This is a genomic window from Paracoccus pacificus (genome assembly GCF_042680785.1).
Classification (GTDB): domain Bacteria; phylum Pseudomonadota; class Alphaproteobacteria; order Rhodobacterales; family Rhodobacteraceae; genus Paracoccus; species Paracoccus pacificus.
Window position 1 is genome coordinate 1 of the sequence record NZ_JBHUEN010000052.1, and the last position, 55,799, is coordinate 55,799.

56 protein-coding genes and 1 pseudogene (1 of these 57 running past the window's edge) are annotated in these 55,799 nt (G+C 62.6%); 28 read left to right on the forward strand and 29 right to left on the reverse strand.

The window, feature by feature from the left end; genetic code table 11:
- The 3 genes from ACFSCT_RS17850 to ACFSCT_RS17860 form a co-directional block, all read left to right on the forward strand.
- The coding region (locus ACFSCT_RS17850) for a hypothetical protein (protein ID WP_379145075.1) at window positions 1-722 on the forward strand (722 nt) is incomplete at its 5' end.
- A 79-nt stretch (window positions 723-801) separates the two neighbouring features.
- Window positions 802-1,032 carry an AbrB/MazE/SpoVT family DNA-binding domain-containing protein gene (locus ACFSCT_RS17855; RefSeq protein WP_379145076.1) on the forward strand — a complete coding sequence of 77 codons (231 nt, stop codon included), beginning with the start codon at window positions 802-804 and terminating at the stop codon, window positions 1,030-1,032.
- Window positions 1,022-1,429, forward strand: coding sequence for a PIN domain-containing protein (locus ACFSCT_RS17860; RefSeq protein WP_379145078.1), 408 nt, complete (start codon window positions 1,022-1,024; stop codon window positions 1,427-1,429). The genes ACFSCT_RS17855 and ACFSCT_RS17860 overlap by 11 nt, the downstream gene beginning before the upstream one ends.
- Before the next feature lie 600 nt (window positions 1,430-2,029).
- On the opposite strand, the gene ACFSCT_RS17865 is transcribed toward ACFSCT_RS17860, so the two are convergent.
- Complete coding sequence (locus ACFSCT_RS17865) at window positions 2,030-4,393, reverse strand: heavy metal translocating P-type ATPase (protein ID WP_379145081.1); 2,364 nt, start codon at window positions 4,391-4,393, stop codon at window positions 2,030-2,032.
- A 100-nt stretch (window positions 4,394-4,493) separates the two neighbouring features.
- On the opposite strand from ACFSCT_RS17865, the gene ACFSCT_RS17870 reads away from it, so the two are divergent.
- The 5 genes from ACFSCT_RS17870 (at window position 4,494) to ACFSCT_RS17890 (ending at window position 6,441) form a co-directional block, all read left to right on the forward strand.
- The gene (locus ACFSCT_RS17870; protein WP_379145082.1) at window positions 4,494-4,775 is read left to right on the forward strand and encodes a metal-sensitive transcriptional regulator; all 282 of its coding nucleotides are present in this window, start codon (window positions 4,494-4,496) and stop codon (window positions 4,773-4,775) included.
- Window positions 4,775-5,098: a hypothetical protein gene (locus ACFSCT_RS17875; protein WP_379145084.1), complete on the forward strand. Its 324-nt coding sequence runs from the start codon at window positions 4,775-4,777 to the stop codon at window positions 5,096-5,098. Before ACFSCT_RS17870 ends, ACFSCT_RS17875 begins: the two co-directional genes overlap by 1 nt.
- Before the next feature lie 93 nt (window positions 5,099-5,191).
- Window positions 5,192-5,671 (forward strand): DUF411 domain-containing protein, encoded by a 480-nt coding sequence (locus ACFSCT_RS17880; RefSeq protein ID WP_379145086.1) that lies wholly within the window; start codon window positions 5,192-5,194, stop codon window positions 5,669-5,671.
- A 3-nt stretch (window positions 5,672-5,674) separates the two neighbouring features.
- Window positions 5,675-6,130 carry a c-type cytochrome gene (locus tag ACFSCT_RS17885; protein WP_379145088.1) on the forward strand — a complete coding sequence of 152 codons (456 nt, stop codon included), beginning with the start codon at window positions 5,675-5,677 and terminating at the stop codon, window positions 6,128-6,130.
- A gap of 38 nt (window positions 6,131-6,168) precedes the next feature.
- On the forward strand, window positions 6,169-6,441 hold the full coding sequence (locus tag ACFSCT_RS17890) for a hypothetical protein (protein WP_379145089.1): 273 nt from the start codon (window positions 6,169-6,171) through the stop codon (window positions 6,439-6,441).
- Window positions 6,442-6,468: 27 nt separating this feature from the next.
- Here ACFSCT_RS17890 and ACFSCT_RS17895 read toward each other — a convergent pair whose 3' ends face one another.
- The 4 genes from ACFSCT_RS17895 to ACFSCT_RS17910 form a co-directional block, all read right to left on the reverse strand.
- Window positions 6,469-7,119, reverse strand: coding sequence for a L,D-transpeptidase (locus ACFSCT_RS17895; protein ID WP_010400331.1), 651 nt, complete (start codon window positions 7,117-7,119; stop codon window positions 6,469-6,471).
- Window positions 7,120-7,200: 81 nt separating this feature from the next.
- Window positions 7,201-7,653, reverse strand: a complete 453-nt coding sequence (locus ACFSCT_RS17900) for a DUF305 domain-containing protein (protein ID WP_010400332.1) — start codon at window positions 7,651-7,653, stop codon at window positions 7,201-7,203.
- Window positions 7,654-7,746: 93 nt separating this feature from the next.
- The gene (locus tag ACFSCT_RS17905) at window positions 7,747-8,361 is read right to left on the reverse strand and encodes a DsbA family protein (protein WP_379145090.1); all 615 of its coding nucleotides are present in this window, start codon (window positions 8,359-8,361) and stop codon (window positions 7,747-7,749) included.
- Between the two features lie 12 nt (window positions 8,362-8,373).
- Window positions 8,374-9,819, reverse strand: a complete 1,446-nt coding sequence (locus ACFSCT_RS17910) for a multicopper oxidase family protein (protein WP_379145092.1) — start codon at window positions 9,817-9,819, stop codon at window positions 8,374-8,376.
- Between the two features lie 702 nt (window positions 9,820-10,521).
- On the opposite strand from ACFSCT_RS17910, the pseudogene ACFSCT_RS17915 reads away from it, so the two are divergent.
- Window positions 10,522-10,975 (forward strand): annotated as a pseudogene (locus tag ACFSCT_RS17915) (Arm DNA-binding domain-containing protein); the annotation flags it as partial.
- A gap of 176 nt (window positions 10,976-11,151) precedes the next feature.
- Here the strand turns inward: ACFSCT_RS17915 and ACFSCT_RS17920 are convergent.
- The 6 genes from ACFSCT_RS17920 to ACFSCT_RS17945 form a co-directional block, all read right to left on the reverse strand.
- Complete coding sequence (locus ACFSCT_RS17920; RefSeq protein ID WP_243784585.1) at window positions 11,152-11,784, reverse strand: tyrosine-type recombinase/integrase; 633 nt, start codon at window positions 11,782-11,784, stop codon at window positions 11,152-11,154.
- A gap of 73 nt (window positions 11,785-11,857) precedes the next feature.
- Entirely contained in the window at window positions 11,858-12,070 is a 213-nt protein-coding gene (locus tag ACFSCT_RS17925) for a hypothetical protein (RefSeq protein WP_323032852.1), read from the reverse strand.
- A gap of 224 nt (window positions 12,071-12,294) precedes the next feature.
- Complete coding sequence (gene eno / locus ACFSCT_RS17930; RefSeq protein WP_243784587.1) at window positions 12,295-13,569, reverse strand: phosphopyruvate hydratase; 1,275 nt, start codon at window positions 13,567-13,569, stop codon at window positions 12,295-12,297.
- Window positions 13,570-13,590: 21 nt separating this feature from the next.
- Window positions 13,591-15,000, reverse strand: a complete 1,410-nt coding sequence (gene pyk / locus ACFSCT_RS17935) for a pyruvate kinase (protein ID WP_379145096.1) — start codon at window positions 14,998-15,000, stop codon at window positions 13,591-13,593.
- On the reverse strand, window positions 14,997-16,277 hold the full coding sequence (locus ACFSCT_RS17940; protein ID WP_379145099.1) for a glycerate kinase type-2 family protein: 1,281 nt from the start codon (window positions 16,275-16,277) through the stop codon (window positions 14,997-14,999). Before ACFSCT_RS17940 ends, pyk begins: the two co-directional genes overlap by 4 nt.
- An 8-nt stretch (window positions 16,278-16,285) precedes the next feature.
- Window positions 16,286-17,359 carry a tartrate dehydrogenase gene (locus ACFSCT_RS17945; protein ID WP_216034466.1) on the reverse strand — a complete coding sequence of 358 codons (1,074 nt, stop codon included), beginning with the start codon at window positions 17,357-17,359 and terminating at the stop codon, window positions 16,286-16,288.
- 185 nt (window positions 17,360-17,544) lie between these two features.
- Here ACFSCT_RS17945 and ACFSCT_RS17950 point away from each other — a divergent pair, with 185 nt between their 5' ends.
- The 5 genes from ACFSCT_RS17950 (at window position 17,545) to ACFSCT_RS17970 (ending at window position 22,323) form a co-directional block, all read left to right on the forward strand.
- On the forward strand, window positions 17,545-18,459 hold the full coding sequence (locus tag ACFSCT_RS17950; RefSeq protein WP_252734040.1) for a LysR family transcriptional regulator: 915 nt from the start codon (window positions 17,545-17,547) through the stop codon (window positions 18,457-18,459).
- Window positions 18,460-18,593: 134 nt separating this feature from the next.
- The gene (locus ACFSCT_RS17955) at window positions 18,594-19,859 is read left to right on the forward strand and encodes an SLC13 family permease (protein WP_216034465.1); all 1,266 of its coding nucleotides are present in this window, start codon (window positions 18,594-18,596) and stop codon (window positions 19,857-19,859) included.
- A gap of 209 nt (window positions 19,860-20,068) precedes the next feature.
- Window positions 20,069-20,779 carry an IS6 family transposase gene (locus ACFSCT_RS17960; RefSeq protein WP_379145102.1) on the forward strand — a complete coding sequence of 237 codons (711 nt, stop codon included), beginning with the start codon at window positions 20,069-20,071 and terminating at the stop codon, window positions 20,777-20,779.
- A gap of 144 nt (window positions 20,780-20,923) precedes the next feature.
- Window positions 20,924-21,847 (forward strand): multicopper oxidase family protein, encoded by a 924-nt coding sequence (locus tag ACFSCT_RS17965; RefSeq protein ID WP_379145105.1) that lies wholly within the window; start codon window positions 20,924-20,926, stop codon window positions 21,845-21,847.
- The gene (locus ACFSCT_RS17970) at window positions 21,829-22,323 is read left to right on the forward strand and encodes a c-type cytochrome (RefSeq protein WP_081508717.1); all 495 of its coding nucleotides are present in this window, start codon (window positions 21,829-21,831) and stop codon (window positions 22,321-22,323) included. The genes ACFSCT_RS17965 and ACFSCT_RS17970 overlap by 19 nt, the downstream gene beginning before the upstream one ends.
- Window positions 22,324-22,524: 201 nt before the next feature.
- Here the strand turns inward: ACFSCT_RS17970 and ACFSCT_RS17975 are convergent, their stop codons facing one another.
- Window positions 22,525-22,731 carry a heavy-metal-associated domain-containing protein gene (locus ACFSCT_RS17975; RefSeq protein WP_075571761.1) on the reverse strand — a complete coding sequence of 69 codons (207 nt, stop codon included), beginning with the start codon at window positions 22,729-22,731 and terminating at the stop codon, window positions 22,525-22,527.
- A 137-nt stretch (window positions 22,732-22,868) separates the two neighbouring features.
- On the opposite strand from ACFSCT_RS17975, the gene ACFSCT_RS17980 reads away from it, so the two are divergent.
- Window positions 22,869-25,388 carry a heavy metal translocating P-type ATPase gene (locus tag ACFSCT_RS17980; protein WP_379145109.1) on the forward strand — a complete coding sequence of 840 codons (2,520 nt, stop codon included), beginning with the start codon at window positions 22,869-22,871 and terminating at the stop codon, window positions 25,386-25,388.
- A 13-nt stretch (window positions 25,389-25,401) separates the two neighbouring features.
- The gene (cueR, locus tag ACFSCT_RS17985; RefSeq protein WP_009820195.1) at window positions 25,402-25,824 is read left to right on the forward strand and encodes a Cu(I)-responsive transcriptional regulator; all 423 of its coding nucleotides are present in this window, start codon (window positions 25,402-25,404) and stop codon (window positions 25,822-25,824) included.
- Between the two features lie 197 nt (window positions 25,825-26,021).
- Here the strand turns inward: cueR and ACFSCT_RS17990 are convergent, their stop codons facing one another.
- From ACFSCT_RS17990 to ACFSCT_RS18055, 14 genes are all read right to left on the reverse strand, one after another.
- On the reverse strand, window positions 26,022-26,798 hold the full coding sequence (locus ACFSCT_RS17990; RefSeq protein ID WP_271118260.1) for a Na+/H+ antiporter NhaA: 777 nt from the start codon (window positions 26,796-26,798) through the stop codon (window positions 26,022-26,024).
- The gene (locus ACFSCT_RS17995) at window positions 26,795-28,129 is read right to left on the reverse strand and encodes an APC family permease (protein ID WP_216034263.1); all 1,335 of its coding nucleotides are present in this window, start codon (window positions 28,127-28,129) and stop codon (window positions 26,795-26,797) included. The genes ACFSCT_RS17990 and ACFSCT_RS17995 overlap by 4 nt, the downstream gene beginning before the upstream one ends.
- 24 nt (window positions 28,130-28,153) lie before the next feature.
- Window positions 28,154-29,206 (reverse strand): NAD-dependent epimerase/dehydratase family protein, encoded by a 1,053-nt coding sequence (locus tag ACFSCT_RS18000; RefSeq protein ID WP_271118261.1) that lies wholly within the window; start codon window positions 29,204-29,206, stop codon window positions 28,154-28,156.
- Window positions 29,207-29,386: 180 nt separating this feature from the next.
- On the reverse strand, window positions 29,387-30,037 hold the full coding sequence (locus ACFSCT_RS18005) for a methyltransferase family protein (protein ID WP_216034265.1): 651 nt from the start codon (window positions 30,035-30,037) through the stop codon (window positions 29,387-29,389).
- Window positions 30,034-30,300, reverse strand: coding sequence for a DUF2933 domain-containing protein (locus ACFSCT_RS18010; protein WP_081749914.1), 267 nt, complete (start codon window positions 30,298-30,300; stop codon window positions 30,034-30,036). Before ACFSCT_RS18010 ends, ACFSCT_RS18005 begins: the two co-directional genes overlap by 4 nt.
- A gap of 107 nt (window positions 30,301-30,407) precedes the next feature.
- Entirely contained in the window at window positions 30,408-32,888 is a 2,481-nt protein-coding gene (locus tag ACFSCT_RS18015) for a phosphoketolase family protein (RefSeq protein WP_379145114.1), read from the reverse strand.
- An 18-nt stretch (window positions 32,889-32,906) separates the two neighbouring features.
- Window positions 32,907-33,809, reverse strand: coding sequence for a ribose-phosphate diphosphokinase (locus ACFSCT_RS18020; RefSeq protein ID WP_043847455.1), 903 nt, complete (start codon window positions 33,807-33,809; stop codon window positions 32,907-32,909).
- A complete protein-coding gene (locus ACFSCT_RS18025) occupies window positions 33,806-35,314 on the reverse strand; it encodes a thymidine phosphorylase family protein (protein ID WP_043847457.1) in 1,509 nt (502 codons plus the stop codon). Before ACFSCT_RS18025 ends, ACFSCT_RS18020 begins: the two co-directional genes overlap by 4 nt.
- Complete coding sequence (locus tag ACFSCT_RS18030) at window positions 35,311-36,693, reverse strand: MBL fold metallo-hydrolase (RefSeq protein WP_043847458.1); 1,383 nt, start codon at window positions 36,691-36,693, stop codon at window positions 35,311-35,313. Before ACFSCT_RS18030 ends, ACFSCT_RS18025 begins: the two co-directional genes overlap by 4 nt.
- Window positions 36,694-36,695: 2 nt before the next feature.
- Complete coding sequence (locus ACFSCT_RS18035; protein ID WP_043847459.1) at window positions 36,696-37,055, reverse strand: DUF5676 family membrane protein; 360 nt, start codon at window positions 37,053-37,055, stop codon at window positions 36,696-36,698.
- Window positions 37,056-37,164: 109 nt separating this feature from the next.
- On the reverse strand, window positions 37,165-37,329 hold the full coding sequence (locus tag ACFSCT_RS18040; RefSeq protein ID WP_157835932.1) for a hypothetical protein: 165 nt from the start codon (window positions 37,327-37,329) through the stop codon (window positions 37,165-37,167).
- A gap of 183 nt (window positions 37,330-37,512) precedes the next feature.
- On the reverse strand, window positions 37,513-38,709 hold the full coding sequence (locus tag ACFSCT_RS18045; RefSeq protein ID WP_379145118.1) for a phospholipase D-like domain-containing protein: 1,197 nt from the start codon (window positions 38,707-38,709) through the stop codon (window positions 37,513-37,515).
- A 124-nt stretch (window positions 38,710-38,833) separates the two neighbouring features.
- On the reverse strand, window positions 38,834-39,694 hold the full coding sequence (locus ACFSCT_RS18050) for a hypothetical protein (protein WP_271118265.1): 861 nt from the start codon (window positions 39,692-39,694) through the stop codon (window positions 38,834-38,836).
- A gap of 68 nt (window positions 39,695-39,762) precedes the next feature.
- Window positions 39,763-40,305 (reverse strand): proton-conducting transporter transmembrane domain-containing protein, encoded by a 543-nt coding sequence (locus ACFSCT_RS18055; RefSeq protein WP_353620703.1) that lies wholly within the window; start codon window positions 40,303-40,305, stop codon window positions 39,763-39,765.
- Window positions 40,306-40,482: 177 nt separating this feature from the next.
- On the opposite strand from ACFSCT_RS18055, the gene ACFSCT_RS18060 reads away from it, so the two are divergent.
- Window positions 40,483-41,169, forward strand: a complete 687-nt coding sequence (locus ACFSCT_RS18060) for a DUF6629 family protein (RefSeq protein WP_271118266.1) — start codon at window positions 40,483-40,485, stop codon at window positions 41,167-41,169.
- Between the two features lie 877 nt (window positions 41,170-42,046).
- Here ACFSCT_RS18060 and ACFSCT_RS18065 read toward each other — a convergent pair.
- The gene (locus ACFSCT_RS18065) at window positions 42,047-42,688 is read right to left on the reverse strand and encodes an RNA polymerase sigma factor (RefSeq protein WP_240477028.1); all 642 of its coding nucleotides are present in this window, start codon (window positions 42,686-42,688) and stop codon (window positions 42,047-42,049) included.
- A 370-nt stretch (window positions 42,689-43,058) separates the two neighbouring features.
- Between ACFSCT_RS18065 and ACFSCT_RS18070 the strand changes: the two genes are divergently transcribed.
- From ACFSCT_RS18070 to ACFSCT_RS18110, 9 genes are read left to right on the forward strand one after another with little or no spacing between them, the layout of a single operon-like run.
- On the forward strand, window positions 43,059-43,421 hold the full coding sequence (locus ACFSCT_RS18070) for an NADH-quinone oxidoreductase subunit A (RefSeq protein ID WP_043847423.1): 363 nt from the start codon (window positions 43,059-43,061) through the stop codon (window positions 43,419-43,421).
- Complete coding sequence (locus ACFSCT_RS18075; RefSeq protein ID WP_379145120.1) at window positions 43,418-45,595, forward strand: heavy metal-binding domain-containing protein; 2,178 nt, start codon at window positions 43,418-43,420, stop codon at window positions 45,593-45,595. The genes ACFSCT_RS18070 and ACFSCT_RS18075 overlap by 4 nt, the downstream gene beginning before the upstream one ends.
- A complete protein-coding gene (locus tag ACFSCT_RS18080) occupies window positions 45,592-46,491 on the forward strand; it encodes a complex I subunit 1/NuoH family protein (RefSeq protein ID WP_043847419.1) in 900 nt (299 codons plus the stop codon). The genes ACFSCT_RS18075 and ACFSCT_RS18080 overlap by 4 nt, the downstream gene beginning before the upstream one ends.
- Window positions 46,488-47,006 carry an NADH-quinone oxidoreductase subunit J family protein gene (locus ACFSCT_RS18085; RefSeq protein ID WP_078523484.1) on the forward strand — a complete coding sequence of 173 codons (519 nt, stop codon included), beginning with the start codon at window positions 46,488-46,490 and terminating at the stop codon, window positions 47,004-47,006. Before ACFSCT_RS18080 ends, ACFSCT_RS18085 begins: the two co-directional genes overlap by 4 nt.
- Window positions 47,003-47,314, forward strand: a complete 312-nt coding sequence (gene nuoK / locus ACFSCT_RS18090) for an NADH-quinone oxidoreductase subunit NuoK (RefSeq protein WP_050532696.1) — start codon at window positions 47,003-47,005, stop codon at window positions 47,312-47,314. Before ACFSCT_RS18085 ends, nuoK begins: the two co-directional genes overlap by 4 nt.
- Window positions 47,311-49,209: an NADH-quinone oxidoreductase subunit 5 family protein gene (locus ACFSCT_RS18095; RefSeq protein ID WP_216034233.1), complete on the forward strand. Its 1,899-nt coding sequence runs from the start codon at window positions 47,311-47,313 to the stop codon at window positions 49,207-49,209. Before nuoK ends, ACFSCT_RS18095 begins: the two co-directional genes overlap by 4 nt.
- An 11-nt stretch (window positions 49,210-49,220) precedes the next feature.
- Window positions 49,221-50,681, forward strand: coding sequence for a complex I subunit 4 family protein (locus tag ACFSCT_RS18100; protein ID WP_379145124.1), 1,461 nt, complete (start codon window positions 49,221-49,223; stop codon window positions 50,679-50,681).
- Window positions 50,682-50,686: 5 nt separating this feature from the next.
- Entirely contained in the window at window positions 50,687-52,048 is a 1,362-nt protein-coding gene (locus ACFSCT_RS18105) for an NADH-quinone oxidoreductase subunit N (RefSeq protein WP_078523489.1), read from the forward strand.
- Between the two features lie 13 nt (window positions 52,049-52,061).
- A complete protein-coding gene (locus ACFSCT_RS18110; protein WP_271118269.1) occupies window positions 52,062-52,283 on the forward strand; it encodes a hypothetical protein in 222 nt (73 codons plus the stop codon).
- A gap of 39 nt (window positions 52,284-52,322) precedes the next feature.
- Here the strand turns inward: ACFSCT_RS18110 and ACFSCT_RS18115 are convergent, their stop codons facing one another.
- Together ACFSCT_RS18115 and ACFSCT_RS18120 are read right to left on the reverse strand one after the other, a co-directional pair.
- Entirely contained in the window at window positions 52,323-52,481 is a 159-nt protein-coding gene (locus ACFSCT_RS18115; RefSeq protein WP_168175262.1) for a hypothetical protein, read from the reverse strand.
- An 89-nt stretch (window positions 52,482-52,570) separates the two neighbouring features.
- Window positions 52,571-53,638, reverse strand: coding sequence for a hypothetical protein (locus tag ACFSCT_RS18120; protein ID WP_112312787.1), 1,068 nt, complete (start codon window positions 53,636-53,638; stop codon window positions 52,571-52,573).
- Between the two features lie 226 nt (window positions 53,639-53,864).
- Between ACFSCT_RS18120 and ACFSCT_RS18125 the strand changes: the two genes are divergently transcribed.
- On the forward strand, window positions 53,865-54,746 hold the full coding sequence (locus ACFSCT_RS18125; RefSeq protein WP_090525067.1) for a recombinase family protein: 882 nt from the start codon (window positions 53,865-53,867) through the stop codon (window positions 54,744-54,746).
- A gap of 134 nt (window positions 54,747-54,880) precedes the next feature.
- Window positions 54,881-55,799, forward strand: the 5' portion of a protein-coding gene (gene repA, locus ACFSCT_RS18130) for a plasmid partitioning protein RepA (RefSeq protein ID WP_271073587.1). It continues 275 nt past the right edge of the window; only the first 919 of its 1,194 coding nucleotides appear in the window; the start codon lies at window positions 54,881-54,883; its stop codon lies off the right edge, out of view.

The following is a 55,799-nucleotide window of genomic DNA, read 5'->3' on the forward strand; positions in this document are numbered from 1 at the left end:
CGGGCGGTCGCAGTCCCCGCTTCAAGCCGCTGATCTCGTCCGTTCAGAGGAATTCAGTGAAAAATCGAGGTGCCCACAAGGTCATCGGGCCGGATGGCTCAAAGGAAATGACGGCGCAGATCGGCGCGGCCGCAGAGAAGGCAGGTCTCGATCCGATCGTGATCCAGTCCCGGATGGTGACCGGAGCCGCAAATGCCTGGCAGGAGCGCGAATGGATCAAGGCCGATATTCTGGCTGTGGCCGACGCGAAGAAGATCGAACTGTCTTCTGATGACGGGCGGGGCAGGGCGGCCGATCTGGTCGATACCTTCTATGCGGCGGCTGCCCGCACGATTTCCCGCGCGGTACCGATCGAGCAGGAAGCCACGAGTGACAAGCTGACCCGCGCGCTGTCCGCCATGGCCGATTCCCATGCCCAGCACGGCAAGGTCGAGTTCCAGAATGACGAGCATGCCGCCCGCTTCGGTTTCGACTTCCGCGAACGTTATGGCGAGAATGCCATGGCGCGGCTCGCGACGGGTGACACCAACGCCCTGGCCGTTGACTTCCCTGATGCGGGTCAGCGTCGGGCGATCGCGCGGGCTGTGGCCGCGGCGGGCGAATCCCATCAGTCAGTCGGCATGACCCTCGCCCAGACCCGGCAGGTCAAAGAGAAGATGGCCGAGCAGGAGGCCGACGAGCATCACGTCTCAAGTCGCAAGGACTTCGGTCACGAGTTGTAATCGCAACGCCGATTGAACCGCCGGCCATCAAGATATACATTCTTAGCGATGTGTATCATTCAGCAAGAGGCCGGAAGCCATGCAAATTGCGAAATGGGGCAACTCTCTGGCCGTCCGCCTACCTGCGCGGATGGTCCAGCAGCTCGGGTTGAAGGCGGGCGACGAGATCGAGATTACCGCGGCCGATGCCGGGCATTTTGAGGTTCATCGACGCCGTGACCCCGAAGAAATCCTGGCTCGCCTGCGCGAGTTTCGCGGATTGATGCCCGAGGGCTATCGGTTCGACCGGGACGAGGCGAATGCCAGGTAGGTTCTTCGACACGAACGTCCTGCTTTATCTGCTCTCTGACGACCACACCAAGGCTGACATTGCCGAAGGGCTGTTGCGTGACGGTGGAACCGTCAGCGTGCAGGTGCTGAACGAGATCGCGAATGTCACGCAGCGGAAGTTCAGGATGAGCTGGTCGCAGAGCGATGAATTTCTGCTCATGATCCGGGAATTTTTGACCGTCGAGCCGCTGACCTATGAGACGCATGATCTGGGCATTGCCCTGGCGCGGAAGCACGCGCTGTCGGTCTATGACGCGATGATCGTCGCGGCGGGGCTGCTGGCTGGCTGTGACACCCTGCTTTCCGAGGACATGCAGGATGGATTCAGGACGGCCGACAGGATCACGATCCGTAATCCATTCGCCGCGCAAATATGATCCGCGCAGCTATCTATAATGGATCGCCATGTGATCACCCGTCCAGCTTAGGTGCAGGGTCGGCGTGTTTTCCCTCGCTGGCCTATGAAAGTTTGGGCGGAGAGCCGACTTGCGGCAGTGCGGCGCAGCATTGGCAACAATCTGTATAAGCCGACATTCAGGGGCAAGATCACGAGAGACCGGCACGAGCTACTGGTCGGGCGGGATTTGCACCTACAACCTTCAGGTTATGAGCAGATCAGAGGCGAAATTCGGGCACCCCGTAATTTCAGTATGTTACGGGACAATCGATTGATTTATTGCGATTTCCATGGCGACGCTCAACTGCATTGAGCGACATCTGACGGAACAACCTGCACGAGAACTGCAGCCAAGGGTTGAGGTGGCGTTGAGGTAGATGATTTTTCCAGCATCGTAAGTCTGACAACATAAGTGCGGCCCATGCGTTGCCAGCAAGAGAGGGCCCGCTGAGAAGAAAACTCACATCTCCAACGGTTGTCGTTTATGTAGTCGCCCTGATGGAAAGCCGCGTCATCTGTTTTGGACTACCCTGATCGGGCTGAAACCGAAATTTCAAACCCACACGCCACCTCCTCAACCTTATAGCTTCACCCGTTTCAGCCTCAGCGCATTGGCGATGACCGAGACCGAGGACAGCGACATGGCGGCGGCGGCAATCATCGGTGACAGCAATATTCCGAAGAACGGATACAGCAGACCGGCGGCAACCGGGATGCCAGCCGTGTTATAGGCGAAGGCGAAGAACAGGTTCTGGCGGATATTGCGCATGGTGGCCACGGCCAGCTTGCGGGCGCGGACGATGCCGGTCAGGTCGCCGCCCAGCAGGGTCAGCCCGGCGCTTTCGACCGCCACATCGGCGCCAGTGCCCATGGCGATGCCCACATCCGCCGCAGCCAGCGCGGGCGCGTCGTTTACCCCGTCGCCCGCCATGGCGACCTTGTTCCCCTTGCCGCGCAGCCCGTCGATCAGATCCTTCTTGCCCTCAGGCAGCATCCCGGCGCGGACCTCGTCGATGCCCAGCTTGCTCGCCACCGCCTGCGCCGTGCGTTCGTTGTCGCCGGTTGCCATGATCACCTTGATGCCCAGATCGTGCAACTCGCGGATCGCCGCCTCGGCAGTTGGCTTGATCGGGTCGGCCACGGCGACCAGACCGGCCAGCCTGCCATCCAGCGACACGAACATGGCGGTCTTGCCCTCGCCGCGCAGGCGGTCGGCAGTGTCCTCGCCGGTGTCGCAGTCGATCCCAAGCGAGGTCATCAGCGCGTTATTGCCAAGCGCCACGTCGCGGCCGTCGACCTTGCCGATCACCCCCTTGCCGGTGATAGCTTCGAACTCCTCGCCATTACCAAGGCTCAACCCGCGCGTTTTTGCGCCTTCGACAATGGCTTCGGCCAGCGGGTGTTCCGAGGCCCGTTCCAGCGCCGCCGCAGCACCGAGCAACTCGCCCTCGGGCACGTCACCGAAGCTGGTCACATCGGTCAGTGCAGGCTTGCCTTCGGTCAGCGTGCCGGTCTTGTCAACGATCAGCGTATCGACCTCGGCCATCAGCTCCAGCGCCTCGGCATTCTTCACCAGCACGCCCGCCTGCGCGCCGCGCCCCGCCGCCGTGGTGATGGAAATCGGCGTCGCCAGCCCAAGCGCACAGGGACAGGCGATGATCAGCACCGAGACCGCCGAGGCGATGGCGAAGACATATGAGGGGCTGGGGCCGAAGATCAGCCAGACGATGAAGGCCAGCACCGCGATCACCACCACCGTCGGCACGAAGATCGCTGACACCCGGTCGGCCAGCCCTTGAATCGGCGCCTTGGACCGCCGCGCCCCGGCCACCATCTGCACGATCTGCGACAGCACCGTATCGGCGCCGACATCGGTGGCGCGGATCGCCAGCGTGCCGTTCTTGTTGATCGTGCCGCCGGTCACGCGGTCGCCCTGCACCTTCTCGACCGGCACCGGCTCGCCGGTGATCATGCTTTCGTCGACGGAGGACCGCCCCTCGACCACCTCGCCATCGACCGGCACGCTATCGCCGGGCCGCACGCGCAAGAGGTCCCCGGCCGTGATGTTTTCCAGCGGCGCGTCATATTCCGTGCCATCGGGCAGGATGCGCCGCGCCGTCTTGGGCGCCAGATCCATCAGTGCCCGGATCGCATCACCGGTGCGTTCCCGCGCCCTGAGTTCCAGTACCTGCCCGACAAAGACCAGGGCAACGATGACCACCGCAGCCTCGTAATAGGTGTCGACCATGCCGCCCATTCGGTATTCCTCGGGAAAGATGCCCGGCAGGAAGGTGGCGAAGAGCGAATAGAGATAGGCCGCGCCGACACCCAGCGAGATCAGCGTCCACATGTTCGGTGAGCGGTTTTTGAAGGAATCCAACCCGCGCTGAAAGAAGGGCCGCGCCGCCCAGAGCACGATGGGCGTGGCTAACAGGAATTCCAGCCAGACGGCGGTGCGGTGCCCGATCCAGTCACGGACCGGGATGCCCACCATCTCGCCCATGGTCAGGATCAACAACGGCACCGCAGCGGCCACGCTGACCCAGAGCCGCCGGGTGAAATCGGTCAGTTCATGGCTGGGTTCATCCGAGGGAATCATCTGCTCCAAGGCCATGCCGCAGATTGGGCAGGCGCCGGGTTCGTCGCGGACGATCTCGGGATGCATCGGGCAGGTCCATTGCGTGCCCGCCGGGGCGGATTTTTCGACCTTGGCCGCCGCGCCCGAGGCGTAGAACCACGGGTCGCCGTCGAACTTCGACTGGCAACCGTCCGAGCAGAAATAGAACGTCTGTCCCTCATAGTCGCGGTGCCGGGCCTCGGGCTTGATCGTCACCTGCATCCCGCAAACCGGGTCGATGGCCTTACCGGGATCAGCCTGTGCCGGTGCGCCACCGTGTGTCCCGTGATCGTGATGCCCATGCGAATGATCGTGCTTGTGGTCCATGACTCTCTCCCGGCAGATACCTATAGGGGGTATATCAGACTTGCTCTATACCCCTTGAGGGTATAACACAAGCCGCAGATGTTGAAGTTCGGAGCCCTCCGTGGCGCATGACAAGCAGAACCGAGACGCGATCCTGAAGCGGCTTTCCCGCCTGAACGGTCAGGTGCAGGGCGTCTCGCGTATGGTCGAGGATCGGCGCTATTGCGTCGATATCCTGAACCAGACCGCCGCCATCCGGTCTGCCCTGCGCGGCGTCGAACGCCTGCTGATCGAGGATCACGCGCGAAGCTGCATGGAAGACGCGATCCAATCCGGCGATCAGGACCGGCAACGGGTGATGTTCCGCGAGGTCGTCGAACTGATGGAAAAGGTGCGCGACTGATGCGGTTGCTGCTGTCGGTCGTGCTTGCCGCCCTGCTGGCGGTGACGATGCCGCTGGCCCTGACCGGCGCCGCCTCGGCGGAGGCATCGCCGATGGCCTCGATGGCCGAAACATCCGCGTCGCCAGTCGCGCATGAATGCTGCACCACGCAGCCGGATTCTCCACATGGCGACTGTGCGGCCTGTGCCGCCATCGGCCATGCCGAAGTCACGCCGAACGCGGCCCGTTTGCCACGCCGCATCCGGCACATTCCCCCGCTGCAGGATATGAAATCCGCCAGGCCGCGCTTGCCGCGGCCCCCTCCGCGATCCGCTGCTCTCTGACGCCACATGGCCCGAGGGGCCACAAGCCGATCAACTGCGCCATGACAGGGATGAATGACCCTACGGCGCGCAACATCCTGAAGGACATCAGATATGAGCAATCATCACTTCTCGCGTCGCGGGGCGATCCTTGCGGTCGCGGCGATACTGTCGACAACCTCTACCCTTGCCTTTGCCGCCATCGGTTCGGACGAAAAGCCGAACCTGCTGAGTGTCACCAAGGACCCCGGCTGCGGCTGCTGCGGCGCCTGGGCCGATCTGGCCATCGAGGCGGGGTTCGAGGTGGAGATCACTGAGGCCAGCGACTATGTCGGCATGAAGCGCGACGCCGCTGTGCCCGAAAACCTGTGGTCCTGCCACACGACCCGGATCAGCGGCTATATCGTCGAGGGCCATGTGCCCTTCGCGGCCATAAGGCAGCTTCTGGAACAGCGCCCCGACATTACCGGGATCGCCGTGCCGGGGATGCCCGCCGGCTCGCCGGGCATGGGCGGCGGGGTCGAGGCCACCGCCGAGGTCATCGCCTGGGGCGGTATTGCCGGCAATGGGCGCGCCTTTCCGTTGGACGGGTAGCAGATGACACGCAACGCACTTATCCTCATCGCAGCGGTCGGTCTGGCCGCTGCGATCCTGATCATCTGGCGCGGCAGCGCGGCGACTGAGACAGCCGCGCAGGATCAGGCCGTGATCGCGCTTGGCCAGCGGCTCTACGTCGATAACTGCGCCAGTTGCCACGGCGCCGATCTGGAAGGCCAGCCGGACTGGCAGACCCCGCTGGCAAATGGCCGCTATCCGGCGCCCCCGCATGACGAGACCGGTCACACATGGCATCACGCCGACGCGCTTCTGGTACAGATCATTCGCGACGGCACGGCCGCCGTGGTCGGCGATGGGTATAAAAGTGACATGCCCGGCTTTTCCGATGTCATGAGCAACGCCGAGATCACCGCCGTTCTGACCTATATCAAATCCACCTGGCCCGAACGGGAACGTGCGATCCAGAGCCGTATCACCAAGGACAGCGCGCCGTGACACCCGGGCGCATCACCACCATAGCCAAGGAGTTTCCCATGCAGATAAGAACCGCCGCCATCGCCCTGACGCTGCTCATCCTTGCCGGATGCGCGGCCCAGACGCCCGATATCGCCGCCGAGGAAGCCTCGCCCTATCCGATCCCGAACGAGGTCGTCGCCATTGCCGGCCCTAACCAGGACCTGACAACGGCGCGGCTGGACCCGGCGGATGATTGCTATTGGTATTATCATGTCGGGCCGGTCGAAACGACGCTGGTGCCGCTGCGGGCGGCCAACGGCAACCATATCTGCAACGCGCGTACGTCCTGACGCCCGGCCTCGCCAGAGGGCGACCGTTCAGCTGATGGCCGTCACGCTGCCCTCCGGCGAATAGAGATAGGCGGTCGCGCCGATCTGGACGCGTGGATAGAGTCCGTTGATATGGGCCATGACCATGCGGACGCAGCCGGAACTGGCGCGGCTGCCGATCGAGGTCGGAAACGGCGTGCCGTGAATGCGCAGATAGGTGTCGCGCTCGCCGAGATAGAGATAAAGCGCCCGTGACCCGAGCGCATTCCGGGGACCGGGCTCCATGCCGTTTTCATACTGCGCATAGACCTCGGGTTCGCGCTCGATCATGTTCCTTGTCGGGGTCCAGTGCGGCCATTCGGCCTTGCGCTTTATTGTATAGGTCCCCGGCTCGTAAAGATCGCCCCGGCCGATGGCCACGCCGTAACGCATCGCCGTGCCGCCCTCTTCGATGTGGTAGAGGTATCGGGCCACGGCATCGACATGGATATCGCCCGGCACCAGACCGTCATTCGCGACAATCCGCTGCGGCAGGAAACGCTGGTGCAGGCCCCAAGGATTGGGGCCGCCGGCTTCCACCTCGGCATCCCAGGCGGCCTTCTGCGCCGCGTCGGGCCAGGTCGAGGCCATAAGCGGGCTGGCGGCGGAGGCCGCGAACAGCGCCGTCGTCGTTCGGATGAAATGTCTGCGTGTCAGCATGTGATTGCTCCTCGTAATGGTTGTACCTTCAGATGAATGCGGCAAGCGCAGCGGGATCCGCGATTGCCGAACCGTATCGCATCAGCGCCCATCGACCTCGGGCGTCGCCGCTGGCCCGCCTTCCAGATCGGCGATCAGCGCCTTCATCTCCGCGATTTCCAGCGTCTGGGCCTCGATGATGCTGTCCGCCAGCGCCCGCACGCGAGGATCCGAGATATCCGCGCGGGTGGATGTCAGGATCGCAATCGAGTGATGCGGAATCATCGCCTTCATCCAGGCGGTATCATCGACCGTTGCCTGACTGCGAACCAGAAACAGGCCGAGGGCAAAGGCCAGAATTGAAAGGCCTGCGACGGTCATATTGGCGCGCTGGTTGCGATACATCCCAAGCATGAAGGCCAGCATGATCAGCGCCATGGCGCCGCCCATGTAAAGCGCCATCCACATCCGGGTCTGGCTGAAAAAGACATGATCCATCGCCCAGGTGTTCAGATACATCAGCCCGAACATGATCACCGTCGAGGTAGCGATCATCGCCGCAAAACGGCCATAGCTTCCGCCGCTCTGGCTTCCGTGGCTATTGTGTCGATCAGAATTATCCATAGCGTTGTCCTTTCGTGAAATGCTTCAATTGCCACGCGAGGCCGCAACCAGTTCGGCCAGTTCCGTTGATGAAATGGCGCCAAAGCGCGAATCCGATCCGGCGATGAAGGTGGGTGTGCCGACAAGCCCCATCGCCTCGGCCAGCGCATTGGACTGCTGGATATGTTGGGCAATCTCCGGGCCGCCCATATCGCGCTGCAACTGCTGAGTGTCTAAACCCATGGATCGCGCAACACGCAGGACGCTGGCCCTTTCGGCCCGGGGTTTCTGACTCATCAAGGCGCGATGAAAGTCGGCGTAGCGGCCCTGCTTGCGCGACGCCAGCGCCGCGCGGGCCGCGAAAACCGAACCCTCGCCAAAGACCGGCCATTCCCGCAGTACCATTCGCAACCCGGGATCCGCTGCGAGAACCGCATCCACCACCGGCATCATCGCGCGGCAGAATTGGCAATTGTAATCGAAGAACTCGATCAGAGTTGCATCGCCGTCAGGATTGCCGAAGATCGGAGCATTCGCGTCACGTTCAAGCTGGCTGCGGAATTCGGGTGGCAGCGAGTGACCGGACCACGCCAGACGAGGGGCGATGGCCATCGCCGGGGCCGCAAGGGCCAGTGTCAGGATCATGCGTCGCTGAAACATGCTGCTTCTCCTTCACGCCGAGACCGCGAACGTCGTCATCATGCCGCTGGCAAGATGCGGCATGTGGTGACAATGCAGCATCCATTCCGCCGCCTCGCCCGCATCCAGCGCCACCGTGACCATCGACATGGGCGGCACATAGACCGTGTCGCGCAATGCACCGGAAAACCGTCTGCCATTGATCGCGACGACCTGGAAATGATGGCCGTGCAGATGCATCGGATGGCCCATCATGGACATGTTGTGGAACATGATCTCGACCCGCTGGCCTGCTTTGGCCGTAACCGGAATCCGATCCTCGAACACGCGGTCATTGATGGTCCAGCGGTAGGGCTGCATCTGCCCGCCCAGCATCACCGTGGGCGCGACATCGGCAGTTCGTTCCGTCAGCGGAGCAACGGCCCGCAAGGCGGCTTCCTGCGCAAGGTCGATATCGAACGCAGGTGCCGCATCGTCGGCCATTCCGAGCATGACCGGCACCTTGGCGCCAGACGTCGCAAGGATCAGACCGGTGCGCTCATGCGAGCCTTCGCGCAGCGCAAGGACTGGCCATGCGCCGCCTGCGGGCAGGTCAAGCTCGATATCCAGACGCTGACCCATGGCCAGACCGAAGCGCTTTCCTGACAGGGGCTGCACCGGCTGGCCGTCCACGGCAACAAGCCGACCCGGGACCTCGCCGCTGTCGATCCAGAACACCGTGGCAGCAGCCCCGTTGATGACCCGCAGCAGGATACGGCCGCCCTTCTCGACCTGCACGACCTCTGGGTCGCTCAGGGTGCGGTCATTCGCCAGATAGGCATCGAAATCGAAGTCGTTCAGGTCCATCTGCATCCCGCTCATACCGGCCATGGTCATGCCACCCATTTCCGACATCCCGTTCATGGGCATGCCGCCACCCATGTCGTGACCGGCATGGGGATCGGCTGGTTGCGACATTTCGGCTTCGGCGGCCTCGTCATGCCCCTTTCCCGAGCGGATTTCTTCCAGCACCTCTTCCGGCGAGCGGAACGAAAAGTCGTGAAGGAACATGGTGACCTCTTGCCGATCAGCTCGCAGATCCTCGGGGCGGCGGACGATCAGGGGTGCGGCCAGCAACTGCATCTCCTGAATGGGCACATGGCTGTGCATCCAGTGCGTGCCTGCTGCGGCCTCAAAATCATAGGCACGCGTCTCTCCTGGCTGCAGCAGCGGCATCGGCATATCGGGAACGCCGTCTTGCGCGTTCGGCGGGATCTGTCCATGCCAATGAATGATCGTCGGCTCGGTCAGATCATTGGTCAGGTCGAGCAGGAAACGCTGGCCCGGATCCAGTATCAACCCGGGCGTTCCGTTGCCGTTGATCAGCCCGAAAACCGCGGCGGCGCGGCCATCAATGTCAAGCGTGCGCGTCGTTGCCTGCAATGCCAGCGCGGCTGGCTGCGCAAAGCCCGCGCGCGGGATGGCAAAAGCTGTGGCCATGGCAGCGGATGCGGTCAGAAAGCCGCGGCGATTCAGTGTGCAAGTCATATGAATAATCCATCAGACCCCGTAGGGCGAACCATGTTCGGCACCTTGAAAGGTGCGGCAAGCAAGTGTTCAGATGGATTTCGGAGGGCGGTATCCGGGGCCGACCAGACGGCCCTCACGTGTCACCGCAATAGAGTGCCACTTCAGCGAATGCTCAGTCTCAACAGGCGCAAGTTGCGCGGCAGCAAGCCACGGGGTGGGTGTGCCGACACATACAATCGCACAGGCATCGGTCATATCGTGCCGAGAAGGCTCTCCTGAATAACCGTGCTCATGCCCGGTTGTATCGCCGGGATGGCTGATCGAAGCGACAACGTGATCGGTCGGCAGTCCGGCTGGGCCAGCACTTTGCCCATGCTCCGTCGCGCCCGCCAACACGAGCAGAACAACAAGCAGAAAACATATCGCGCGGCACATCATGTGGTTGAGTTGGAACCTATGAAACTAGCTTGACAATAAGCAGGACAGGCTTTCGTTGCAATTCACGGAGTAGTCAACAGAGGGTGTAGGTTTTTCCCTTCTGAGCCATTGACCGGCAGCCCTCCCCCTAGGTTCTGCCACCTTCCGCCTCCCCGCCGGGCTGACCGGCGATGTATGACTCGCGATGCGCGCGAGGCTGAGCCTCATGTGAGATGCAAGAAGGAGGCGCTGGGCATGGTGAAGCGATTGAGGCTGAACGAGAAATCGGTGCGGGAGGCCGCGCCGGAACCGGGCCGGGACTATCAGATCTTCGACAGCGAGGTGCGGGGCTTTGCCATCTGCGTCTACCGCTCGGGCAATCGGGCCTTCACGCTGGATTACCGCCATGCCGGGCGGCAACGGCGGATGACGCTGGGGCGCTGGCCGGAATGGTCGACGGCGGCGACGCGGGAACGGGCAAAGGAGCTGCGCCGCAACATCGATGCCGGTGGCGACCCGCTGGGCGTGAAGGAAGACGGGAGGGACGCGCCCGCAAGCTGCAGGGATCGAAATCAACGCCGGTGTGCGCCAACCGGGTCGGCGAGGTGCTCCGAAAGATGTTCACCTATGCGCAAAGCTGGGCTGGCGTGAGGACAATTCGGCATCGGGATTACGCCGCCGGATCGAGAACCAGCGCGAGCGGTTCCTGCCACTGGGGGATCAACAATCGTGGTCGGAAGTAAGTGGTTGCCGCTTTCCGTCAACGGGCCAACGTAAAATGCCGCGCCAAGCATGCAATGGCAGGTCTGGTGATTGCTGCAATGTAGCGCCGAACCGAGCGCAAAAGTCCGCTCTGGGCCGCCCTTGTCAAGGCGACCCCTCGCTTCAGATTTCTACGGCTTCAGCGATTGCGAGCGCGTCTTCCAGTTCGACGCCGAGATATCGCACCGTGCTGTCCATCTTGGTGTGCCCGAGCAACAATTGCACGGCGCGGAGATTGCCGGTCTTGCGGTAGATCTGCGCAACCTTGGTCCGGCGCATCGTATGGGTGCCATAGGATGTTGGCTCCAACCCTATCGACGTGACCCAATCGCGGACCAGCCGGGCATACTGACGGGTCGAGATGTGCGGCCTCTCGTGGAAGCGGCCCGGCCACAGATGTTCCGATCCGATCATCAGCGGGTTATCGAGCCAAGCCACAATCGATTTGCGCGTTCCCTCGGTGATCTCGAAGCGAACCGGTTTCCGGGTCTTGCTCTGGATGATCGAGGCCCGTTCCTTGACCTGGCCGGCCGCGTAAACATCAGCAACCCTGAGCCTCACGAGATCACAGCCCCGCAATTTGCTGTCGATGGCGAGGTTGAAGAGCGCCAGGTCGCGGACATTGGCGGCGATTTCGAGCCGGACCCTGATCGCCCAGACGTGCTTTGGCAGCAACGGTCGCTTCTGACCGACGATTCGGCCCTTGTTCCAGGCCGGACGGCAGGCGCGTATCGCGGGCAAGTTGTCGGTGGTCATGACACATCCTCCGATCCGCCTCGCGCCACCCATCGTCAGCATCTTGCTGACACCCCAGCATATCACAGGACACCTATTCCGAGAACGTGTTCCGGGTCGGCGCCAACGTCATCCAGTCTTTCCCTCCGAATGCTGCGAGGGCGAGATAAATCCGTCCTGCCGCAACGTCCGGCCGGAACAAGATCGTCAGGCGGTGCCCGGCGCCACCATGGCGCACTAGCCACCCATCAAGCGCTCCGCCAAGACGGACGCCGGATGCAGGATTGTCTTTGATCGCTTCCAGCATTGTGTCGACCTCATCCAGCCTTCGCAGCGCAGCGTTGGCGTCGGCTTTCCGGTCTTTCGGTTTATCTGAGCAAGCTTGGTCTGGCGCATTTAAGGGGTTCCATAGGGCGTCGGCTTCAGGCCAATGGATGTGACGCAATCCCGGACCAGCCGGGCAAACTGATGCGTCGAGATGTGCAAACGCTGGATGCAGTGGGGCACAGCAGCTCGCATGCCTGTTGGGTCTCAGCGCAGGATCGAGCGGCCGGCATACTGGGCGATCTCGCCCAGCATTTCCTCGATGCGAATCAGCTGGTTGTATTTCGCCAGCCGGTCCGAGCGGGCCAGCGACCCGGTCTTGATCTGGCCGCAATTGGTGGCCACGGCCAGGTCGGCGATGGTCGCATCCTCAGTCTCGCCCGAGCGGTGGCTCATCACCGACGTATAGCCCGCGCGGTCGGCCATGCGCACCGCGTCCAGCGTTTCCGACAGGGTGCCGATCTGGTTCACCTTCACCAGCAGCGAATTGCCGCAGCCGCGACGGATGCCCTCTTCCAGACGGTCGGGGTTGGTCACGAACAGGTCGTCGCCGACCAGTTGCACCGTGCCGCCCAGGCGCTCGGTCAGCAGTTTCCAGCCGTCCCAGTCATCCTCGGCGCAGCCATCCTCGATCGACAGGATCGGGTAATCTGCGCAGAGCGCGGCCAGATAGTCGACATTCTCGCCCGGCGTCAGCGATTTGCCTTCGCCCGCCATCTCGTATTTTCCGCCCTTGAAATACTCGGTCGAGGCGCAATCCAGCGCCAGCATGATGTCATCGCCGGGCGTGTAGCCGGCCTTTTCGACCGCGCGCAGGACGAAATCCAGCGCATCGCGGGTGCTGGAAAGGTTCGGGGCAAAACCGCCCTCGTCGCCGATCCCGGTCGAGAGACCCGCCGCCGACAGTTCCTTCTTCAGCGTGTGGAACACCTCGGACCCAATGCGCACCGCCTCGCGGATGTTCTCCGCGCTGACCGGCATGATCATGAATTCCTGGATGTCGATCGGGTTGTCGGCATGCTCGCCGCCATTGATGATGTTCATCATCGGCACCGGCAGCACATGCGCGCCCGTGCCGCCCACATAGCGGTAGAGCGGCTGGCCGGTCGCCTCGGCGGCGGCCTTGGCCACGGCCAGCGACACGCCGAGGATGGCATTGGCGCCAAGCCGGCCCTTGTTAGGCGTGCCGTCGAGTTCGCACATCATCCGGTCGATCGCCAGCTGCTCGGTCGCGTCCTCGCCGATCAGGTTCTCGGCGATCTCGCCATTCACCGAGGCCACGGCCTCGAGGACGCCCTTGCCCATGTAGCGCGCCTTGTCGCCATCGCGCTTTTCCACCGCCTCATGCGCGCCGGTCGAGGCACCCGAGGGCACGGCGGCGCGGCCGGTGGTGCCGTCCTCCAGCGTCACATCGACCTCGACGGTCGGGTTGCCACGGCTGTCGAGGATTTCGCGGGCGTAGATATCGATGATTGCGGACATGGCGGTTCCTTTCGTCAGCGCTCAGCCGAAGCTGGCGACGCGGATGTTGTTGGTCGTGCCGGACTGGCCGAAGGGAACGCCGGACAGGATGACGATGTGGTCCTGAGCGGCCGGTTTCAGCAGGCTGCGACAGGTCTCAACGGCGGTACGGACCATGCTGTCATAATCCTGCACCGACTCCTCGGTCAGAGAGCGGGCATCCCACAGAAGCGCCATCCGCCGCGAAATCCGGATGTCGCGGGTCAGGACGATCAGAGGAAGGAAGGGGCGACGCGCGGCGATCCGGGCCGCCGTGCTGCCGCTGCGGGAATAGGCGACGATCGCGCGGGCACCAAGGGCTGAGGCCAGAACAGCACCGCTTTCCGCAATCGCATCCGCCGGGGTCGCGGCCGGCTCGCGCGAGGCCGATATTGCCCTGGCATAGAAATCATGGGCTTCGGTGCTGCGGATGATGCGGTCCATGACCGCGACGGTTTCGACCGGATAGGCGCCGGTCGCGCTTTCGGCGGACAGCATCACCGCATCCGCACCGTCATAGATCGCGGTGGCAACATCCGAAGCCTCGGCACGGGTCGGCGCAGGTGCCGAGGTCATCGATTCCAGCATCTGCGTGGCGACGATCACCGGGCGGCTTTCGCGGCGGCACAGCGCGATGATCTCTTTCTGACGGGCGGGAACCTCCTCGGGCGGAATCTCGACGCCCAGATCACCTCGCGCGACCATGATCGCATCGGCCTTGCGGACGATGGCCTCGATCTCGGACAGGGCCGAGGGCTTCTCGATCTTGGCGACCAGACCGGCGCGGCCATCGATGATCCGGGTGATCTCATCCAGATCGCTGGCCTTCTGGACGAAGGACAGCGCCACCCAATCGACGCCCTGCGCGAGGCCGAACTCCAGATCGCGGCGGTCCTTTTCGGTCAGGACAGGCAGGTCCAGCACCGTATCGGGCAGGTTGACGCCCTTGCGATCGCTGAGCTTGCCGCCTTCCAGCACCTCGGCCTCGATCCGGTCGGCGCTGTGCGAGACGACCCGCAGCCGCACCCGGCCATCGTCGATGAACAGCCGCCCGCCCGGCCTGATCGCGGCGAAGATTTCGGGATGCGGCAGAGGCAGGTCGTCAGTCCCGGTGCTGTCGGCAGACCGGAAGAACAGCCGCTCGCCGCGGTCCACCATCCGCGCGCCACCCTGAAGCTTGCCAAGGCGGATCTTCGGGCCTTGCAGATCTTGCAGGATGCCGATGGGGGTGCCGGTCTCGGCCTCCAACGCGCGGATGGCGGCGATCACCTCGGCATGGGTGGCGTGTTCGCCATGGCTGAAATTCAGCCGGAAGGTATCGACGCCATTCTCGAACAGCCTGCGCAGCATGTCGGGTGCGGCACTGGCGGGGCCGACGGTGGCCACGATCTTGGCTCGTCTGTCACGGATCATCTTGCTGTCCTTTCGGGGGGGCAGAGCACCAGAACGGCCCTGAAGTCATTCACGTTCGTCAGGGTCGGGCCGGTGCGGATCAAGGCACCGACACCGTCGAACAGGCTGTAGCTGTCATGGTCGTCCAGATAGTCGCGCGGGTTCAGCCCGGCGTTGTGGGCCTTTGCCAGGGTGTCAGGGCCGATCAGCGCACCGGCGGCGTCTTCGGTGCCGTCGATGCCATCCGTGTCTGCGGCCAGCGCATGGATGCCGGGATGGCCGTTCAGCGCCATGGCCAGGGCCAACAGGAACTCGGTATTGCGCCCTCCCCTGCCGGGCTTCGTCTCGCCGATGGTCACGGTCGTCTCGCCGCCCGAGAGCAGCACCGCAGGGGCACGGACCGGCGTACCATGGGCCGCGACCGAGCGCGCGATGCCCGCCATGGCGATGCCAAGCTGGGCGGCCTCGCCTTCCAGCGCGTCGCCCAGAAGCAGGGGCGTGACACCCGCCGCGCGGGCGACCCCGGCTGCGGCCTCCAGTGACATCTGCGGCGTGGCGATCATCCGGTAATCGGGGATGAAGTCGGGCTGCGGCGTGGCGGGACGCAGCAGGATGTCGCGGGCCGTCTCGGGCAGGTTCGGACCCAGCCTGGCGACCAGATGCGCGAGATTCTCGCCTGCCGTCGGATCGGGCACGGTCGGCCCCGAGGCGATGGCGGCCGGATCGTCGCCCGGCACGTCCGAGATGGCCAGCGTCACCAATCGCGCCGGTGCCGCCGCCCGTGCCAGCCCGCCGCCCTTGACCAGCGACAGGCGGCGGCGGACGCGGTTCATGTCCTCGATGGTCAGGCCCGATGCCAGCAGCAGCCGATTGACCTGCATCTTCTCCGTCAGCGTCAGCGGCGGCACCGGCAAGGTCATCAGCGCCGAGCCGCCGCCCGAGATCAGCGCCAGCACCAGATCATCGGGGCCGGCCTTCTGAACCGTCTGCAGGATTTCGGCCGCCGCCCTTTGCCCGGCCTCATCCGGCACCGGATGCGAAGCTTCGCGCACCACGATTCGGTCGGTCTCTATGGCGTGGCCATAGCGGGTCACGACAACGCCCGACAGATCGACATCGGGCCAGGCGCGCTCGACGGCGCGCGCCATTGCGGCGGCGGATTTGCCGGCCCCCACCACGATGCAGCGGCCAGTTGGCTTTTCGGGCAGATGCCGGGCGAGGACGGCGGCGGGGTCAGCCGCCGCAATCGCCGCATTCAGCATCCGCTTCAGCAGGTCTTTTGCGTCCTCCTCCCTCATGGCGGACCTCAGATGTTCTCGCCGCGGATTGCGTCGACGACGGCATCCGTGACCTGTTGCGTATTGGCGTTGCCGCCGACATCGGGGGTCAGCACGCCATCGGCGCAGACCTTTTCGACCGCGCGCATCAGCCGGTCGGCGGCGGCGGGTTCGCCCAGATGTTCCAGCATCTGCGCGGCGGTCCAGAAGGTCGCGACCGGGTTCGCGATCCCCTTGCCCGTGATGTCGAAGGCCGAGCCGTGGATCGGTTCGAACATGGACGGAAAGCGCTTTTCCGGGTCGATATTACCGGTCGGTGCAACACCCAGACTGCCCGCCAGCGCGCCTGCCAGATCGGACAGGATGTCTGCATGCAGGTTTGTGGCGACGATGGTATCGAGGCTTTGCGGGTTCTTGACCATCCGCACGGTCATCGCATCGACCAGCATCTTGTCCCAGGTCACATCGGGGAATTCCTTAGACACCTCGGCGGCGATTTCGTCCCACATGACCATGCCATGCCGCTGCGCGTTTGATTTCGTCACCACGGTCAGCAGCTTGCGCGGCCGCGACTGCGCCAGTTTGAAGGCATAGCGCATGATCCGGGTGACGCCCGCACGGGTGAAAATCGAAACCTCGGTGCCGACCTCTTCGGGCAGGCCTTTATGGGCGCGGCCGCCATGGCCGGAATATTCGCCCTCGGAGTTTTCGCGCACGATCACCCAGTCCAGATCACCCGGCCCGACGCCTTCCAGCGGTGACTTGATGCCCGGCAGGATTTTTGTGGGGCGCACATTGGCGTATTGATCGAACCCTTGGCAGATCGGCAGGCGCAGCCCCCACAGCGTCACATGGTCCGGCACGTCGGGCGCGCCGACCGCACCGAAAAAGATGGCATCGAAAGCTTTCAGCTGTTCTGCGCCATCCTCGGGCATCAGCGCGCCGGTTTTCTTGTAGCGATCCGAGCTCCAGTCGAACTCAGTCACGTCAAACTGGAAGCTGCCGTCGCGGCGCGCCAGAGCCTCCAGTGCCTGCAACCCGGCGGCGATGACTTCCGGGCCGATACCGTCGGCGGGGATCGACGCGATCTTGTAGGTTTTCATGGGCTTTCTCCTCATTCGGTTAATGGGGCCGAATGCGTCGCCGGGCGGGCCGTGAATGCCCCTCGTATCTCCTCCCTTGCGACGCCCTGCGGCGATCACAGGACGAAATTGCGCCAGGCGAGACGATCCCTCAATTTGCGTAGAATTATATACAGAAATGCAATAATATGATCGCGGAGGAGATCATGGATATTCAACAGATCAGGTGTTTCCTGGCGGTGGCCGAGGAGTTGCATTTCGGTCGCGCGGCGCAGGCAATAGACATGCTACCTGCCTCGCTGAGTCGGCAGATCCGGCTCTTGGAAGACCGTTTCGAGACGCGGCTGTTTCTGCGCACCACTCGCAATGTCGCGCTGACCGAGGCTGGCACGGCGATCCTTGACGACGCCCGTGCACTTGTCGCGCAGGCCGATCTGTTCGATCAGCGCATCCGCGCGGTCAGGCGCAGCGAGACCGCGGTGCTGAAGGTCGGCGCCATCGACAGTGCGGCGGCCGGGCTGATGCCGCAGCTCTTGCAGCTTCTGCGCGCGCAGCGCCCCGAGATCGAGGTGCAGCTGGTCGAGCAGAAGACCATCCATCTTTTGCCGCGCATTCTTAGCGGCAGTCTCGATATCGCCTTTTGTCGCCCGCCCGATATCCGCGATCCCAAGATCCACTTCCAGACATTGTTCTTTGAGACTGCCGTAGTCGCATTGCCCGAAGGTCATGCCCTGGCTGATCGCGCCGAACTGAAGGTGCAGGATATCGCGGATGAGCCGCTGATCGTCCCCGACCGCCGCTCGCGTCCACATTCGCATGATCTGACCATAAAGCTGTTCACCGATGCAGGGCTGACGGTAAGAATAGCGCAGATCGCCGAGGAAAAGCACACCATCGTCAACCTGGTGGCGACCGGCACGGGGCTTGCCATCGTGCCGCGTTGGGCATCCCGCATCGCGATTCCGGGCGTCAGCTTCGTGCCCTTGGTGCTGCCCGAGGGCACCACGCGTGGCAAGCTGATCCTCGCCGCCGCCTGGGCGCGTGGTACCCGTGACGACCAGCGTGACGCGCTACTGGCGGTGCTGGACAAAAACCTGCAGGCGATCGAAGCGAGCGCGTGACACCAATAATCGCCGATTATTATCACGAAATTTAATATAATTCCTGGCAAATTTATTGCCGGTCATCTCCCGCGTATTCCGGTTCCGATCTGTGCCCTTCCGCAGGGCCAGAACCGGAAATCTGGGAGGAAACCATGGACCCTGCAAACATTACGCTTCTATTACTGCTCTTTGCGATTGTCATGTTCGTGTGGGAGCGAGTGCCGCTGGCCGTTACGGCCATGATCGTCTGCGTCAGCCTTGTCCTGACCGGCGTGCTGGACGCGGGCGAGGCGTTCGACGGCTTCGTTAACAGCAATGTCATCCTGTTCGTCGACATGTTCATCATTGGCGGTGCGCTGTTCCAGACCGGCATGGCGGCCGAGATCGGCGGGCTGGTCACGCGCTTTGCCCGGACCGAACGGCAGTTGGTTGTCGCGATCATGCTGATCACCGGGCTGATGTCGGGTGTTCTGTCGAATACTGGCACGGCTGCGGTGCTGATCCCGGTCGTGATCGGGATTGCCGCGAAATCGGGCTTCGCGCGCTCCCGCCTGCTGATGCCGATTGTCTTTGCGGCCGCGATGGGCGGCAATCTCAGCCTGATCGGCGCACCGGGCAACATGATCGCCCAGGCTGCGTTGCAGGAACAGGGGCTCAGTTTCGGCTTCTTCGAATATGCGCTTGTAGGCCTTCCGATCCTGCTGGTCGGCATCCTGTTCATTGCCACCGTGGGCTTTCGGCTGCTGCCCGATCACAAGACCGAAGAGATGGCGGCGGACAGCCTGAACTTGACCAGCCCCTCAGTCCCGCAGTGGAAGAAGAACGCATCGCTGATCGTTCTGGTTCTGACCATCCTCGCCATGGTGTTTGAAAAGCAGATTGGCATCCGCCTGCATATCAGCGGCGCCATTGGGGCCATTGCGCTGATCCTTCTGGGCGTCATCAGCGAGGATGAGGCCTATCGCTCCATCGACGCCAAGACGATCATCCTGTTCGGCGGCATCCTGTCGCTGGCGACCGCGATGGAAAAGACCGGCGCCGGGCAAATCATCGCCGAAACTGTGCTGGGCATGACCGGGCCTGAGACACCGATGTTCGTCTTCCTGCTGGTCATTTTCCTCTTGGCGGTGGTCATGACAAACTTCATGTCGAACACCGCGACGACCGCGCTTCTGGTGCCGATCAGCCTGTCGATCTCGACCCAGATCGGCGCCGATCCGCGCGCCGTTCTGATGGCAACGGTGATCGGCGGCTCGCTGGCCTATGCCACGCCCATCGGCATGCCCGCGAATGTGATGGTATTGGGCCCGGGCAAATACACATTCATGGATTACACAAAGGCTGGTCTGCCGTTGATCGTGGTCTCTACAGTGGTCGCCATGATCCTGCTGCCGATCCTGTTCCCGTTCTTCCCATAAGCCGGGCAGATTCTGGACGCAGAAGGTTTGACCGCGAGGGAAGCCTCGCGGTCTTGCTTTGCTGCGCGGGAAAAGATCCTGTTTACAGTGCAAGAGCGGGATTTCGTAGCGATCCTGTGGCAGAACCCCAAGTTTTGAGGCCCGGGAACTTCGCGTTCGGGGATCGTCAAGTTATTGCCCTCCGCAGGACAGTTATGTAGCTCCGTGCGATGATCAGTCAGATTTCCGCACCGCGCCTGAAAGGCCACCGCTTTCCGCGCTCCATCATTTCCTACGCGGTCTGGGCGTATTATCGCTTCTCGCTTAGCCTGCGTGATGTCGAGGATCTGCTGGCCGAACGCGGTATCGTGGTGAGCTATGAGGCGATCCGGGCATGGGTGGGGAAATTCGGGCCGCATATCGCGAAACGGGTCCGCGCTACGCGCCTGCGGCCCACCGACAAATGGCACCTGGACGAGGTGGTGATCATGATCAACGGCGTGCAACACTGGCTGTGGCGCGCCGTGGACAGCAACGGCGAAGTTCTCGACATCCTCGTGCAAACGCGCCGCAATGCGCGGGCGGCGAAGCGATTCATTTCACGGCTGATCGCCCGCTGGGGTGAGCCCCGCGTCATCGTGACGGATAAACTGCGCAGCTACTGCGCGGCCCTGCGGCAGCTCGGGCTGAACGTGGATCACCGGGCGCACAAGGGACTGAACAATCGTATTGAGGGATCGCACAGACCCACGCGAAAGCGCGAGAAAATCCAGGGCCGATTCAAATCGGCAAGGCAGGCGCAAAGGTTCCTCTGCGCCCACGATGAAACCGCGAACCTGTTCCGCCCTCGCCGCCACAAAATGACTGCCTCCAGATACCGTCAGAGCCTCGTCGCCGCGTTCGAGCGCTGGAACGACTGTGCGAAAAGCATGGCCGCGTGACAGAAGGTAGCGCACCCCCACTTTCGATCCCGGGAAACAACTTGACGATCCCCCTATTGGTATCACGCCCATGCGAGGTCCTTCGAACAGGTCGCCCGAGGGCTTTACGGCGCGCTGATTGTTGAGGAAGCGGAAGCTCCGGAAGTGGATCGCGAGGAGGTTCTGATCCTGGACGATTGGCTTCTCGATCCCGAAACCGCACAGATCAATCCCGACTTCACCTCTGCGCATTCCCGCAGCCACGCAGGCCGCATGGGAAATTTCGTTGCGACGAACGGACAGTACGGTCTTGCGATCGATGTGCGTCAGAATGAACGGCTTCGACTGCGTCTGATCAATGCGGCCAACGCGCGGATCTTCGTCGTTGATATCGCCGGAATGGAAGGCTGGACCATCGCGTTGGACGGGATTCCACTGGCGCAACCCCAGAGGCTCGGCGAACCCCTCATTCTCGGCCCCGGCCAGCGCGCCGATCTGATCGTCGACGTGACTGCCGACTCCGGTGAAACGGCCCATCTGGTGCGCCTCGACAATGGGGAAGGTATGTCACAAGTTGCCCTTACCGTGACCGGTCGGGCGTCCGCCGTACGCCGGGATGACCCCCCTGCCCTGCCGAGCAATGCGAATATGGATGTTCCGGGCCTAGACAATGCGGTTCCCGTTCGCCTTAACATCGAGGGCGGTGCGATGGGCCGGATGCAATCGGCGGTCTTGAACGGTGAACGGAAATCCTTCCGCGATCTGGTCGACGAAAACGAATACTGGGCCTTAAACGGCACCGTCGGAATGCCCGATGCACCGCTTGCCGGTCTCGCTCTCGGGCAGACCGTCAAGCTTGAGATTAGCAACGACACGTCCTTCCCGCACGCGATGCACTTGCACGGGATGCATTTCCGCGAAATCGGCGAGGATGGCACATTGGGGCCGCTCCGGGATACGATAACGATGTTCCGGGGCGAAACGCGGACCGTTGTCTTTGTCGCCGATAATCCAGGCGACTGGCTGTTTCACTGCCACATGCTCAGCCACGCGGCCGCCGGCATGATGACATGGATGCGAGTGACGTGATGCGAAGATACCTGATGCTGTCGGTGATTTTTCTGGGCGGTGGCGGAGCCGCAGCCTGGCTCATGAGCACGGCCGGTGTGCTGACCGAATCCACGCCGGAAGCCGCCGACATTGCACAGGGTGAAGATCTTTACAGAGAATATTGCGCGGCCTGCCATGGTGCCGATTTGGAAGGACAGCCGGATTGGCGGTCGGCCGGACCAGATGGCGTCCTGCCTGCACCGCCGCATGACGAAACCGGTCATACCTGGCATCATCCCGATGGCGTGCTGTTTGACTACACCAAGCTGGGCGGCAAGGCCGCTCTTGCCCTCCAAGGGGTCGAGTTCGAAAGCGGCATGCCCGGGTTCGGCGACCAGCTGTCGGACGCCGAAATCTGGAACATCATCGCTTACATCCAATCAACGTGGCCGGAGCGTCAGCGCGCTATTCAAGCCGAACGAAGTGCTGACCAGCGACAGCAGGAAGGCAACTGAACCGCGTCCGAGAAAGGCGCTGAATATCTTGAGGTCGAGGAAAAGTTGGACTGGTTGTCGAGCGAAGGTATGACGCAATCGAGTTACCGCCCATCCAAGGACAATCATTTGGTCGAGTGCGCTTAATCGACTTGGCACGACAGGACGCTGGGTACGTGATCCGGCAAGTTTTGCACCAGTAATTGCAGTCCCAAGGGTTATTCAGGTCGCGGCTGGCGCCGACACATCGTATCCTGCGTTTTTGATCGCTTCCGACACCGCCCTGACGCTGAGAAAACTCTCGACCGAAACGGTATGCGTGCTCAAGTCGCACGAAACGGTCGCAGTTGGGTCAATAGACCTAATCGCCTTGTCAATTGTTGCGGTGCAATGCCCGCAACTCATTCCCGGAACTGTGAAGCTGCTCATATACGTCTCCTTCTCTCTTATCTTCAGGTGGGCGCTTCCAGCGGAGGAAGGTCAAGGGCAAAAAAATATTCTGAAAAGCTTGACCTTCCAGTTGGTGGAAGCCCTAGATATCTTACCCAGAGACGAAGGAGACGCTCATGCCAGTCACACAAGACCTGCGGGTCTCTGTCCAGAACATGTCCTGCGCATCATGTGTCAGTCGGGTCGAGCGCGCGCTCTCGGCGCTGCCCGGGGTCGAAGAAGTCAATGTGAACCTTGCGGCCGAAACTGCGCAGGTCCGAATCGACTCGGAAACCCGGATACCGGAGCTGATCGACGCGCTGGATCGGGCCGGCTATCCCGTCCGGACGCAGACTATTCGCCTGAACGTCTCGTCCATGTCCTGCGCGTCCTGCGTCGGCCGTGTCGATAAGGCGCTGGCGGCAGTGCCTGGCGTTCTGGAGGTCAACGTCAATCTCGCCTCCGAGACCGCAACCGTGACTTATGTCGAGGGCGCGATGAAGATCTCCGATCTAATGAAAGCTGCCACAGACGCCGGCTACCCTGCTGAACCGGCGGACAGTGTCTTGCCCGAGGAGCACAGCGCCCGCAAGGCAGCCGAAGCGCGCGATCTGGCCCGTAAGACCGCCTTCGCTGCGACATTGGCGCTGCCGGTTTTCCTGCTCGAGATGGGTGCACACCTAGTGCCGGGGATGCACGAGATGATCGGCCGCACCATCGGTCACCAGACAAGTTGGATGATCCAGTTCGCACTGACGACAGTTGTGCTGTTCTGGCCCGGACGCCACTTTTACGCCAAGGGCTTCCCCGCGCTTCTGAAGGGCGCGCCCGACATGAACAGCCTCGTCGCCGTTGGCACCGGCGCAGCCTATCTCTATTCTCTTACCGCGCTCTTTGCGCCTGCGCTGCTGCCCGTGGCGTCCCGTGCCGTTTACTTCGAGGCAGCGGCAGTCATCGTCGTGCTGATCCTTCTGGGCCGCTGGATGGAGGCGCGCGCCAAGGGCCGCACCGGTGCCGCGATCCAGAAGCTTCTTGGCCTTCAGGCCCGCACTGCGCGAGTTCTAGTGGACGGGGAGCCGCAGGACGTCGCCATCGAACGGATCGGCACCGGCGACATCCTCGTTGTGCGTCCCGGCGAACGCATTGCGGTGGATGGGGACGTCACGCAAGGCAGCGCCCATGTCGACGAGAGCATGATCACCGGAGAGCCGGTTCCCGTCTCCAAGTCCGAGGGCGATCCGGTCACCGGCGGCACCGTCAACGGCACCGGCAGCTTCCAGTTCCGCGCCACACGTGTCGGCGCCGAGACGACGCTCGCGCAAATCATTCGCATGGTGGAGCAGGCGCAAGGCGCCAAGTTGCCGATCCAGGGCCTGGTGGACCGGATCACGCTGTGGTTCGTGCCGGCGGTCATGGCACTGGCCGCGTTGACCGTTCTGGTCTGGCTGCTGGTCGGCCCCTCGCCCTCCCTGTCCTACGCGCTTGTGGCCGGGGTCTCGGTTCTCATCATAGCCTGCCCCTGCGCCATGGGACTGGCCACGCCGACCTCGATCATGGTCGGTACTGGGCGCGCAGCCGAGATGGGTGTGCTTTTCCGCAAGGGCGACGCGCTGCAACGACTGACGTCGGTGAATGTTATCGCGCTCGACAAAACCGGCACCGTCACCCAAGGGCGCCCCGAACTGACCGATATGGTCCTGGCCGACGGGGTCGACCGGGCCGACATCCTGGCACTGGTGGCGGCGGTCGAGACGCAGTCCGAGCATCCCATCGCCGAAGCCATCGTGCGCGCGGCCCAGGCCGAGAACGCGGCACGTCACGACGTCGAGAGCTTCGAATCCATCACGGGCTACGGCGTTCGGGCCAAGGTTGCCGGCCACGAGGTGCTTGTCGGTGCAGATCGCCTGATGGTCCGCGAAGGACTGAGCATCGGGTCGCTGGTCGAGGCGGAGGGCCGCTTGGCCGTGCTGGGCCGCACGGCATTGTTTGCCGCGGTGGATGGCAGGGTTGCAGCGGTCCTCGGCGTGTCCGATCCGGTCAAACCCGCCAGCGCGGCCGCCATTGGCGCGCTGCACCGCCTTGGGCTGGAGGTCGCTATGATCACCGGCGACAAGCGCGAGACAGCCGATGCCATCGCACGCGAAACCGGCATCGACCACGTGATCGCCGGCGTTCTGCCCGATGGAAAGGTGGCCGCACTAAACGAGCTTCGCCAAGGGGGCCGACGGATCGCCTTCGTCGGCGACGGCATTAACGACGCCCCCGCGCTGGCACATGCGGATGTCGGTATCGCCATCGGCACGGGAACCGATGTGGCCATCGAATCCGCCGATGTGGTGCTGATGTCGGGCGATCTACGCGGCGTGGTCAACGCCTTTGAAGTATCAGGCCGCACGATGCGCAACATCCGTCAGAACCTGTTCTGGGCGTTCGGCTACAACGTCGCGCTGATCCCGGTGGCTGCGGGTGTGCTCTACCCCACGTTCGGCTTGTTGCTCTCGCCAGTCCTGGCTGCCGGAGCCATGGCACTGAGTTCGGTCTTCGTGCTGACCAACGCCCTTCGGCTACGCAGGGTCCGTCCCATCATGGAAGAAGCCAGAGCGCGCGGTGGTGAAGAGGCCACTTTACTATCCCCTAACCCTGTCGCCGCTGAATAAGGAGAACCTGATCATGAATATTGGAGATGTCGCCGCCCTTTCTGGCCTCCCAGCCAAGACGATCCGATACTACGAGGATGTCGGGCTTGTGAAGCCTCTTCGCAGCACGAACGGCTATCGCACATTCCGTGAAAGCGATGCGCACAAGCTCGCGTTTCTCGGCCGTTCCCGGGCGCTCGGCTTCAGCATTGAAGACTGCCGCAACCTTATTGCTCTGTACGAGGACGAAAAACGCGCCAGCGCCGAAGTCAAGGATATCGCCGAGCAGCATCTTGAACGGATCGACGACAAGATTGCGGAGCTGAAGGAAATGCGCGCGACGCTAGCACATCTAGTGGACGCCTGTGCCGGGGATCACCGCCCGGATTGCCCAATCCTCGCCGATTTGGCAACGAAACACCGCGGCGAAGAGCAACTCAAGAATACTGCGTTGTAGGGTGCGAGCGTTTGGCTTGGGCGATCCTCTTTGCGATTGTGCTCTTCGGTTTGAGCGGACTTGTGCATGTCCGTGCGATGAGTTTCGTCATGACGGCCACCAAACGCACTCCATTCACACAATCAAGCCGCCTCTTATTTGCCCTCTATACACTCGCGACCGCCCACATAGGTGAAGCCGGGTGTCGCGTTGCCCAATTATGGGCTACGCGACACGCGCCGCTCGGCGCGCGCTGTCGCTCTTGGCGGAAACGACGACAGCGGCAATGAAAACCCGACAATTGCCCCTGCAATGGCTCCTTCGAGACCGGTCAGTATAAGTCCTGCCCAGAGAACGCAGCCGAAGGCGAGGTAAGGCAAGAGAGATGCCCTTCGGGTTCGATTGAGCAGAAATAGACCTGCTAAGCCGCCAACCACCACCCAAAGCGGCCAAAACTGATCGAACGCTCCGTAGAACAATGCGATGACAATTACTGCGCCAAGGTCGTCGAAAATCGCTGCGGCTGTGGCAAAGGCGATGACCGCAGGGTCAACCCGGCCCGAAAACAGCGAGAGGACGCCAAGGACCAAGACGATGTCTGTCGCAATCGGGATTGCCCAGCCACGCAGGGCGACGGCATCTCCGGCATTGAGCCCGAAGTAGATCGCTGCCGGCACAATCATGCCCCCAAGCGCCGCACTTGCCGGAAGCATGGCCGCACCGGGTTCGGTCAGCGCCCCACGGGTCAGCTCAAGATTTGTGTGAAGACCGATGAGAAAGAAGAAGACCGTCAGAAGGCCCTGATTGATCCACTCGATCAGAGGGGCTTCGATTGCCCAGTCGCCCGCCCCAACCCGCAGAGGCAGGTGATGCACAATCGCGTAGATGTCCGCCAGCGGCGAGTTCGCGGCCACTATACCCAGAGCAAGACCGACGAGCATGGCGAACCCCGCGCGCCGCCCGTCGCGAACCGATTGCGTGGCAACATCCGTCAACTGTGGGCGGGCTCATCTTGCGGCGCCAGCCAGCGCGACAGGTAGGCGCGTTCGAACAGAAAGACTCCCGCGATCGTAAGGGCCGCGTAGGCGACAATCGCGGGATCGCTTTGTAATTTCATGGCAGTGAACGCGACCAGAACGATCGCATCAAACCCGAGTGCTGCAAGAATGATGACACCCGAGGCACCGATCTCTGCCCTGCGGTAGCGCCAGACACCCCAATGCACGGCCATATCCATCATCAGATAGAAGAACGCACCCAACGACGCGATGCGGCTCAGATCGAAAAACACAGCAAGGAAGGATGCGATCACCACGGTGTAAACCAGCGTATGCCGCTGGATCGGACCGGACATGCCGAAGTGACTATGCGGGATCATCTTCATATCCGTCAGCATCGCAAGCATCCGCGAGACCGCAAAGACACTCGCCAGCACGGCAGACGCCGTGGCGACGACGGCCAGCAGGACCGTCAGCAGGAAGCCTACCTGCCCCAATGCCGGTTCCGCCGCCTCGGCCAGCGAATAGTCCTTGGCGGCAATGATCTCGTCTATGGTCAGGCTGGACCCGACACCGAAGGCCACGAGCAGATAGACGACGACGCACAGCGCAATCGAAATCATGATCGCGCGCCCCACGTTGCGGTTGGGATCGGTGATCTCGGCGCCGCTGTTGGTGATCGTCGTGAACCCCTTGAACGCAAGAATGGCAAGCGCGACCGAGGCGACGAAACCCATCGGGCCGAAATCCACAGCGTCCCGCGACGCGGCTGCAAATTCAAACCCGCTCGACCACAGGGCCGCGATCCCGAAGAGCGCGATGCCCCCGATCTTGATTGCGGCCATGACCATCGAGAACAGCCCAATTGACCGGTTGCCCGCGATGTTTACGACGAAGGCGAAAAGGATTACCCCAACGGCCAGGATGGGCACCAGCGGCCCGCCCTCGATATCGAACGGACGCAAAAGATAGGTGGCAAAGGTCCTTGCGACGAGGCTTTCCGCGATCACCATGCTGAGCGCCATTAGAAGCGCCGCCCCAGCCGCAACTGCCCCCGGTCCGTAGCATTTTTGCAGGATCATCCCGATCCCCCCTGCCGAGGGCCAGGCGTTGGACATCTTGATGTAGCTGTAGGAACTGAACCCGGTGACGATCGCGCCGATGATGAACGCAATGGGAAAGAACGGCCCGGCCAGTTCGGCGATCTGCCCGGTCAGAGCAAAGATCCCTGCCCCGATCATCACGCCCGTGCCCATGGCAACCGCGCCGCCCAAAGTAATGGAGTTCTTCTTGTAGCCGTCGCCGCCGTGGTCGTGCTCATGGTTCATGATTTGCCCCGTCTTTCCTGTTTCTTAGTTCGGCCTTTGCCAAGCGTTTGTGTGTATGGCCACTCCGCCTGCTAAGTGGCGACGCAAACCGCTCAGCGCCTGCTCCAGATCAAGGTGATCAACAATGGAATTGGCCCCTGCGTGTCGTGCATCGCTGGACCGCATTGCCTCAAGTGTCACCAATATCATCGCAGCCGTCAAATCAGCCTGATCGCCACCTTCGAACAGGTTCGCGGCGATCTCTTTGCCTTCGCAATCGAACGCAACCGCCGCAATCCGTGTTCGTAATTGCCCGAATTGCGGCAGCCACTGTGAAAGCTTTGTCATTTGCCGGGGATGCTCTGACATCCAACGTCCGAGCCTAAGCCGTTGTGCCACTGCAAACAGGCGTGTGACAAATGGCGGATCGACGGCCAGGTAATGGTGAACACGGAGTTCGAGTCCGCCAGGATGAATACCCTCATCGGGAAACGCCACATCGAGCGCCAGTCTCGGCGCCTCGTTCTGTGCGAAACTGAACCTCCAGGGGTGCGTGCCTGGAAACACAGACCGGCCCGTCACCGGATCGTCATAAGGCTGTCCAAGCGTCCGAAAGAACCACTCGGCCGCCGCCTGTCCATAGTGACGGCCCATACCAAGCTCGACTCCGATACGCAGCGTCTCTACCCGTTTGTCGCTTGCCAGAGCTGCCGCCATCAATGTGCTGAGACCCGGAGCAGTTCCAACACCCGTCACAAGACACCCGTTTGTCCCGTCCGCCGCCCGGATCAGGGCGTGGACATAGCTCGGCGTCGCCGATGTATCGAGCACCGTACCGCCTCTTGCGAGAATTTCAGCGACCAGCCCCGGCGGTGTCGCTTCGGTCAGATTTACGACCATGGCGTCGTCGGGAAGTGAATGGGCCGCGTCGGGGCGCGCCACGTCGAGGGCTGTGTAAACCACGTTTTCATGCGCCGTTTCAACCGCACGGTTTCGCCTGGAAACCGCCCAAACCTTCCATTCCTGATGGTCGGAAAGGAGGCGAACAAGCCGCGACCCGACATCACCGGATCCTCCGAGGATCACCAGATTGCTCACTCCGTTCACCCTCTTGGTCTCGGCGCTTCTAAATCGCAAATCCGTCTTGCATTTCCGATATCAAACTCAATCTTCGATCAATTCGCAGGCGAGCGCTCGATCGTCGGCAAAAACTGACGCCGCTCCGGTTTCCCGATAGCCAGCTTGCGCTCTGCAAAAAACGGAACAGAACGCTTGCGTTCATTGCGCGGCAACTTCCCGGAATCGAGGCAGAAACGCCGGAACATTCTCTGCATATCTCTCCCATGCCTCGCCAAACCGGGCCCGACTGTCGGCCTCCTCGCTCTTGGCAAGTCGCGCATACATCCAGACCAGAACCGGGAACATTGCAAGCGTGAGGATTGTCGGCCATTGCACGAGGAACCCTGCCATGATGAGAGCGAACCCCACATATTGCGGATGCCGTATCCGGGCGTAGGGACCCGTGACCGCCAGTCGCCCGGCCCGCTGTGCTGCCCAGAGATGGTGCCAGGCCACCGAGATCAGCCAGAAGCCCCCACCGATGAATGCAAAGCTGAGGAAATGGAACGGCCCGAAATGCGGGTTCGCTTCCCAGCCGAACATCATTTCCAGAAGGTGCCCGCTGTCATGGGCGAACCAGTCAATCCCCGGCCAGTTGGATTGGAGCCAACCCGACAGGAAAAAGATCGTCAGCGGAAACCCGTACATCTCGACAAAAAGTGCCACGATGAAAGCACTGAATGCGCCGAAGCTGCGCCAGTCACGCGATGTCTGTGGCTTGAAGAAACTGAACGCGAACAGAATGAAGACCGCCGAATTGATGAACACGAGCAGCCAAAGCCCGTATGACGATCCCGGGTCGCTCGTCATTTGTCATCACCCGATCCGCGGCCGCCATGTCCGCCGTGGCCACCATGACCGCCATGCATGAAGAAATGCATGCCAACACAAAGCAGCAAAGGGAGCCAGATCAGCAACCCGCTGCCCAGAATGTGCACCCGATGCTCGTAACCCAGCAGTAGTCCACCAAGGATGAGCGCAAAGATCAGGTAGATGCCCGCGCGTGATTTCCAGAACGAGGGCGGCCTCGGCGGATTGTCATTATCCAAATGTTTTTCGTGATGTCTTGTCATAACACATTCCCGTAGTCAGTTGTGGATCGAGGGGACATGAAACCAGCCCCCACGCGTCGGAGCCATTCGCGCAGTTTCTGCAAGGTTATGGCCAGTCTTTTTTCGCGTCATACGTCATGTCCCTTGAAAAGAACTCCTGCGGGCGCGCGACGTCCCTGAACCGCATCGAATTCGGCTTCTGTCAGAAAATCAAGCGCCCGCCGCCCCGTGACATCCGCCGCAGCCGCAAGAACATGCGCCCAGCTTGATCGGTTGGCGAACAGCATCCCGTTGGTATCGAGTGTACCGCCGCGACCGCAAAACCCGAGGAATTTCGACTTCCGCAATCCGGTATCAAGGCGGCGGAGGAGACCGCAGAGCGGCTCCGGCCTGGTATGCGCGACAAAAACCCGGGCGCCTGCCGTTTCGGGAAAGAATATTTCGAGCGTCGCGTCGGAGGCGGTCATCTTCGCCTCATGATCGTCGCGGGTGCTGCGGAACCGTCCCGGCTCGACCATCACGATGACACGGTGCCGCACGCTCTTTTCTTTCAGGCGATCCGACGCCGTGAGAGTTTCGGCCAGTTGGTAAGCGCCAATGGCGACCAAGATCAATTCCGGGTCATCGCCACCGACATCGCGCAGGCAGACCGCGCCGTCGGCCAGCGCCCGTTGCGCCAGTTCGGGAGATAGCACGTCTGGAACTTCGCGCTTGGGAACCACCATCGTCCAGATCGCCCCGTGTGATCGAAAGACATCCCGCAGGCATGCGACGGCACTGTTCCAGTCCACAGGAAACACGACGCGAGAGAGATCGGACATCTCCGCCCACATCGTTTCGGCGGCGGTCGTGTCCTGATGCGACAGCTCGTTCTTGCCATTTTCCCACGTATGCGAGGTGAGGACAACCGGCAGGCCAAGCCAATAGGGTTGGCGACCTGCGGCGATCAATTGCCGCGTGAAGATCAAATCCTGGCGCAAAGCGCCAAGCATTTTCGTGGCGAAGGCTTCGTAGGAGACTGCCAGATTGAGACCGCTCTTGTTTCCCAGAACGGCGCATATGACGGCTTCTTCGTTAAGGGCTGTTATCACGCCACCGGTCTCGGATTCCGGCATCCCGGGCTCGGGGGCGGTCACACGATGCTTCAGCAGATCTAGGGTCGCGTTCATCCTGTTGCTGCGCATTTCATCAGGGTTGCCGACGCGGGCGCGCAGGCCGGGATTGGCGAGGACAAGCGCTTCGAAGTATTGGTCGAGACCTTCCATCGGCGAGACGTTTCTGCGACCCTCAGAGGCGTGCCACGGCGGTTCGGGCAGGCTGGGCGTCACCGCCGGGCGCGAGATCAGGGGATGGGCCCGCTCCTTGGGACGTCCCGAGGCGTCATGGTTGTTGAGCGCAAGCACCGCATCCGACAGGTCTTTTGGCGGCACCCAGAGGTTCGCGGCACCTTCGTTGAAGTCACGGCGGGCGGCCGCGTCGGTTCGCGGATTGCCCTCGAGCGGCAGGTTATGCGCACGGTTCGTGCCGGCGCCGGGAAATCCGAAACCTTTGACCGTCTCCGCGATGCCGTAGTGTAGACGGATCGCAGGTGCTTCGTCCTTTTCCCGAACGGCCAGGGCATCGGCGGCGAGACGTTCCTCGATCTCAAAGATCGCCCAAGCGAAGGCTGCCGGATCGCGCCCGTCCAGATCGATCGGATCGAAACCGTTCAGCCGCAGGTGCCGACGGAACCAGTCCACGCCGCCGGATTGCGCCATTGTCGTGCGCTGGTCGATCCGTCGACCGTTCGCGATCATGATCGGGGCGACCGGCCCGGTGTCTTTCGAACGCCACCAGCGCGGTGCCCAGTCGCTTCCGCGCTGTTCTTCGAAAGCACCGTCACTCATGAACGCCACAAGATGTTCACCGGGCTGAGGCATGTGCCCGTAGAGCAGTCCGGCAAAGCCGAGATAGCCGCCTTCGATGAGACCGCCGGCGGTATGCGCGTTCACATGGCTGCCGAGCGCAGATGCGGGGCGTCCCTCGGCGGTGATCTCGTAGGAATAGAAATCCCGAACGAAGCGCGTCAGGCCGGGATCGGAAAACGAGTATCGGTTCTCCTGTTCGGACGACATGTTGTTGACGATGAGGTTCACCGCGTCGATCGCGGCAACGCAATGCCCCTGTCCCATCAGCCAGGATCGTGTCATGCCGCCAAGCGCGTTTGCAGCCAGATAGCCGACATAGGCTGGAACCATGTTGAGCGACCCGCCGGTATGACCATCGGGACCGGCTTTGAAATCCTCGGCGTCAAGCGGTGTCCCGTCCGTGCGCACGTTTCGCGCATAGGTCATATGCACCACGAGCCACATTGCCGCCTTCGTGATGCGATCTGCTGCGGCGAGGATACGCCAGGCTTCGGCCCTGTCGCGCACTCGCCCGCGACGCTCGAGAATATCGACCATGTCGTGGACCCGCACCTGTGTCAGGTCGTCATGGGCCGGAAGACCCGCGCCAAGCACCCAATCCGCAAAGGCCGGTTCGTTGCCACGATAGAGAGCGGCCCGATCCCTTGTCCGCACTTGCCCGGCGGCCGGCGTCTCCAAGTGCCTGTTGTGGTTTTTGGACATCCTGATTTCCCTGCTTCTCTAGTCGATGCTTGTGCCCGCTCGCACCCCAAGCGACCCGAATGCTTCAGCCAGAACGTCGGCGATTCCGATCGCATTCGATGGATGCGGTATGGTGTCGGTGGTGATGATCCTTGCGGCACCGGCTGCCAGAATGTCATCATGTGCGGAACCGGCGAAAACCGCGTGGATCACGAGGCACACCGGCGCGCGGCTGCCCGCCGCAACGAGCCGTTCAATGGTGCGCACCAAGGTCCGTCCCGAAGAGGCGATATCGTCCAGGATCACGGGCGTGCCATCGCGCAACACGGCACTTTCCGGCACGCTGACCTCGACCTGACGGTCGCCGGTCCGGACCTTGCGCAGCACTTCATAGGGCCGTCCGGCCAGCCGGGCCACCTCGGCCACCCATTGCTGGCTTTCGCTATCGGGGCCCAAAAGAACAGCGTCGGGCAGGTTAGTCTTGATCCAGTTTGCAAGCAGTGGGGCGGAAACGGCGCGCACCGCTGGGATCGGGAAAACCTCCTCCAGCCGAGCGATCCGGTGCAGATGCGGATCGACCGTCACCAGCCAGTCGAAACTTTCACCCAGGAAGTGCGCGAAAAGCCGCGCGCTGACCGCCTGCCCAGCCTCGAAACGGCTGTCCTGCCGCATGTAACCGAGATAGGGTGCGATCAATCCGACGCGGCGCGCGCCCATCTCGCGGGCCGTCGCCGCGGCGAAGCGCAACGGCAGCGCATGATGGTCTGGATTGCGTAATGTCGCCAGGAGCGCCACGTCGGCCCCGTCCAGATCGCCCGGCAAGGTCATCAGGCTTTCGCCATCGGGGAAATGGTGCCAGTCGAGCGTGCGCAATTCCGCCCCCATCGCGAGTGCCAGAGTTTCGGTCAGTAGCTTCATTTCGGGAAACGGTATGAGGATCATGGGCCCTCCTCGGACAGCGTGAGAACCCCGGTTTGGGATTCGGCATAGGCCAGGGCATAGGCCAGTTCGCCCGCTGTCTCGGCATGGAGTTCATAGAGCGGCTGGCCCTCGTCCACCCGGTCGCCCAACCGCACCAGCAAGCGAATGCCTGCGCATTTCTGACGCGGCGCGCCTGCCAGCTTGGCGATGCGGGCGATCCGGCGGTTATCCACGGATGTCAAAAGGCCCGCGTGGGGGGCGTGTATCTCGATCCGCTGCGCCGCCGTTCCGGGTTCCCGGAACCCGCCCTGCGCCTCACAGATCGCCATGAACCTGGCCTCAGCCGCGCCGCTATCCAGCAGAGCCCGGGCCCGGTCTCGTCCCTGCCCCGCCACGCCGTCGGGAGCGAGGTCCAGAAGATGCCCGGCCAGATCCAGCGCCCTTTCGCGCAGGTCCGCAGGCGCATCGGGCGCGCGTCGCAGGACCGCCAGCACGTCGATGGCTTCCAGCGTCGGGCCGATGCCGCGCCCGACCGGAGCGATGCCGTCGCTGATATGCAGCGCCAGGTTCAGACCCAACGCATTGCTGACCGCTGACACACGGACGCCGAGTGCCTCGGCAGCCTTCTCAGAGCGCACCTTGGCCGTGGGTCCGACCGGCATGTCGATCAGGACATGCGTGGCACCCGCCGCGGCCTTCTTCGACAGTACGCTTGCCACCAACTGACCGGTCGAGTCGAAATCAAGCGGGCGTTCGACACGAATGAAATGATCGTCGGCGGGGCTGAGGGCGAGCCCGCCACCCCAGACGATGCACCCGCCTTCTGCTTCGACTACCCTGCGCAGCGCGGCGGCGTCGAGCGCAACGGGTGCCATGGCCTCCATCGTGTCGGCCGTCCCTGCCGGCGACGTGATCGCACGGCTGGACGTCTTGGGAATCAGGTGCCCCGCTGCGGCGATGATAGCAACCACGATCGGCGTCGTTCGATTGCCCGGCAAACCGCCGACGCAATGCTTGTCGAGAATGGTCCGCCCTCCCCAGTCGAGCGTCTGCCCGGCGCCCTGCATGGCGCGGGTCAGTGCCACGGTCTCGGGCTCATCCAGCCGCTCACCCGCACAGGCGGTGACGAAAGCGGCAAGCTCGAGATCGGACAGCCGGCTGTCGAGCGTGTCGCTCACGATTGCCGCGAACCCAGCCTGATCCAGCCTGTCGCCATAGGCTTTCGACCGGATCATCGACGCGGAAACGGGCGGTTCGGGATGAGAAAACGCTCCCTTGTCCCCTGCTCGCGCACCAAGCGCCGCCCAAGCCGAGGCGGACAGCGCCGCCTGATCCACGTCAAGCCACGCTCCGCGGCCAACGACATTCAGGGTTGCGATGATCCAACGGTCCTCCAGGTCGATCCGCACACGGGTCTGGGCCGCGAACCCCTCGGAGCGACAGATGTGGCAGTCTTCGTTCATATAGACGACCGGTTGCCGGTAGGTGTCGATCCCGGCGGGGACAAGAGCAAGCGTATCGGTCATCGCGGCCGGTCCAGATAGACGGATTCGAGGTGCTCCGGGACGCGCACGGATCGTCCAAGCTCGTGTTTGACGCGAAATCTCAGGGTGTCCGCAGCCGAAGGTTCCCCGTGGGTCAGATAGGTCATCGTGGGTGCGGGACCGGCGGACATCCAGCGCAGGATTTCGTCGGCATCGGCATGCCCGGAAAAGGACTGGAGCTGAACCACTTCGGCCTCGATCGGGAACTCTCGTCCGAACATGCGCAAGGTTCGCGCGCCATCGGCCAGCACCGCGCCACGTGTTCCGCCGGCCTGAAAGCCGGACAGCAGGATCGTGTTCCGCCTGTCGCCGCCAAAGCTTGCCAGATGGTGCAGGATGCGCCCGCCGGTCAGCATTCCGCTGGCGGAGACGATGATCATCGGGCCCTGGCGCGTGTTCAGATCCTTCGATTGCTCGACCGTGTTGACGCGCTTGGCAATCTCGAACATCGCGACGCAGTCTTCGCGGCTGACGTGATGCTCTGCGTGGTGGCGGTGATAGATATCGGTCGCATCCACGGCCATCGGGCTGTTGAGGAACACCGGTACATAGGGAATGTCCCCCCGCGCCATGAGCCGCGCGATATGCAGCATCACCCCCTGCGCCCGTCCGACCGCAAATGACGGGATCAGTACCGTGCCGCCACGGGCAAACGTGCGCTTCAGGACTGGGGCCAGTTCGGCCTCGGGGTCGGTATCGGGATGGGAGCGATTGCCGTAGGTGGATTCGCAGACCAGCACATCGGCTCCACCGAACGGTTTCGGCGGCCGCATCAGCGGATCGGGATCATGGCCCAGATCGCCGCTGAAATGGACGACCCTGTCGCCGATCTCGAAACGGATCTGGGCGGCGCCCAGAAGGTGCCCGGCCGGGATGAAACGGGCGGCGACCCCGTCGCCGAGGTCGATCCTCTGATCGAAGCCATGCGGCCGAAGGCGTTCCAGCGCCGCCTCTGCATCCTTGAGCGTATAGAGCGGTTTGGGGTTCTTGTGTTTGGAAAACCCCCTCCGGGCGGCAAAGCGCGCCTCTTCTTCCTGAATGTGTCCGCTGTCGGGCAGGATAAGCCCGCAAAGGTCTGCTGTCGCCTCGGTGCAGTGGACCCGGCCGCCGAACCCCGCCCGGATCAGCGCCGGCAGGTATCCCGAATGGTCGAGATGTGCATGTGTGAGCAGCACAGTGTCGATCGTGTTCGGACGCACGGGAAACGTTTTGCGGTTGCGTTCTCGCAGGTTCTTGAACCCCTGGAACAGGCCGCAATCCACGAGAATGCGCCGTCCCATGGCCTCGATCAGATAACGCGATCCCGTCACGGTCCCGGCGGCACCCAGAAAGCGTAGTTTCGGACGTGTGATTTGTGTCATGCCTAAGTCTCCCTATTCGCGATGGCGTTGAAGAGCCCGCCGAAGATCAACGCGGCATACCAGCCATAGAGAAAGCTCTCGACCAGACCGACGATGAAGCCAAGCGGTGTCAGCCAGACGAACCCTGGCAGCAGGCCGGACCAGGTCTGGTACATCGCATAGCCGGGAAAGATCAGATCGAACGCGATGCAGACCAGATAGGTCACCGCCAGAAACAGGCTCAGCGCCCAGCCCAGCGGCACAAGTGGCAGGCGCGCGCGCCCCGTCGCGGTATCCGCGCCCATGACACATGCCCCGCACGTCATGCGCAGGGCCAGGAAAAGGATCGCCGCGACTGCGGTGAAATAGATGATAGGCATCATGGCTTGTTCCCTCCTCGCCGCCGGTGGGACCGGTCCGCAAGAGCCTTGCTATCCGGCGCCGCCGTGCCGTGGCTCGCGCGGGACGCAGATCCCGCGCGGGGGTGTCGTGTCAGTGGCCGCAGCAGCAGCCGGATTTGGCCGGCGTCTCCTTGGCGGATTCCGTGACGCGCGGCTCGGGCTTGGCTTGGCCCTGCGCGTCGGATTTGCCGCCGCAACATCCGGTCGATTTCTCGGCGGCGCTGGCTTGCTTCGGGGTATTGGAAAGACTGTCCATCTGGACCTCCTCTTGTTGCCTTCGTTCTATAGACGCGGCTCGACGGACAGCATTACAGGAATTCGGACATTGGCGCGTTTGCAGTGTGAGGATGCGGGCGGTCTCGCAGGCCGGAGGCAGTCGTTTGGCAGCTCCGACCGGGACGCCCGATCCGGGCTGGCATGGGTCGAGCGGTTCTGACAGCTACAGCAGTCGTCGCGCGGCCCAGCCAATCGCCTCCAGGCCACGCGCGCGCAAGCCGCGGCGGTGCCACGCCGGCTGGGTGATTTCAGCGGCCTCTGCGAGGTCGCCCAGATACTGCGCCTGCAGTTGCTCGGCCAGGGTCCGATCCCGAGCGATCAACACGAGCTCCTGGTTGATGAACAGGCTTCGGTAGTCGAGGTTTGCCGAGCCCACGATCGACCAAGCCGCGTCGATGACCGAAGTCTTGGCATGCAGTTGGCGCGGCAGGTATTCATAGACCCTCACGCCCGCCGACAGAAGGTGCGCATATGCAGCCCGAGTCGCCCAGCCGGCGACCGGCGGATCGCTCCGGCGGGGGACCAGCAAACGTGCGTCCACGCCGCGCCGGGCGGCGGCCTGAAGCGCGCGGTCGACCACGGTTCCAGGACTGAAATATGGTGAGGTCAGATAAACGTGGGTTTGCGCCATTTCGATCAGCCCCGCATGCAGACAGGCAAGCCGCTTGCGGCACAGGCGCGAGTAGCTCGGCACCAGCAACCCCTCGATCCCCTTGGTATCATCGGGAATCGCGCTGGCCGGAAGCTGGCCAGCGTCAAGCCAGAGTCGCTCGAAATGCCTGACAGCGAGCTCCACCAGCGGGCCCGCGACGCGCACATGGGTGTCTCGCTGACGGGTCTCGCCGTGAAGTCGGCGCGAGTTCAGTCGGCGTATGTTGAAACCGCCCAGGAATGCTTCCCGGCCATCGACGACCAGAAGCTTGCGGTGGTTGCGTTGCAGATATCTCAGCGGGTGCAGCAGGCTGAAGGGGCGAAACCAGCGGAACCGGACCCCGGCCTGTTTCAATTCGTGTCGCAGCCTGCGAAAGTTTCTCTGGCCGGCACCGAAGGCGTCGAGGTGCAGCCGCACGTCAAGGCCGGCGCGCGCTTTTTCCGCGAGCGCGGCCACGAAACGCGCGCCGACCTCGTCGGCCGCAAAGATATAGGACTCCATGCGGATATCGCGCGTCGCGCGCTCAATCGCGGCGATCATCTCGTCGTAAAGCACATCGCCTTCGACGAAAAGCCGGAACGTGCCCTCGCCCTCGCCGAGGTCCGGCACACACATCGCAGCGCGCGCATGTTTGCTCGACCGCGAGACGCCCGTTGCTTTGCGGCTGATACCGTCCGCCCGAATAAAATTTCTGTCAAAGACGCGCATGGTTCCCGCTTAGCGCATCGTGAATCTGGCAGCAACGTCAGGGTCGTCGACTGGTGCGCCGCTTCCTGATATGATGGCGCGAGAACCTGCTTTGATCTCGATGGTGGCGCGATGGCCAGGGCGGTCAGACACCGGACGGATCATGGAGACCGTGCTGGCACCAGACGCAATCGCAAGCGACATGGTCGCAACTGCGGTCTTTGAGAGGTTCGCGATAGCGAAACCGGGCGAGCGGCAGCACGAGGCGCTTGGTAAACGACAGCCGATAGGCCGTCGCCAATACCGAGCGGGTGTCGTTGGCACCGAGTTTTCCGATCAGATAATCCAATCCGCGCGCGCCGGTCCGGTTGAACATGAACCGGTTGACCACGCCGGCACTCAGGCCCGGCTGCAAACTCTGCCGCCAGGCCCTGGAGTAGTCGGTGCCGCGTACCAGGCTCTCTGCCGCCAGTTGGCCCGTTCGCATCGCATAGCGCAACCCGAATCCTGCCAGAGCGTCCTGAAAACCCGCGTGCTCGCCGATCACCGGGTTTCCGCCCTGCATCGCTGTGCGTGGCAATCTGACATTCCCGAAACCGCCGAAGCCGCGCGCATTCTGCATTTGCAGCCCGGCGTGACGTTCGAAATACGACACCGTCGCTGCAAGATAGTGCGCCTGATCGCGAAAGCCCGTGAAGATGCAACTTGCCACCGTTCCGCGTCCTTCGTTCACGAGCAGATAGGCGTAGCCCTTCGGGGCAAGTTCCGGCCCAAACGCAAGCCAGGCACCATCGGGCATGGCCGTGTCAAAGACGTAGCCGACCGCGATGATATCAGCACGGCGCGGTCCGCCTGCCAGTATCATGTTCCCCGACGTGGCCGTGACCCGATCGTTGAACCGCACCTCGACACCGGCCGCCTGGGCCTGAGCCAGCAGGGCGCGGTCCAGCGACCCCGGCGCGCTGCCTCGCCGCAAGAGATAGAAGAGAGGCTTTGCTCCGTGCACCCGGTGGGTCCGTGCGCGGCTGTCGAAGACGACGCCTTCGGTAAGGCCGCTATGATCGAAATCGGCCTCTATTCCGGCCTCGGCGAGTTCGTCCAGAACGTCCTGCGCGTCGGTCCAGTTCTCCAGACCCTGAAAATCGTCATGGAAACGGTGACCGACAGCGCCAGCAAGCCTGGCCCCAGATCCACGATCCCCATCATGAAATAACCCGCCTGCGCCATCGACGAATAGGCCAGCAGGCGCACCTCGTTGCTTTGCACCAGCGCCGCCAGGTAGCCGCACGTCATCGTCATGGCGGCGATTAGCGCGACCACCAGCGGCCAGCTGTTACCGACCGGTAGGTCGCGCAAGATCTGCGCGAAGGCGAAGATTGCCGCGACCTTGGTAATTACCGACAGATAGGCGGCCACGGACACCGGCGCGCCGTCATAGGCGTCGGGTGCCCAAAACTGGAACGGCACCAGCGCCGCCTTGTAGCCCAGCCCGATCAGCACCGCGGTCAGCCCGGCCAGCGCGATCAGCGTCCTGCCCGCCAGCCGGCCCAGCTCGGAAAGGAGCGTCGAGCCGGCACCGCCGTACGAGATGGACCAGCCGGAGACCCGGCGTTCAATCGTGCCGCTTTAGCCTCTGCGCCCGCGTGACTGCCGCGGCGACGCGGAGCAGGCCTTCCGGCTCCTGTTTTTGGGGGGAGCCGGACCAATCCTGCGGCTGACGATTTGCATTCTTTTCAAGGCTGTAGAAGTCGCTTACGTTTGGAAACAGAGAGTAGGCCTGAAAAGGAAAATGCCATGTGCCTGTCGGCCCAAGTCAGTTTTGCTGCAAGCGTTTTCCTTGTCGGGGGTGGGGCCGCCATTTCAATCGTGGCCTTCCAGCGCAACAAACGCTATCTCCCGCTTGCATTGATGCCGCTTTTCGCAGGTCTTCAGCAATTCACTGAGGGTTTCGTGTGGGTTGGCATGAACGGAAATGATCCCCTGACGGTCTTGTGGGGGGCAATGGGGTTCATCTTCTTCACGTGGTTCATGTGGCCGATATGGGTTCCCTTCTCGGTTTATGTGCTGGAGCCGGACGACAGTCCGCGCAAGCGATTGTTCCGCCTCATGGCGCTGATCGGACTGGCCTTCGGCCTGCTGCTATACATCCCGCACGGGCTCAACAGCGACATGGTTGTGGTAGAGCTCAACAACCAGTCGCTGGCCTATGAAAAATCCATGTGGCTCGATTTCATGATGCCGCGGTGGTTGACCAACACGATCTACGTGACCCTCATCACCCTGCCGCCGGCCCTGTCGCACTACAAACATGTGCGCCATTTCGCCTTGACGCTGGTGGCGGTGATCGTGGTCGATATTGCTTTCCTGCAATATGCCTACATCTCTTTCTTCTGCCTGCTGGCAGGACTTGCGACGCTGCATCTGGTCTACATCATCCTGACAAATAAGTGCGCCCGTGAATGTCCTGAACTGTTTGCCTAAATCCGACAAGTAAATGGCGCGCTCTACGGAATCACAACGGCGATTCTCTGTATTTCTTACCGGCCTGTCCAAGGGGTCGTCGTAGGCTGAACGTCAGGGCTTCCGGGACGCTGCCATGGTACCGGCGCGTGAATGGGCGGGCTGTCTGGTCGGTCATTGATTATTGCGCTTCGTCTTGCGGGCTTAGACTGTGTTGGTTGGTTTGGTCACTGTGGCGTCATGTGCTCTGCGGGCGGCCTTCCCTGCCTTGCGCCTAGCGTCGGTTCCTGTCTTGAGGGCTTTTTACAGGGATGGCCACGAGCGCTTCTTCGACAACAATGCCGTCACGATGTGCTTCGACTATTCTGCTGGCGAGCAAAACCGAAACGAGGATACCAACCAGAATGAGAGGTCCGAACATGTCTGTCTTCCTTGCTGATGAACGCTGATTGCGCGGTTCATAAGTGTAGACGCCGGCTCTGTCCTTTCGTTACACACATCGGGGTGCGGTCCGTAACCCGACCACTCAGTGGCCCACACTTCGCCTCCCTTCTCCGCGCGTTTGATCTTCGTCCGACGCCGATACTGTGAGGACTGACGATACCAAAGCACTGGCTATCTGGCGGCGGAACAAAAAAAGAGCTGTTTTGGCGTCACCTGTGCTGAGCCCGACCGCGTCTGCCGCAGACCGAAGGCTCCGCCCTTCGACATCTACCTTGAGAAACAACTCGCCCGACAGCCTTCCAACATCGGCCTCAACAATGCTTCGACACTCGCAAAACACATCCGAAATCAAGTCTGCGACTGCCTGCGCATCTGCCGGTTCCGTGGTCATACGATCCTCCCGAGCGTCTTCTTTATGAAGACGCCGTTTGAAGCGCAGCATTACAAAACCGCCTCAAGACGGGGTGTTTTCGTCCTTACAATCGGTCTCTTCAACAGGATGCTCGCAGCCGACCGGCGGACAGGAGCAATCGTCAAAGCCATGACGGCAACAAGGGCCGCAGTGGGCCATCAACGCGTCACCCAAGGCGGCGCGGGCGCGGTGGAGACGCACATTCAGTGTGCCGGACTTAAGCCCGAGGTCCGCTGCCACAATGCCGCGATCCTCGTCGTCAATGTCAATTCGGCGGATCAGTTCGGCGTCACCGGAACGCAGTTCAGTGACCAGCCCTTTGACGCAGTTGCAGATCACGTCCATGTCTTCGACCGGGTCATCCGCGACAACCGCAGACTGAACTTCCAGTGCGACAGCCTCTGTCAGACGCCTCGACCGTCCCGACTTGCGATAGTGATCATTCAGCGCCGAACGCAACACCGCGTAAAGCCAGGCATCCATGCGGTCCGCCTCGCGCAGCTGATCCTTACGTGCCAGAACGCGGATGCAAAACTCCTGCAGAACGTCCTCAGCATCGGCCCGGTTTCCCAGCCGTTTGACGAGAAACCCCAAAAACGCATTTCTGTTCACCGACAGTGTTGTCTCGAGGCCGGGCGGATCACCGTCGCTGTCCATTGGGATATGGTTTTTGGTTTCCGACATGGTTGCACGCCGCCCTTGCACCGAAATTCCGATCCAGCCCGGCAGGCGGATACATCGAACATGTCGCCATGGGCAGATACCATGAAGCTATCCATTCCAAGGCGAAATTCCAATGTTAGTGATTTTGAAATCAGCAATCCATCGTGCCGATGAAATTTATCCGCATGGTTGCTGCTGACAAAGGCGCCGCGACTTTCAAAATCTCATTGCTTCAAGTCGCGTCGTCAGGTTGGGGAAGTAATTTTTCGTAATCGTTTTTCTTTTTGAGCGTCCTTGCCTTAACGTGGATGGAAAGGACTACGCACGGCTTTTTCGTGCGCGGTACCAGATCTGGCAAAAAAGGCCAAGCACGACAGGAGCCAGTGCGGACATGAGTGAACTGACGCAATACGCCATTCTGCTCGGCCTGACGTTCGGCACGGTCGGGCTGGTCCTGAGCATCTATGCCCTCGCCCGTGCGATCGGGCGGGCCCGTGCCGAACCCGCCAAGGACGTGCCCGCAACCGCCGGCACGCTGGCCCGCGATCCGGTCTGGGTCCGATACCACGCCAAGTATTACGGCTATGCGCTATTGTTTCTGGCCTTCGATATGGAGATGGCGTTCATGTACCCTTGGGCGGTCGTCTACCGTGAAGAGGGGCTGGTTGCCCTGCTCGACATGGGTGTCTTTCTCGCAATCCTGTTTCTCGGCCTGCTCTATGGATGGAGCCAGGGCGCGCTGAGGCGGCAATGATGGATTTGTCCGGAGCACGTCAGGGTCTGTTGCGCGGTTTCCGCGGGTTGGTCGCCGGGGCCATGGCGCGGGACTTGCGCGCGTTCGTTGTTCCCGGTGAGGATGTCGCAAATGCCCGTGGTCTCGATCTGGACGCCGCAGGGCTGATCCGCGCGGTGACGCCGCGCCACGCGAACGTCTTGCTGATCGCGGGGCCCTTGCCCACTGCGCTGGCCGATGCGGCCAGCGTCGTCTGGGCCCAGATGCCGCGACCCCGGTGCATTCTGGCGCTTGGTGAGGTCGATCTTGGCCCTCTGCCCACTGCCGACGTGACGGCGGAGATGTCGCAGGCGGGCCTGATCTCCGGACTGGAGGATCTGCGCAAACTGCTCCGCAATGGGGCTTTTGCACCAGACATCACGGAGTTTGATGCGCCTGCCCTGTCGGAGCGGATCGAATACACCTGCCCCATGCATCCCGAAGTCGTTTCGGACGAACCCGGCAAATGCCCGAAATGCGGGATGTTCCTTGTGGAACGCCGCGTTTCCGGCGCGGCGTCGCACGGCCATGAGGGCCATGAGGGCCATGAGGGCCATGAGGGCCATGAGGGCCATGAGGGCCATGAGGGCCATGAGGGCCATGAGGGCCATGAGGGCCATGAGGGCCATGAGGGCCATGAGAAATCGTCCACGGGTTCTACGCAAGCAGAAAAGGCCCATCATCACGCGGATGCTGTGACCAGCGCCGAGGCGTCCACTTCCTATGTTTGCCCCATGCACCCAGAGGTCACCTCCGACACGCCCGGCTCCTGCCCCAAATGCGGCATGGACCTCGTCCCTCAGGCCGAGGCCGGAGAGCACGCGCACCAAGGTCATCATGCGCATCACGGCCACGGCCATCACGCCAAACCGGCCTCGGAGCCGACAGGCCCCTACACCTGCCCGATGCACCCCGAGGTGACCTCCGAGACACCGGGTTCCTGCCCCAAATGCGGCATGGACCTCGTTCCGCAGGCCGAGGCCGGAGGCCACGCGCAGAGTGGACATGGCAGTCACAAGCACCACGCGCACACGCCAGCCCAAGAGGGCCAAGGGGGGCACGCTGCGCATGGCGCACACGGGCAGCAGGATGCGCATAGCGAGCATCATGGCCACGCAGGCCACGGCGCAGCGCCCGACATCCCGGGGATCGAGCCACATTTCATGTCCATGGTCGAGCTGACGGAAGGCAAACCGGTCAGCCCCGACGGGTTGGTGATGGAATGGATAGACGCTCCATTCGGCCCATTCTTCCCGGGTCTGCCAAGCGGACTGCATATGGTTCTGACCCTCGATGGAGACAGCGTCGCGGGCGCCGAGATCAGAGGGATGGAGGCGGCAGCGCTGCCATCAGGCGTTGCTCTCGAAGACTTTGCTGCAAGTCTTGCAGACGCGGTGCCCCTGTCACCTGTGGCGATGCGCGAACTGGCCTGCCGCGCTGCCGAAGCTGCAACAGGGCAGACCGCGCCGAAAGACGTGCTGACGGCGCGCGCCGCGGCGGTTGAACGCGAAAGGATCGCAAGCCATCTCAACTGGCTTGCCGGGTTGGCTCGACAAGCGGGCCTTGCACCGCTGGGGCGCCGGGCGGCGGCCATGGAACACCGCGTCCGGACGGCTAAAGCGGATGAGGTGGCAGAGCAAGCAACCTCTATAACGAGCCTTCTGCACGTTGCACTCAACCGATCACTTATGGGACCAAAACTGACCGGGATCGGGACGCTTCAGGGAGCATCGGAAGGTCCTGTGGCACGTGCGGCGGGCCATGCGTCCGATGCCAGACACGGCGACGGGGTCTACGACGAATTAGGTTTCGAACCGATCACGCAGGATGAAGGCGACGCGATGGCGCGGCTACGCCAACGCTGTGCGGAGATTGCGCAAAGCCTTGATCTGATAGCCGAGGCGGGCGCGATTGCGATACCAGTGATGCCGCGTGCAAAAGGCGACGGCCATGGCATGGCCACACTGGAAACACCGCGCGGACCGGCAACCCTGCACCTGACATTGAAGGGTGGCATGGTTTCCTCGACCCATCTGACCACACCTTTCGCGGCACTCGCTGCGCATGTGCCCGACCTGATAAAGCAGATGGAACTTGCCGACGCACTGACCGCAATCGCCTCGCTCGATCTTGATCCCTGGAGCGCGTCACAATGAGTATCGCGATGATCCTTTTGGCGCTTGCTGTCGGCTGCTACGCAGTGGCCGTTCTGGAAAGCTGGGCGGTTCACGGACGCCTGAGCCTGACACGCCCGGCGACTTCGGCACTTGCTCTTTTGGGCCGTGAACAGATCATGCCCCGCACGCCCGACCGGCTCTTCTTCGAATCCGGCCCGGTCCTACTGCTGGTCGCGGGATTGCTGTCGGTGGCGGTGATCCCGCTGGCGCCGGGGCTGATCATTACCGATCTGGCCATTGGCGCGTTGTTTCTGAACGCCGCGCTGGCCTATGTACTGGTTGCCCTTATCATGGCGGGCTGGGGGCCAAACGGAGCTTATGGGATGATCGGCGGCTGGCGCTTTCTGGGCCAGTTCATCGCCTATGCCATGCTGATCGTGATGCCCATAACGGCAGTGGCGATGCGGGCGGAGTCGCTCTCCACCACCCAGATCGTCCTGTCTCAGGCGGCGCTGTGGAACGTCGCCTATCAGCCCATCGGCTTCGTCCTGTTCGTCATCGCGGCGATGGGTGTCGCCTGGCTGCCGCCCATCGACCTGCCCACCGGCGGCGGCGATCTGGCGGGTGGAGTCGAGGCCGAATACACCGGCGCGCGGCTGGCCGTCCTGCGGCTGGCACGGCTTGTGATCATCGTCGCACTGGCCAGCGCAACCGTCACTTTCTACCTTGGAGGCTGGCTTGGCCCGTGGCTGCCGGGCTGGGTTTGGACTGCGCTCAAGACGCTCGCCGTGGCAGCAGGGATGCTTGCGCTCGGATCCAGACTGCCGCGCCTGCGCGAGGCGAAGTATCTTGAACTGAGCTGGAAGCTCGGCATCACCCTGGCGCTGGCCAATATCTTCCTTGTGGGCGTCATCGCCCTCGTGGTGCCGATATGAGCCTTGCCACCGCCCTGTTTCTCGCGTTTTTCGGTGTTGCCGCGATCTGGTTCGGGATCGTCGTCTTTCGCACGCATTCCATGGTGCGTTCGGCCATCGCGCTCCTCTTCAGTCAGACCGCCATCGGGGCGATGTTCCTTGTCATGCAAGCCGAGTTCCTGGGCGTGCTCCAGATCATGATGATGGCCACCGAGATGAGCGTCATGGCGATCTTCATGGTCATGTTCATGATGGACCCCGGCGGCATGGGCAAGATGGACATGACACACCAGAAACGCCTGTCGCTCTGGGCAGGCGGGATTGGCTTGGTTGCCGCGCTTGTGGTGATCTGGACCGCCGGCTGGCAAGGCCCCGTGCCCGACGTGCCCGGGGCCGATGAACAGGCGCGCTTGCTGGGACGCGAAATCCTCGGACGCTCGATGTTCATCTTTGAAAGCGCGGCGCTGATGATCCTGACCGCGATGATCGCCGCGACCATGGTCGCCATCGCCCCGCAAGAGGAGGACACCCCATGATCCCCGAGCTCATGATCGCGCTCAGCGTCGGTGCGGCGCTTTTCGGCGTTGGTCTCTATGGCGCGCTCAGCCAGACCAACCTTGTCATGATCATCATGGGGGTCGAGCTGATCCTTGCCGCGGCACTGCTCAATCTCGTGGCGTTCTGGCGCTATCTGCACCCCGATGTGACCGCGGCGAAGATGTTCGTGCTAATTGTCATGGCGGTGATGGCGGTCGAGATGGCCGTGGGTTTCGGCATCGCCATCGCGCGGTTCCGCTCGCGCGGGTCGGTCGAGATGGAAGAAGCGCGGGAGCTCAAGGGGTGATCTGGCTGGCGCTGACGATCCTCGCGCCCCTGGGCGCGGGCCTGACGGCCCTTGCGCTGCGGCGGGCGCCGGAGGCGATTGCGCTAATCGGCGCAGCCCTGGGCCTTGCCGGGGCAATTGCGCTGTTCGCCGGGGTGGCGGGCGGTACGGATATCACGGCCAGTCTGCCTTTCCTGCCGGACCTGCCGATCCGGTTGGTGGCCAGCCCGCTGACGGCAACGCTGGCGCTGGTCGTCGCGACCGTCGCGGCCATGGTCCTGACCTATGCGGCGGGCTACATGGCGCAGGATCCGGAACGCCCCCGCTTTTTCGGCACCATGCTGATGTTCGTGGCCGCGATGCAACTTCTGGTGCTGTCGGGCGACTGGATCACACTTCTGGCGGCGTGGGAAATGATCGGTTTCGCCTCTTACCTTCTGATCGGGTTTTGGCACGGACGCAACGGAGTGCCCGGGGCGGCCATGAGGGCGTTCCTCTATACCCGGACGGCCGATCTGGGCCTCTACCTCGCGGCCTTCCTGCTGATCGGTATCGCCGGAACCTCCGAGATATCGGCCACGCTTGCCACCACCGGCACCCCGGCGCTGATCGCGGGCCTGCTGCTCTTGTTCGCGGCGATGGGCAAGTCGGCGCAGGTGCCGATGCAGGACTGGCTGATGCGGGCGATGGCGGGACCAACGCCGGTGTCTGCCCTGCTCCACTCGGCCACGCTGGTAGCGGCGGGGGCGATCCTGCTGATCCGGACCGCACCGATGTTGCCTGGCGGCGCGCTTCTGGCAATCGGGATTGTCGGCGGGGCGACGGCGGTGATTGCCGGGCTAATGGCACTGGCCGCAACGGACCTCAAGCGTCTGCTCGCCGCCTCAACCGCCAGCCAGTACGGGCTGATGCTGATCGCGGTGGGGGCCGGGGTTCCCATCGCCGCCCTTCTGCACCTGATCGCCCATGCGGCGATCAAGTCGGCGCTGTTCCTTGGCGCCGGCGTCTTCCAGCACGACCGCGAGAGCACGGATCTTGACACGCTTGCGGGCGCAGGTCGCACCCGGCCCGGCATCTTTGCGGGCTTTGCCGTGGCAGCTCTGGCGCTGGCCGGGCTGCCACCGCTCGCTGCCTTCTATTCCAAGGACGCAATACTCGCCGCGGCTCTCGATAGCCCCTCTGCCGCGTGGTTGCTGCCGCTGGCCCTTGCCGGGTCGGTGCTGACCGGGGCTTATATGGGCCGGGCATTGAAGGTGCTGTGGTCCGGCACGCCGGAGAAGCCCCACGATCCAGTGCCGCTTATGGCCGTCGGCATGGGCGTTCTCGTGGCACTCGCCGCCACGCTCGGCCTTGTTTTCAAACCGCTGGAGGCGATGCTGGGCGCGCATCTGGCCGAGCCCGGCTGGATCGTCCCGGCCATGGGGCTGGCGGTGGGTCTGGCCGGGCTGGCGCTTGGCTGGCTGCTGGCCCCCGCCCGCCTTCTGGGTCCGCTGCTTGCACCTGCGCGGGATGGGTTTCCAATTGCAGGGGGTTTGGACGCCCTCGTGGTCCGCCCGGCGCTGGCCCTGGCGCGGCTGTGCGACCGTCTGGATAGCTGGATCATCCGCCGTGTCGTGCTGGGCGGCATCGTCACAGGCGCACAAGCGCTGTCACACCGGATCGAGCGCGCCGAATACTGGCTTCTGGCGCTGGTCAACGCGGTTGGCAGGCTGAACCTGTCTCTCGGACAGATCAGCCTGCGCACCGACCGTGACACCATCGACCGCGCAATCTTTGGCCTTGTCGATCGCACAGTCGCCCTCGGCACCCGCGCCCGCCGCCTGCAAAGCGGCCTTATCCACCGCGAAATGGCGATGACCGTCGCCGGAATCGCCCTTGTCACCGGCGTACTCCTCGCCGCCCCGCTTTTCTTCTGAGGATCGCGCTCATGCCGCTTCTGACCATTGCCACCTTCCTGCCCATCCTTGCCGGTCTCGCGCTTATGGCGCTGCCCGACCGCTCCACGAAAAAGGCACACACGGTGTCCATCGCCGCGACGGGGGCCGTCTTCCTCATCACGCTGGGGATCTGGGCGCGGGGCATCGTGGCCGGAGATTTTGCCCAGGTCGAGGAAATCGCCTGGATCCCGGCCATTGGCGCAGCCTACCGACTGGGCGTGGACGGGTTGAGCCTGCCGCTTGTGCTGCTGACCTCGCTTCTGTTTCTTCTGTCGGCGTTGTATTCGGCGCGGATCGGGGAGCGGGCGGCCTCCTATGTGGTGCTGATGCTGATGCTGGAAACCGCGTCGCTCGGCACCTTCATGGCGCTTGACGGCCTGCTCTTCTATGTCTTCTTCGAGGTCTCACTGGTGGGCATGTATTTCATGATCGCAGGCTGGGGCTATGAAGAGCGGCAACGGGCTGCGCTCATGTTCTTCCTCTATACGCTTGTGGGCTCGTTGCCCCTCCTGCTGGCGATCATCGGGCTTTACCTCGGCTCAGGTACCTTCGACATGCGTGTCTGGGTCGAAGGTACCACACTGGGCGGGCTTCCCGCCATGCTGGCGCTGATTGCAATGCTCGTGACCTTCGCGGTCAAGATCCCGGCCTTCCCGGTCCACACCTGGCTTCCGGCGGCGCATGTGCAGGCGCCCACGGCGGGCAGCGTGATCCTCGCCGGCGTGATGCTGAAATTCGGCACATACGGGCTGGTGCGCTTTGCCTACCAGATGACGCCCGAGGCCTTCGCGCAGGCCGGACAGGTGATCCTCGCCTTCGGGGTGGTCAGCGCGCTTTACGGGGCCTTCGCGGCACTGGCGCAGAGCGACCTAAAGAAGATGATCGCCTACACGTCCGTTAACCACATGGGGTACGTGGTGATGGGCGTCGCCATTGCTGCACTGGCGACAGAGCCGCGCATCCGGACCATAGCTTTGGATGGCGCGACCCTCCAGATGGTCAGCCACGGGCTGGTCACGGGCGCCCTCTTCTTCCTTGTGGGCATGTTGCAGGACCGGGCCCATACCCGCGGAATCGGCGATTTCGGCGGGCTGCTGGGCCGTGTGCCGTGGCTTGGCTGGGCCTTCATCCTGTCGGCTTTCGCCTCTCTCGGATTGCCGGGCCTGGCGCACTTCCCGGCCGAGTTCCAGATTTTCCTTGCCACGCTGAACGGCATGCCCTGGGGGTTGATCGCGATCCTCGCCATCGTTGTCACGGCGGCGCTGTATCTGCGGGCCATCGCGGGCGTGTTTCTGGGCGAGATGAACGACAAATGGGCCGACATGCCCGATCTGGACCGGCGCGAAAAGCTGGTGGTCCTGCCGCTTCTCGTCCTGACCGTTCTGATCGGTGTCGCACCCGGCCGGCTGATTGACATGATCCACACCACCATGACGGGCCTCGGCAACTGATGGAGATGGGCCGCGATCTTGCCCTTCTGGCGCCGGAGCTTACGCTTGCCGCCGCGGCGATGCTGATGATCGTCGCCGAGATGTTCCGCGCGGCGCGGCTGGTGCTGGCCATCGGTCTGGCCGGGCTTGCGGCGGCCACCCTGCTGACACTGCCGATGCTGAGCGTTGACGCCACCGTCTTCGGCGGCACTTACCGGATAGACCTGATTTCGGGCTGGGCCAAGCTGATCCTGCTGCCCGGCACCGCTCTGTCCCTGCTGCTCGTCCGGGCCGAAATCACCGGTCGCCCGCGCGAAGGCAGCGTTCAATCCCTCGTCGTGCTCGTGACCCTTGGCGCGCTGATGCTGTCGGGGGCTGGCGACATGATGGTGGTGGTGATCGGTGTTGTGCTGACCGGACTGGGCTCTTTCGCGCTTGTGGCCTGGCCGCGCGACGATGCGGCCACCGAGGCAGCGATGAAATACCTCGTCTTCGGCGCGGTCACCGGATCGGTGATGATCTACGGGCTGACCTTCTGGTTCGGCGGCACCGGCTCGACCCTGTTCTCGGAGCTGGGCCAGTTGCAGGGCCAGACACTTGTGACCATCGCCGGGTTGATCGCCATCATCGTCGGTCTGGGCTACAAGGGATCGCTGGTGCCGTTTCATTTCTGGGCACCGGACGCTTATCAGGGGGCGCCCGTGTCGATCGCGGCCTACCTGTCCGTCATCACCAAGGCGGCCGCCTTTTTCGCGTTCGCGCAGGTCCTGCGCGACCTGCCCCGTGACGGTGGCTGGCCTCTGGCGCTGGCCGTGATCGCGGCGGCGACAATGACCTATGGCTACCTCGCCGCACTGGTGCAGACCAACCTTGTGCGCCTGATCGCCTATTCCTCGGTGGCACAGTCGGGATATTTCCTGATGGGCGTCGTGGCCCTCGGGGCCAGCGGCTTTGCCGTTCCGGGCATTCTGGTCTTTGCCGCCGCTTACGTGGCGATGAACCTCGGTGCCTTTGCGGTTGTCCTGCTGGCCGGGCGCGATCTGGGCGATCTCGAAGGCTTCGGGCGCACCCGTCCGTGGCTCGGCGCGGCGATGGTGGTGTTCCTGCTGTCACTGACCGGCATCCCGCCGCTCTTCGGCTTCGTGGGCAAATTTTATCTGCTCTCGGCAGCGGTCGAGGCCGGGTATCTGTGGCTTGCGATCATCGGCGTCCTGAACTCGGTGCTGGCACTTGGAGTTTACCTGCGGTTGATGGTGCCGATGTATCGAACTTCTTCGACAGAGCACCCGTCAGAGGTGGGCGCAGTTCTGACCCAAGGAACAGTCGTGGTCACCGTGCTTGCCACGCTGCTCATCGGGCTCGCGGCCGGAATCCTGCCCGGGCCGTAGACCAGACATCGGCATGGATTTGAAGGTGACCGGGCCAGCCCGCCGGTTTGAGACGCGTTCAAGCGAAGAGCATCGGACATTCGCGCGCGCACCTTTTGCGCGCGATGATGTAGATGAGGTGCTGGGTCCCGAGACCGGCAAGCAAGCAAAAAAAAATCTACGCATAAAGCACGAACAGGGTATCGACCACTGCCACAATCGTCAACGCGCATCATCGCATGTGCAAACAGGTTGAAACCGCTGGAGGCGGAATGATCGGGGACAGATAGATCACCTAGATCATCCATCGCGGCATCAGGTAATCTAGGATCATCGTGCCTTCATAGTCGAGGCTTTCCTGATTAACGATAATCTCGACCCAATCCAGATTGTCCGGATGCGGCACGTATGGCGCCAGACGGAACGCCAGACCCGCTAGAGCGCGACAACGCACGATCGCCCCCTGAACACAGATTGCACAGGGGATGCCGCAAGCAACTGTATTCACTTATAAAATGCTACCATCCATCACTGGACGATCTGTCAGCCTGTCGCTTTCCACATCCTAAAGCGCCCCTGCCCGGTCACTTCGCGGATCAAACCGCTTGCCTCCATCCACGCCAGATTGCGCTGAACGGCGGCGCGACTGGCTCCAGTCGTCGCCTCAGCCATTGGGGCGGAGACCAAGGGCCACTGAGAGAAAGTTCTTCGCAAGGCAAGCGGCGTGCGGCCAGACAATTGCGCCATGACGTTTTCTGCCCGACCCGTCCACGCTTCAATATCGTCAAGTGTTCGCATCGCCGTCAGAATTGCGCTGTTCATCCCATCCAACCAGCGTGCCAAGCGTTCGGTTGGCAAACCCGAGAAGCGCAGCCCCCTTGCCCCGCCCATAGCCAGCGGTGCGAAGACGGCGCCGCCTTCGTCGCAGGCCGCGATCCTGGACGCGGTGACGGCGGCTTCGATCTGGTCGCCGTGCTGTCCGAGGCCCGCCAGACTCCAGAGATGAAAGCCCATGCAAGCCCTGGTGATTGGGTGGAGCTCGGCTGCGGCTGTCATTACATCCAGCCATCCGCCCGCGCGACCTTCGAAACGCTCAGCGCTGTCTTCAATGCTCTCGGGATCGCGGCGATCCAGGAAGGCGGCCAGGTCGGCCACCGGTCCGGGACCGCCTGTCAGGCGCCGAACAGCCCATCCAACTCTTGCAAGGGCATTAGGGTCATCCTGTGCGCCCGAAAGCCGCATCGATATCCAGAGCGCCAGACGATCAGAACTCACCCGGTCCCCCGCGAACCAGCTGAGGTTCGCTGCCTCTATCAAAGCGAGGCGATGCCGCCAGCCTTCCGGGCCGCGCAGCAGTCGGTCATCCAGAGCACCCAGACGCCCAGCGACCCGTGCCAGTCGAGCAGCTTGAACGCTTTCTGCCTTTGCCCAGTCTTCGATGACAGCAGTGTCGGGCGGTTCTGCCCGTGGCCCGGGAGGCAAATCATTTGGTTCTTCATCGAGTGGTCCCGGCAGAAACCAGAGATCCTCTTCGTGAGCTTCTTCATCCTCCTCGATGGTGATGAGGGGATCATTGAAATCATATGTTAAAGCAGTTGCTTGGGTCTTCATATGTGCAAAATACAATTCTTTTGCATATTACCCAAGTGACTTTGTGGCGGTAGCCGACGTTTTTTATATAGTATGCGCGCGCGACTGCCGGTGAATCCTCTCTGATCGCGCTCAGCGCAAGGAAACCAAGGGCTTGTAGACAAGCACGACGAGAAAGCACCTACTTGCATTCGTTTACAAACGGTCGTTTATTAGTGATACATAAAATTGCAAACGGCCAGATTTCATGCCCCTGATAGGCTATGCCCGCGTTTCCACAGAGGATCAGACCCCCCTGCCCCAGTCCGAGGCGCTGCAATCGGCGGGCTGTGCCGAGATCTTTGAAGAGCACGCCTCAGGCGGCAATCGCGCGCGTCCTGTGCTCACGCGGGTGCTCGAACGCGTCCAGAGCGGCGATACGCTGGTCGTCGTGCGGATCGACCGGCTTGCGCGGTCTCTGTCGCACTTACTGGAGGTGATCGAGCGTCTGGAGGCCAAGGGAGCTTTCTTCCGCTCGCTGCAGGACCCCATCGACACCGCCTCCCCTCAAGGAAAATTCACATTGCAGGTTCTGGGCGCCGCGGCGGAGTTCGAACGCGCGCTGATACGTGAGCGCACGAAGGCCGGGCTTGTCTCTGCGCGCGCCAAGGGCCGCGTTGGTGGCAATCCTGGGCTTCGCACCAAAGACCCCGCCGCGCTGCGCAAGGTGTGGCTGGCACGACAGGACGGCTACATGGAGCGCCTGAACGAAACCGCGCAGGATTGGGTGCCCCACGTGCGACGCCTGCGGCCGGATATGGCCTGGGAAGATGTTTTGCGAATCATTAACGGCCCCCTGCCTCACGACCGGCACTGGACCCAAAGCCGCCTACTCCGTGCTGTGAAAGCCTATGTCCGCGACGGGTTTCTACCAGATGCTGTGCTTGGCCGCGCCGGACGCCGCGAAACCGATGACCGCCTGCCGGCTATCGTGGCTGCCATCAAAGGCTCGGACCCCGAAATAACACTGCAGGCGATCTGCGACCGGCTGGAATCGATGCGTGAGCGCACCCCTCGAGGGCGCACCAGCTGGCAGCCGTCTTCGGTCAAAATGCTGCTTGAGCGTGCGGAAAAGTTGGGGCTCCTCTGAACACGACACTTGTGTTGGCCTAACAGATTGCCACTAAATCTAGAAAGTGCTTGCACGAATCTGGCTGCTCGGGCAATAGTCTCGAAAAATAACGCGCGGTCACATAAAAAACGCGCCCACGGATCGGGGCAGACATGAGCGAAGCAGAACAGGATCTAGATATCGCCATCGGGCACTACGCGGAACTTCTCGCGTCGAACCTGCATGCTCAGCGCGCTGCACACTTCCCACCAGATGCAAAGAAGGAGATGCGCACTTTGACCAGCGGCGAAGCTGCTGAGCTCCTTGGCGTCGACCATACCTATCTTCGGAAGCTTCATCGAGAAGGAAAGATCGTTGACGTCGAGACGACGGCTGGAAGTCATCGCCGCTATACGCTCGACGATATCTGGGAAATCCGACAGACGCTTGAAGGAAACGCAAAAAAGTCTGGAACTTACGTGCCTGGACGTCGCGACGGTGACGAGCTTCAAGTCATTTCAGTGGTGAACTTCAAGGGCGGGTCCGGCAAAACGACGACGTCTGCTCACCTCGCTCAGCGCTTGGCGCTCAAGGGGTACAGGGTTCTTGCGATCGATCTCGACCCCCAAGCATCTCTTTCGGCGCTTCACGGAATCCAGCCAGAACTCGACCTCATGGAGGGCGGAACCCTCTATGATGCCGTTCGCTATGACGATCCGGTTCCGATCGCCGAAGTGATCCGTAAGACCTACATCCGCGGCCTTGATCTTATCCCGGGCAACCTTGAACTCATGGAGTTCGAGCACGAGACGCCTGCTGCGATCCAGCGAGGTGGAGCGAAGGCGTTCTTCGCGAGAGTTCATGACGCACTCGATAGTGTTGAAGCGAACTACGACGTTGTTGTGATCGACTGTCCGCCGCAACTTGGTTTCTTGACAATGTCAGCACTTTCCGCGTCCTCGGGTGTGCTCGTGACGGTTCACCCGCAGATGCTTGACCTTATGTCGATGTCCCAATTCCTGCGAATGACTGCGGATCTCCTTGGAGTAATCAGGGATGCAGGCGCAAATCTGCGCTTCGATTGGCTTCGCT

Excerpts from the sequence above, each read along its gene's own strand:
- ACFSCT_RS17855 (WP_379145076.1), top strand. The coding sequence starts at position 802 with ATGCAAATTGCGAAATGGGGCAACTCTCTGGCCGTCCGCCTACCTGCG.
- ACFSCT_RS17860 (WP_379145078.1), top strand. The coding sequence starts at position 1,022 with ATGCCAGGTAGGTTCTTCGACACGAACGTCCTGCTTTATCTGCTCTCT.
- ACFSCT_RS17865 (WP_379145081.1), bottom strand. The coding sequence starts at position 4,393 with ATGGACCACAAGCACGATCATTCGCATGGGCATCACGATCACGGGACA.
- ACFSCT_RS17875 (WP_379145084.1), top strand. The coding sequence starts at position 4,775 with ATGCGGTTGCTGCTGTCGGTCGTGCTTGCCGCCCTGCTGGCGGTGACG.
- ACFSCT_RS17880 (WP_379145086.1), top strand. The coding sequence starts at position 5,192 with ATGAGCAATCATCACTTCTCGCGTCGCGGGGCGATCCTTGCGGTCGCG.
- ACFSCT_RS17885 (WP_379145088.1), top strand. The coding sequence starts at position 5,675 with ATGACACGCAACGCACTTATCCTCATCGCAGCGGTCGGTCTGGCCGCT.
- ACFSCT_RS17890 (WP_379145089.1), top strand. The coding sequence starts at position 6,169 with ATGCAGATAAGAACCGCCGCCATCGCCCTGACGCTGCTCATCCTTGCC.
- ACFSCT_RS17895 (WP_010400331.1), bottom strand. The coding sequence starts at position 7,119 with ATGCTGACACGCAGACATTTCATCCGAACGACGACGGCGCTGTTCGCG.
- ACFSCT_RS17900 (WP_010400332.1), bottom strand. The coding sequence starts at position 7,653 with ATGATCGCTACCTCGACGGTGATCATGTTCGGGCTGATGTATCTGAAC.
- ACFSCT_RS17905 (WP_379145090.1), bottom strand. The coding sequence starts at position 8,361 with ATGTTTCAGCGACGCATGATCCTGACACTGGCCCTTGCGGCCCCGGCG.
- ACFSCT_RS17910 (WP_379145092.1), bottom strand. The coding sequence starts at position 9,819 with ATGGCCACAGCTTTTGCCATCCCGCGCGCGGGCTTTGCGCAGCCAGCC.
- ACFSCT_RS17920 (WP_243784585.1), bottom strand. The coding sequence starts at position 11,784 with ATGACCACCGACAACTTGCCCGCGATACGCGCCTGCCGTCCGGCCTGG.
- ACFSCT_RS17925 (WP_323032852.1), bottom strand. The coding sequence starts at position 12,070 with ATGCTGGAAGCGATCAAAGACAATCCTGCATCCGGCGTCCGTCTTGGC.
- eno (WP_243784587.1), bottom strand. The coding sequence starts at position 13,569 with ATGTCCGCAATCATCGATATCTACGCCCGCGAAATCCTCGACAGCCGT.
- pyk (WP_379145096.1), bottom strand. The coding sequence starts at position 15,000 with ATGATCCGTGACAGACGAGCCAAGATCGTGGCCACCGTCGGCCCCGCC.
- ACFSCT_RS17940 (WP_379145099.1), bottom strand. The coding sequence starts at position 16,277 with ATGAGGGAGGAGGACGCAAAAGACCTGCTGAAGCGGATGCTGAATGCG.
- ACFSCT_RS17945 (WP_216034466.1), bottom strand. The coding sequence starts at position 17,359 with ATGAAAACCTACAAGATCGCGTCGATCCCCGCCGACGGTATCGGCCCG.
- ACFSCT_RS17950 (WP_252734040.1), top strand. The coding sequence starts at position 17,545 with ATGGATATTCAACAGATCAGGTGTTTCCTGGCGGTGGCCGAGGAGTTG.
- ACFSCT_RS17955 (WP_216034465.1), top strand. The coding sequence starts at position 18,594 with ATGGACCCTGCAAACATTACGCTTCTATTACTGCTCTTTGCGATTGTC.
- ACFSCT_RS17960 (WP_379145102.1), top strand. The coding sequence starts at position 20,069 with ATGATCAGTCAGATTTCCGCACCGCGCCTGAAAGGCCACCGCTTTCCG.
- ACFSCT_RS17970 (WP_081508717.1), top strand. The coding sequence starts at position 21,829 with ATGGATGCGAGTGACGTGATGCGAAGATACCTGATGCTGTCGGTGATT.
- ACFSCT_RS17975 (WP_075571761.1), bottom strand. The coding sequence starts at position 22,731 with ATGAGCAGCTTCACAGTTCCGGGAATGAGTTGCGGGCATTGCACCGCA.
- ACFSCT_RS17980 (WP_379145109.1), top strand. The coding sequence starts at position 22,869 with ATGCCAGTCACACAAGACCTGCGGGTCTCTGTCCAGAACATGTCCTGC.
- cueR (WP_009820195.1), top strand. The coding sequence starts at position 25,402 with ATGAATATTGGAGATGTCGCCGCCCTTTCTGGCCTCCCAGCCAAGACG.
- ACFSCT_RS17995 (WP_216034263.1), bottom strand. The coding sequence starts at position 28,129 with ATGAACCATGAGCACGACCACGGCGGCGACGGCTACAAGAAGAACTCC.
- ACFSCT_RS18005 (WP_216034265.1), bottom strand. The coding sequence starts at position 30,037 with ATGACGAGCGACCCGGGATCGTCATACGGGCTTTGGCTGCTCGTGTTC.
- ACFSCT_RS18010 (WP_081749914.1), bottom strand. The coding sequence starts at position 30,300 with ATGACAAGACATCACGAAAAACATTTGGATAATGACAATCCGCCGAGG.
- ACFSCT_RS18015 (WP_379145114.1), bottom strand. The coding sequence starts at position 32,888 with ATGTCCAAAAACCACAACAGGCACTTGGAGACGCCGGCCGCCGGGCAA.
- ACFSCT_RS18020 (WP_043847455.1), bottom strand. The coding sequence starts at position 33,809 with ATGATCCTCATACCGTTTCCCGAAATGAAGCTACTGACCGAAACTCTG.
- ACFSCT_RS18025 (WP_043847457.1), bottom strand. The coding sequence starts at position 35,314 with ATGACCGATACGCTTGCTCTTGTCCCCGCCGGGATCGACACCTACCGG.
- ACFSCT_RS18030 (WP_043847458.1), bottom strand. The coding sequence starts at position 36,693 with ATGACACAAATCACACGTCCGAAACTACGCTTTCTGGGTGCCGCCGGG.
- ACFSCT_RS18035 (WP_043847459.1), bottom strand. The coding sequence starts at position 37,055 with ATGATGCCTATCATCTATTTCACCGCAGTCGCGGCGATCCTTTTCCTG.
- ACFSCT_RS18040 (WP_157835932.1), bottom strand. The coding sequence starts at position 37,329 with ATGGACAGTCTTTCCAATACCCCGAAGCAAGCCAGCGCCGCCGAGAAA.
- ACFSCT_RS18045 (WP_379145118.1), bottom strand. The coding sequence starts at position 38,709 with ATGCGCGTCTTTGACAGAAATTTTATTCGGGCGGACGGTATCAGCCGC.
- ACFSCT_RS18060 (WP_271118266.1), top strand. The coding sequence starts at position 40,483 with ATGTGCCTGTCGGCCCAAGTCAGTTTTGCTGCAAGCGTTTTCCTTGTC.
- ACFSCT_RS18065 (WP_240477028.1), bottom strand. The coding sequence starts at position 42,688 with ATGTCGGAAACCAAAAACCATATCCCAATGGACAGCGACGGTGATCCG.
- ACFSCT_RS18070 (WP_043847423.1), top strand. The coding sequence starts at position 43,059 with ATGAGTGAACTGACGCAATACGCCATTCTGCTCGGCCTGACGTTCGGC.
- ACFSCT_RS18075 (WP_379145120.1), top strand. The coding sequence starts at position 43,418 with ATGATGGATTTGTCCGGAGCACGTCAGGGTCTGTTGCGCGGTTTCCGC.
- ACFSCT_RS18080 (WP_043847419.1), top strand. The coding sequence starts at position 45,592 with ATGAGTATCGCGATGATCCTTTTGGCGCTTGCTGTCGGCTGCTACGCA.
- ACFSCT_RS18085 (WP_078523484.1), top strand. The coding sequence starts at position 46,488 with ATGAGCCTTGCCACCGCCCTGTTTCTCGCGTTTTTCGGTGTTGCCGCG.
- nuoK (WP_050532696.1), top strand. The coding sequence starts at position 47,003 with ATGATCCCCGAGCTCATGATCGCGCTCAGCGTCGGTGCGGCGCTTTTC.
- ACFSCT_RS18100 (WP_379145124.1), top strand. The coding sequence starts at position 49,221 with ATGCCGCTTCTGACCATTGCCACCTTCCTGCCCATCCTTGCCGGTCTC.
- ACFSCT_RS18105 (WP_078523489.1), top strand. The coding sequence starts at position 50,687 with ATGGGCCGCGATCTTGCCCTTCTGGCGCCGGAGCTTACGCTTGCCGCC.
- ACFSCT_RS18110 (WP_271118269.1), top strand. The coding sequence starts at position 52,062 with ATGGATTTGAAGGTGACCGGGCCAGCCCGCCGGTTTGAGACGCGTTCA.
- ACFSCT_RS18120 (WP_112312787.1), bottom strand. The coding sequence starts at position 53,638 with ATGAAGACCCAAGCAACTGCTTTAACATATGATTTCAATGATCCCCTC.
- ACFSCT_RS18125 (WP_090525067.1), top strand. The coding sequence starts at position 53,865 with ATGCCCCTGATAGGCTATGCCCGCGTTTCCACAGAGGATCAGACCCCC.